This window comes from Dyella ginsengisoli LA-4, assembly GCF_000334915.1.
Lineage (GTDB): Bacteria > Pseudomonadota > Gammaproteobacteria > Xanthomonadales > Rhodanobacteraceae > Dyella_A > Dyella_A ginsengisoli_A.
This window is the reverse complement of sequence record NZ_AMSF01000086.1, coordinates 1-54017: the sequence shown is the minus strand read 5'-3', so window position 1 is coordinate 54017 and position 54017 is coordinate 1. Positions and strand designations below refer to the sequence as shown.

53 protein-coding genes and 4 tRNA genes are annotated in these 54017 nt (G+C 68.1%); 20 read left to right on the top strand and 37 right to left on the bottom strand.

What is annotated here, in order from left to right; all coding sequences use genetic code 11:
• Positions 1–163: 163 nt before the first annotated feature.
• The 4 genes from C693_RS0118680 to C693_RS0118665 form a co-directional block, all read right to left on the bottom strand.
• A tRNA-Thr gene (locus tag C693_RS0118680) sits at positions 164–239 on the bottom strand.
• Between the two features lie 23 nt (positions 240–262).
• Positions 263–336, bottom strand: a tRNA-Gly gene (locus C693_RS0118675).
• 28 nt (positions 337–364) lie between these two features.
• Positions 365–450: transfer RNA gene (locus tag C693_RS0118670), tRNA-Tyr, on the bottom strand.
• A 156-nt stretch (positions 451–606) separates the two neighbouring features.
• The gene (locus C693_RS0118665; protein WP_017463807.1) at positions 607–1101 is read right to left on the bottom strand and encodes an acyl-CoA thioesterase; all 495 of its coding nucleotides are present in this window, start codon (positions 1099–1101) and stop codon (positions 607–609) included.
• Between the two features lie 108 nt (positions 1102–1209).
• Between C693_RS0118665 and C693_RS0118660 the strand changes: the two genes are divergently transcribed.
• Both C693_RS0118660 and C693_RS0118655 read left to right on the top strand, forming a co-directional pair.
• Positions 1210–3531, top strand: coding sequence for a SpoIIE family protein phosphatase (locus tag C693_RS0118660; RefSeq protein WP_017463806.1), 2322 nt, complete (start codon positions 1210–1212; stop codon positions 3529–3531).
• Positions 3528–3920 carry an STAS domain-containing protein gene (locus C693_RS0118655; protein ID WP_017463805.1) on the top strand — a complete coding sequence of 131 codons (393 nt, stop codon included), beginning with the start codon at positions 3528–3530 and terminating at the stop codon, positions 3918–3920. Before C693_RS0118660 ends, C693_RS0118655 begins: the two co-directional genes overlap by 4 nt.
• A gap of 41 nt (positions 3921–3961) precedes the next feature.
• Here the strand turns inward: C693_RS0118655 and ychF are convergent, their stop codons facing one another.
• The 8 genes from ychF to C693_RS0118615 all read right to left on the bottom strand — a co-directional run bounded on the left by ychF (position 3962) and on the right by C693_RS0118615 (position 11414).
• On the bottom strand, positions 3962–5053 hold the full coding sequence (gene ychF / locus C693_RS0118650; RefSeq protein ID WP_017463804.1) for a redox-regulated ATPase YchF: 1092 nt from the start codon (positions 5051–5053) through the stop codon (positions 3962–3964).
• Positions 5054–5130: 77 nt separating this feature from the next.
• The gene (gene pth, locus C693_RS0118645; RefSeq protein ID WP_017463803.1) at positions 5131–5733 is read right to left on the bottom strand and encodes an aminoacyl-tRNA hydrolase; all 603 of its coding nucleotides are present in this window, start codon (positions 5731–5733) and stop codon (positions 5131–5133) included.
• Positions 5734–5787: 54 nt separating this feature from the next.
• Positions 5788–6432 carry a 50S ribosomal protein L25/general stress protein Ctc gene (locus tag C693_RS0118640; protein WP_017463802.1) on the bottom strand — a complete coding sequence of 215 codons (645 nt, stop codon included), beginning with the start codon at positions 6430–6432 and terminating at the stop codon, positions 5788–5790.
• Positions 6433–6510: 78 nt separating this feature from the next.
• The gene (locus C693_RS0118635) at positions 6511–7449 is read right to left on the bottom strand and encodes a ribose-phosphate diphosphokinase (protein ID WP_017463801.1); all 939 of its coding nucleotides are present in this window, start codon (positions 7447–7449) and stop codon (positions 6511–6513) included.
• Positions 7450–7507: 58 nt separating this feature from the next.
• Positions 7508–7584: transfer RNA gene (locus tag C693_RS0118630), tRNA-Gln, on the bottom strand.
• Between the two features lie 3 nt (positions 7585–7587).
• Entirely contained in the window at positions 7588–8991 is a 1404-nt protein-coding gene (ispE, locus tag C693_RS0118625) for a 4-(cytidine 5'-diphospho)-2-C-methyl-D-erythritol kinase (RefSeq protein WP_017463800.1), read from the bottom strand.
• Between the two features lie 69 nt (positions 8992–9060).
• Positions 9061–9663: a lipoprotein insertase outer membrane protein LolB gene (gene lolB / locus C693_RS0118620; RefSeq protein WP_043599292.1), complete on the bottom strand. Its 603-nt coding sequence runs from the start codon at positions 9661–9663 to the stop codon at positions 9061–9063.
• The gene (locus tag C693_RS0118615) at positions 9660–11414 is read right to left on the bottom strand and encodes a tetratricopeptide repeat protein (protein WP_017463798.1); all 1755 of its coding nucleotides are present in this window, start codon (positions 11412–11414) and stop codon (positions 9660–9662) included. Before C693_RS0118615 ends, lolB begins: the two co-directional genes overlap by 4 nt.
• Before the next feature lie 99 nt (positions 11415–11513).
• Here C693_RS0118615 and hemA point away from each other — a divergent pair, with 99 nt between their 5' ends.
• The 3 genes from hemA to ppk2 all read left to right on the top strand — a co-directional run bounded on the left by hemA (position 11514) and on the right by ppk2 (position 14763).
• A complete protein-coding gene (gene hemA / locus C693_RS0118610; RefSeq protein ID WP_017463797.1) occupies positions 11514–12782 on the top strand; it encodes a glutamyl-tRNA reductase in 1269 nt (422 codons plus the stop codon).
• Positions 12783–12843: 61 nt separating this feature from the next.
• Positions 12844–13926 carry a peptide chain release factor 1 gene (gene prfA / locus C693_RS0118605; RefSeq protein ID WP_017463796.1) on the top strand — a complete coding sequence of 361 codons (1083 nt, stop codon included), beginning with the start codon at positions 12844–12846 and terminating at the stop codon, positions 13924–13926.
• Between the two features lie 69 nt (positions 13927–13995).
• Positions 13996–14763, top strand: a complete 768-nt coding sequence (gene ppk2, locus C693_RS0118600) for a polyphosphate kinase 2 (protein WP_017463795.1) — start codon at positions 13996–13998, stop codon at positions 14761–14763.
• 3 nt (positions 14764–14766) lie between these two features.
• Here the strand turns inward: ppk2 and C693_RS0118595 are convergent, their stop codons facing one another.
• Genes C693_RS0118595 through C693_RS0118585 form a run of 3 tightly spaced genes read right to left on the bottom strand, consistent with a single transcriptional unit; the run spans position 14767 to position 16783 of the window.
• Positions 14767–15033 (bottom strand): acylphosphatase, encoded by a 267-nt coding sequence (locus C693_RS0118595; protein WP_017463794.1) that lies wholly within the window; start codon positions 15031–15033, stop codon positions 14767–14769.
• Complete coding sequence (locus C693_RS22180; protein ID WP_017463793.1) at positions 15033–15506, bottom strand: TlpA family protein disulfide reductase; 474 nt, start codon at positions 15504–15506, stop codon at positions 15033–15035. The genes C693_RS0118595 and C693_RS22180 overlap by 1 nt, the downstream gene beginning before the upstream one ends.
• Positions 15503–16783 (bottom strand): YihY family inner membrane protein, encoded by a 1281-nt coding sequence (locus C693_RS0118585; RefSeq protein ID WP_017463792.1) that lies wholly within the window; start codon positions 16781–16783, stop codon positions 15503–15505. Before C693_RS0118585 ends, C693_RS22180 begins: the two co-directional genes overlap by 4 nt.
• 98 nt (positions 16784–16881) lie before the next feature.
• On the opposite strand from C693_RS0118585, the gene wrbA reads away from it, so the two are divergent.
• The 4 genes from wrbA (at position 16882) to C693_RS0118565 (ending at position 20143) form a co-directional block, all read left to right on the top strand.
• Positions 16882–17484, top strand: coding sequence for an NAD(P)H:quinone oxidoreductase (gene wrbA / locus C693_RS0118580; protein WP_017463791.1), 603 nt, complete (start codon positions 16882–16884; stop codon positions 17482–17484).
• Positions 17481–17855, top strand: coding sequence for a DUF2069 domain-containing protein (locus tag C693_RS0118575; protein WP_017463790.1), 375 nt, complete (start codon positions 17481–17483; stop codon positions 17853–17855). Before wrbA ends, C693_RS0118575 begins: the two co-directional genes overlap by 4 nt.
• A gap of 85 nt (positions 17856–17940) precedes the next feature.
• Complete coding sequence (locus C693_RS0118570) at positions 17941–19581, top strand: acyl-CoA dehydrogenase family protein (protein ID WP_017463789.1); 1641 nt, start codon at positions 17941–17943, stop codon at positions 19579–19581.
• A 76-nt stretch (positions 19582–19657) separates the two neighbouring features.
• Positions 19658–20143, top strand: a complete 486-nt coding sequence (locus C693_RS0118565; protein WP_017463788.1) for an asparaginase domain-containing protein — start codon at positions 19658–19660, stop codon at positions 20141–20143.
• Between the two features lie 94 nt (positions 20144–20237).
• Here C693_RS0118565 and C693_RS0118560 read toward each other — a convergent pair whose 3' ends face one another.
• From C693_RS0118560 to sufT, 5 genes are all read right to left on the bottom strand, one after another.
• Positions 20238–22511 (bottom strand): protease pro-enzyme activation domain-containing protein, encoded by a 2274-nt coding sequence (locus C693_RS0118560; protein ID WP_198506904.1) that lies wholly within the window; start codon positions 22509–22511, stop codon positions 20238–20240.
• Positions 22512–23067: 556 nt separating this feature from the next.
• The gene (locus C693_RS23875; protein ID WP_157798662.1) at positions 23068–23343 is read right to left on the bottom strand and encodes a hypothetical protein; all 276 of its coding nucleotides are present in this window, start codon (positions 23341–23343) and stop codon (positions 23068–23070) included.
• A 7-nt stretch (positions 23344–23350) separates the two neighbouring features.
• Positions 23351–25399, bottom strand: coding sequence for a pre-peptidase C-terminal domain-containing protein (locus C693_RS0118555; RefSeq protein ID WP_043599290.1), 2049 nt, complete (start codon positions 25397–25399; stop codon positions 23351–23353).
• Between the two features lie 635 nt (positions 25400–26034).
• Positions 26035–28212 (bottom strand): M4 family metallopeptidase, encoded by a 2178-nt coding sequence (locus C693_RS0118550; RefSeq protein ID WP_017463785.1) that lies wholly within the window; start codon positions 28210–28212, stop codon positions 26035–26037.
• 413 nt (positions 28213–28625) lie between these two features.
• Entirely contained in the window at positions 28626–29183 is a 558-nt protein-coding gene (gene sufT / locus C693_RS0118545; RefSeq protein WP_017463784.1) for a putative Fe-S cluster assembly protein SufT, read from the bottom strand.
• A 189-nt stretch (positions 29184–29372) separates the two neighbouring features.
• Here sufT and C693_RS0118540 point away from each other — a divergent pair, with 189 nt between their 5' ends.
• Positions 29373–29807, top strand: a complete 435-nt coding sequence (locus C693_RS0118540; protein ID WP_017463783.1) for a hypothetical protein — start codon at positions 29373–29375, stop codon at positions 29805–29807.
• Here the strand turns inward: C693_RS0118540 and C693_RS0118535 are convergent.
• Both C693_RS0118535 and C693_RS0118530 read right to left on the bottom strand, forming a co-directional pair.
• Positions 29788–31221: an NAD(P)(+) transhydrogenase (Re/Si-specific) subunit beta gene (locus tag C693_RS0118535; RefSeq protein ID WP_017463782.1), complete on the bottom strand. Its 1434-nt coding sequence runs from the start codon at positions 31219–31221 to the stop codon at positions 29788–29790. The two genes, C693_RS0118540 and C693_RS0118535, sit on opposite strands and share 20 nt — an antisense overlap.
• Positions 31221–31529 carry an NAD(P) transhydrogenase subunit alpha gene (locus C693_RS0118530; protein ID WP_017463781.1) on the bottom strand — a complete coding sequence of 103 codons (309 nt, stop codon included), beginning with the start codon at positions 31527–31529 and terminating at the stop codon, positions 31221–31223. Before C693_RS0118530 ends, C693_RS0118535 begins: the two co-directional genes overlap by 1 nt.
• A gap of 138 nt (positions 31530–31667) precedes the next feature.
• Between C693_RS0118530 and C693_RS0118525 the strand changes: the two genes are divergently transcribed.
• From C693_RS0118525 to C693_RS0118515, 3 genes are read left to right on the top strand one after another with little or no spacing between them, the layout of a single operon-like run.
• Positions 31668–32261, top strand: a complete 594-nt coding sequence (locus C693_RS0118525; protein ID WP_043599297.1) for an RNA polymerase sigma factor — start codon at positions 31668–31670, stop codon at positions 32259–32261.
• Positions 32258–32650, top strand: coding sequence for a hypothetical protein (locus C693_RS0118520; RefSeq protein WP_017463779.1), 393 nt, complete (start codon positions 32258–32260; stop codon positions 32648–32650). Before C693_RS0118525 ends, C693_RS0118520 begins: the two co-directional genes overlap by 4 nt.
• Positions 32651–32653: 3 nt before the next feature.
• Positions 32654–33253 (top strand): DUF3106 domain-containing protein, encoded by a 600-nt coding sequence (locus C693_RS0118515; RefSeq protein WP_017463778.1) that lies wholly within the window; start codon positions 32654–32656, stop codon positions 33251–33253.
• A 15-nt stretch (positions 33254–33268) separates the two neighbouring features.
• Here the strand turns inward: C693_RS0118515 and C693_RS0118510 are convergent, their stop codons facing one another.
• Positions 33269–34369 carry an NAD(P) transhydrogenase subunit alpha gene (locus C693_RS0118510; protein WP_017463777.1) on the bottom strand — a complete coding sequence of 367 codons (1101 nt, stop codon included), beginning with the start codon at positions 34367–34369 and terminating at the stop codon, positions 33269–33271.
• A 169-nt stretch (positions 34370–34538) separates the two neighbouring features.
• On the opposite strand from C693_RS0118510, the gene cdd reads away from it, so the two are divergent.
• The 5 genes from cdd (at position 34539) to C693_RS0118485 (ending at position 37677) form a co-directional block, all read left to right on the top strand.
• Positions 34539–34958: a cytidine deaminase gene (gene cdd / locus C693_RS0118505; RefSeq protein ID WP_017463776.1), complete on the top strand. Its 420-nt coding sequence runs from the start codon at positions 34539–34541 to the stop codon at positions 34956–34958.
• 4 nt (positions 34959–34962) lie between these two features.
• Complete coding sequence (locus C693_RS0118500) at positions 34963–35550, top strand: nitroreductase family protein (RefSeq protein WP_017463775.1); 588 nt, start codon at positions 34963–34965, stop codon at positions 35548–35550.
• Positions 35532–36452, top strand: coding sequence for a 5'-3' exonuclease (locus C693_RS0118495; RefSeq protein WP_017463774.1), 921 nt, complete (start codon positions 35532–35534; stop codon positions 36450–36452). The genes C693_RS0118500 and C693_RS0118495 overlap by 19 nt, the downstream gene beginning before the upstream one ends.
• Before the next feature lie 175 nt (positions 36453–36627).
• A complete protein-coding gene (locus tag C693_RS0118490; protein WP_017463773.1) occupies positions 36628–37215 on the top strand; it encodes an NUDIX hydrolase in 588 nt (195 codons plus the stop codon).
• A 99-nt stretch (positions 37216–37314) separates the two neighbouring features.
• Positions 37315–37677, top strand: coding sequence for a hypothetical protein (locus C693_RS0118485; protein WP_017463772.1), 363 nt, complete (start codon positions 37315–37317; stop codon positions 37675–37677).
• A gap of 38 nt (positions 37678–37715) precedes the next feature.
• Here the strand turns inward: C693_RS0118485 and C693_RS0118480 are convergent, their stop codons facing one another.
• The 13 genes from C693_RS0118480 to C693_RS0118420 all read right to left on the bottom strand — a co-directional run bounded on the left by C693_RS0118480 (position 37716) and on the right by C693_RS0118420 (position 50442).
• Entirely contained in the window at positions 37716–38561 is an 846-nt protein-coding gene (locus C693_RS0118480) for a hypothetical protein (RefSeq protein ID WP_017463771.1), read from the bottom strand.
• A 110-nt stretch (positions 38562–38671) separates the two neighbouring features.
• Positions 38672–38977, bottom strand: coding sequence for an STAS domain-containing protein (locus C693_RS0118475; protein ID WP_017463770.1), 306 nt, complete (start codon positions 38975–38977; stop codon positions 38672–38674).
• A 10-nt stretch (positions 38978–38987) separates the two neighbouring features.
• A complete protein-coding gene (locus tag C693_RS0118470) occupies positions 38988–40169 on the bottom strand; it encodes a methyl-accepting chemotaxis protein (protein WP_043599287.1) in 1182 nt (393 codons plus the stop codon).
• 14 nt (positions 40170–40183) lie between these two features.
• The gene (locus C693_RS0118465; protein ID WP_017463768.1) at positions 40184–41275 is read right to left on the bottom strand and encodes a protein-glutamate methylesterase/protein-glutamine glutaminase; all 1092 of its coding nucleotides are present in this window, start codon (positions 41273–41275) and stop codon (positions 40184–40186) included.
• A 106-nt stretch (positions 41276–41381) separates the two neighbouring features.
• Positions 41382–42059 carry a chemoreceptor glutamine deamidase CheD gene (gene cheD, locus C693_RS0118460; protein WP_017463767.1) on the bottom strand — a complete coding sequence of 226 codons (678 nt, stop codon included), beginning with the start codon at positions 42057–42059 and terminating at the stop codon, positions 41382–41384.
• On the bottom strand, positions 42056–42949 hold the full coding sequence (locus C693_RS0118455) for a CheR family methyltransferase (protein ID WP_017463766.1): 894 nt from the start codon (positions 42947–42949) through the stop codon (positions 42056–42058). Before C693_RS0118455 ends, cheD begins: the two co-directional genes overlap by 4 nt.
• Positions 42950–42952: 3 nt before the next feature.
• Complete coding sequence (locus C693_RS0118450; RefSeq protein WP_017463765.1) at positions 42953–44686, bottom strand: methyl-accepting chemotaxis protein; 1734 nt, start codon at positions 44684–44686, stop codon at positions 42953–42955.
• Positions 44687–44697: 11 nt separating this feature from the next.
• A complete protein-coding gene (locus C693_RS0118445) occupies positions 44698–45204 on the bottom strand; it encodes a chemotaxis protein CheW (protein ID WP_017463764.1) in 507 nt (168 codons plus the stop codon).
• 118 nt (positions 45205–45322) lie between these two features.
• Positions 45323–45820, bottom strand: a complete 498-nt coding sequence (locus tag C693_RS0118440) for a chemotaxis protein CheW (protein ID WP_017463763.1) — start codon at positions 45818–45820, stop codon at positions 45323–45325.
• Positions 45821–45885: 65 nt separating this feature from the next.
• Positions 45886–47595 (bottom strand): methyl-accepting chemotaxis protein, encoded by a 1710-nt coding sequence (locus C693_RS0118435; protein ID WP_043599295.1) that lies wholly within the window; start codon positions 47593–47595, stop codon positions 45886–45888.
• Between the two features lie 156 nt (positions 47596–47751).
• Positions 47752–49728 carry a chemotaxis protein CheA gene (locus C693_RS0118430; RefSeq protein WP_017463761.1) on the bottom strand — a complete coding sequence of 659 codons (1977 nt, stop codon included), beginning with the start codon at positions 49726–49728 and terminating at the stop codon, positions 47752–47754.
• Positions 49729–49742: 14 nt separating this feature from the next.
• Positions 49743–50105 (bottom strand): response regulator, encoded by a 363-nt coding sequence (locus tag C693_RS0118425; RefSeq protein WP_017463760.1) that lies wholly within the window; start codon positions 50103–50105, stop codon positions 49743–49745.
• A gap of 13 nt (positions 50106–50118) precedes the next feature.
• Positions 50119–50442: an STAS domain-containing protein gene (locus tag C693_RS0118420; protein ID WP_017463759.1), complete on the bottom strand. Its 324-nt coding sequence runs from the start codon at positions 50440–50442 to the stop codon at positions 50119–50121.
• A 216-nt stretch (positions 50443–50658) separates the two neighbouring features.
• Between C693_RS0118420 and C693_RS0118415 the strand changes: the two genes are divergently transcribed.
• Together C693_RS0118415 and C693_RS0118410 are read left to right on the top strand one after the other, a co-directional pair.
• Positions 50659–51921, top strand: coding sequence for a flagellar hook-length control protein FliK (locus C693_RS0118415; protein WP_017463758.1), 1263 nt, complete (start codon positions 50659–50661; stop codon positions 51919–51921).
• On the top strand, positions 51918–52190 hold the full coding sequence (locus C693_RS0118410) for a hypothetical protein (protein ID WP_017463757.1): 273 nt from the start codon (positions 51918–51920) through the stop codon (positions 52188–52190). The genes C693_RS0118415 and C693_RS0118410 overlap by 4 nt, the downstream gene beginning before the upstream one ends.
• A gap of 235 nt (positions 52191–52425) precedes the next feature.
• Here the strand turns inward: C693_RS0118410 and C693_RS0118400 are convergent, their stop codons facing one another.
• Positions 52426–53421 carry an integron integrase gene (locus tag C693_RS0118400; RefSeq protein WP_052329421.1) on the bottom strand — a complete coding sequence of 332 codons (996 nt, stop codon included), beginning with the start codon at positions 53419–53421 and terminating at the stop codon, positions 52426–52428.
• Positions 53422–54017 lie beyond the last annotated feature (596 nt).

Below are 54017 nucleotides of genomic sequence, written 5' to 3'. Positions count from 1 at the left end.
CGTCTTGCCGTGGTCCACGTGACCGATCGTGCCCACGTTGACGTGCGGCTTGGTGCGCTCGAATTTACCCTTTGCCATACGCGTTAAACCCCGATGGAGTCGATTGAAGTTAGAAAAACTCAATGGTGGCGCCGGCCAGCCCTGCTGGACGTGCCACCTGAGGTGGTGCTCATGACTGGAATCGAACCAGCGACCTCTTCCTTACCAAGGAAGTGCTCTACCGACTGAGCTACATGAGCGGAAAACTTGAGGCCGAATTCAATGGAGCGGGAGACGGGAATCGAACCCGCACCATCAGCTTGGAAGGCTGAGGTTCTACCATTGAACTACTCCCGCCCGATCGAAAACCTGCGCGGAACCTGACTGGTGGAGGGAGGTGGATTCGAACCACCGAAGGCGTAAGCCAGCAGATTTACAGTCTGCCCCCGTTGGCCGCTTGGGTATCCCTCCAACAAAGAACGCCTATTTTCGCCACGCCCCCGGATACTGTCAACACTTTACCGACATTTTCCGGAGCGCGGCCAGCCGCGAAACCGCACGGGGCGCGCATCATGCTCGGTTCGCAACGGCAGGGCAAGCCTTCCGTGAGAATTGATGCCGCGCGATCTAGTCCGAAGCGGGCTCCGATGGCATCGCCACGACCTGGACCTCCATCGCCTTGGACATCTCCATCAGGCGGCGCGCGTGTTCCTGCAGGCGCTCATCCTCCTTGTTGCGGGGCGTCCAGGTAGGCACGGCCGTCGGGCGGCCGTCCGGACGATCCAGCGCGACGAACACCATCACGCAACTGGTGGCGAGGCGCCGCTCGCCGGTTCTCAGGTCGCTCGCCTGCACGTCGACCGCCAGATGCATGCTCGTGGTGCCCGTGTGAATCAGCCGCGCCCGCACGGTGACGAGGTCGCCGATCAGGATCGGCTTGACGAACTGGATGCCGCTGACCGAGGCGGTGACGCAATAGGCGCCACTCCAGCCCACCGCACAGGCGTAGCCGGCCTGGTCGATCCACTTCATCACCATGCCGCCGTGGACCTTGCCTCCGAAATTGACATCGGTGGGCTCGGCCAGGAAACGAAAAGTGACTTCGCTCTGCTGTCCCGGCATAGGCACTGCTCCCGTCGATCGAAAACGTGCAGTATGCCCGCACAAGCCGACTTGCGGACGGACTCCGCGGATACGGCCAGGCACCCGAGGGAACAAGGGGAGGGGCGCATGCGTGGATTGCGCAGTATCGCGTCGCGGCTGGCGCTGTGGAGCCTGCTTGGCTCGGCCCTCGTGCTCACCGCCATCGGAATGCTCCTGCTCGGCCATTTGCGCCAGACCTGGCTGCGCTCGGCGCATCGCGAGGGAGGCACGCTGGCGCTGGCTGCCGCACACGGCATCGAAGCCCACCTCGCCCGCGCGGCCGAGGTGACACGCCTGCTGGCGCGACTCGCCCGGACCCGCTCCGAGCTGACCGAACAGCTGGCTTCCGACGCACTGAATGCCAACCCCGATCTCGCGGGTATCCTGTTTGCGTGGACTCCCGACGACCCCGCACATCCGCCCGCGGCGCCGTTCGTCGACCGCCGCCCGAACGGCTCGCTGAGCCGGCGCGACCTGAGCCACGACGGCACCCGGTACTGGGAACAACCGTGGTTCCGGACGGGCCTGGACTGCACGGATGGCTGCTGGCAAAAGCCGTTCTTTTCGCAGTCCAGGCAAGAGCGCCTGATCAACTATTCGGTGGCGATCCGCCTGGCCGGACGGAGCATCGGCATCGTCAATGCCGACGTGACGCTGGCGTGGCTGCAGAGCGTCCTGGGCCCACTCAAGCGCCCGGATGGAGCACTCATGTTCGTGGTCGACCAAGAGGGTCGCTTCCTCGCCCATGACGGCATCGCCCGACTGGGTCTGGCAGCCACCCCGGAGCTGCGGCAGGCGCTGGCCATGACCGGAGACGCACCGGGAGAACTGCCGGCCGGCGTCGACCCCGGCGTCGCCGGACGTGCGTGGCTCTATCGTGCTCCGGTGGCGGGCACAGGCTGGACGCTGGGCCTGCTGGTGCCGCAGGCACAGCTGGAAAGCAGTCTCCGCCACCTCTTCATCCGCGAGCTCTCGCTCGGCCTGCTGGCGATGCTGGGCATCGCGGTCATCATCCTGGTGGTCACCCGCCGGACCCTCTCACCGCTCGCGACCCTGACCGGTCGAGCCGAGCACGTGGCGCGCGGTGAGCTGGACTTCACCCTGCCCCGGGTCCGGCGCCGCGATGAGATTGGCCGGCTGACGCATGCCTTCGATCGGATGCGGCGACAGCTGGCGCACCACCTGGAACAACTGACCCGGGCCACCCGGGAACAGGAGCGCCTGCGCAGCGAACTGGAGATCGCCCACCAGATCCAGGTGGCCCTGCTGCCCAGCGAGCACTACCTGGATGCGCGCTGCGCCATGTTCGAGCTCCACGCCACGCTGCGCCCGGCACGCGCGGTCGGAGGCGACCTGTACAGCTACTTCATGCTCGACCAGCGGCACTTCTGCCTGATGGTGGGAGACGTATCGGACAAGGGGATTCCGGCCGCCCTGTTCATGGCCCGCGCGATCACCCTGGCCAAGGCGCTGGCGCCACGGGCGCGGCATCCGGCCCTGCTGCTTGACCAGCTCAACCGCGAGCTGTGCCAGGGCAACGAAAGCTGCATGTTCATCACCCTGCTGTGTGGTGTGCTCGACACGTCGGACGGCCGACTGGTGTTGGCCAGCGCAGGGCACGAGCCTCCCATCCTGTACCAGAGGGGTATCGGGCGCCTCATCGAGGTCACCACGGGCCCTGCGATTGGGCTGGACGAGGACGCAGGCTATGTCGAGCAGGAACTGGCGATGGAAGCCGGCGATACGCTGCTGATGTATACCGACGGCATCACCGAGGCCGGAGCGCCCGATGGCAGCATGTTCGGCATCGAGCGCACGCTGGCCAGCCTGGAGCGGATGCCCCTGCCGACGACTCCCCGCGACTTCACTGCCCGACTGATGGCCGATGTGGATGCATTCGCCGAAGGCTGCGACCAGACCGATGACATCACGATCCTCGCACTCAGCTGGCACCATCGGTCCCGGGAGAACGCCGGCATGCTCGACCTGACGCTCAAGACCACGCTGGAGGATGTGTTCGCCGCCCTGGAGCGCTGCGAGTCCGCGCTGGACGAAGCGGGCGTGGCCGCCGGTACGCGTGAGGACGTGCGCCTCGTGCTCGAGGAGCTGATGGTGAACATGGTCCATCACGGCCACGGGAACCCGTCGGACGGCTCGATCCGGCTGCACCTGCGCGCTGACGAGGGCATCGTGCTCGCCGAACTTCACGACGACGGCATGGCATTCGACCCGCTGCAGGCCGCCTCGCCCACGCTCTCGGGCGACGTGGCCGACGCCGAAGAAGTGGGTGGACTGGGCATCCATCTGGTCCGCGCGATGGCCAGCGAGCTGGCCTATCACCACGACCGCGACGGCAATCACCTGCAACTGCGCTTCATCCAACCCGACCAGACGGAATCGCCGACATGACGCTTGACGTGCGCACGGAACGACCCTCTCCCGACCGTCTGGTCCTGCACCTGCAAGGACGCCTGGACGCCAACACCTACCTGGAATTCGACGGCGCGGCACGGCCGCTTCTGGCCGAGCTGCCGACCGGCGCCACCGTGGTGCTGGACATGGCTGGCCTGGAGTACATCAGCAGCGCAGGACTGCGCAGCGTGGCGCGTATCCGAAAAACCACCCGCGCGCTGGATGGACATACCCTGCTGCTGGACCCGCAACCGCAGGTCCGCAAGGTCTTCGACATCGTCAAGGCGGTGCCGGTCAGCGAGGTGTTCACCAGCACATCGGAACTGGACGCCTACCTCGACCGCATCCAGAAGAAGATCATCGACGATACCGACGGCGGGAACTGAAGCGGCGATGGGCGGGCCAGAGGAGCCCGCCCATCGCGGAATCAGACGTTGAACAGGAAGTGCAGGACGTCGCCGTCCTTGACCACATAGTCCTTGCCTTCCTTGCGCAGGCGCCCGGCGGCGGCGGCGCCGGCCTCGCCCTTGTACTGGACGAAGTCGTCGAAGGACACCGTCTCGGCACGGATGAAGCCGCGCTCGAAGTCGGTATGGATCACCCCGGCCGCCTGCGGCGCGGTGAAGCCGCGCTTGATCGTCCATGCACGCACTTCCTTCACGCCGGCGGTGAAGTAGGTCTGCAGGTTGAGCAGCTTGTAGCCGGCGCGGATCACGCGATTCAGGCCCGGCTCTTCCAGGCCCAGGTCCTTCAGGAATTCGTCGCGATCGGCATCCTCGAGCTGCGAGAGTTCTTCCTCGATGGCCGCGCACACCGGCACCACCTCGGCGCCCTCTTCCGCCGCGCGGGCGCGCACGGCATCCAGGTGAGGGTTGTTCTCGAAACCGTCCTCGCGCACGTTGGCGATGTACATCAACGGCTTCAGGGTGAGCAGGAACAGGTCGCGCACCAGCGCCTTTTCCTCCTCGTCCAGCCCCAGGCTGCGCGCGGTCCTGCCCTCGTTGAGGCCGGTGGCGAGCTTCTGCAGCACAGGCTTCTTCGCCAGCGCCTCCTTGTCGTTGGCCTTGGCCGCGCGTTCGGCGCGGTTGAGCGCCTTCTCGACCGAGTCGAGGTCGGCCAGCGCCAGCTCGGTGTCGATGGTCTCGATGTCGGCGATCGGGTCGACCTTGCCGGCCACGTGCACGATGTCGCTGTGCTCGAAGCAGCGCACCACGTGGGCGATCGCATCGACCTCGCGGATGTGCGCCAGGAACTTGTTGCCCAGGCCCTCACCCTTCGAAGCACCGGCCACCAGGCCGGCAATGTCGACGAACTCCACGGCGGTGGGGATCACCTTCTGCGGATTGACGATGGCCGACAGCGCGTTCAGGCGCTCGTCGGGCACCGGCACCACGCCCACGTTCGGCTCGATCGTGCAGAACGGGAAGTTGGCCGCCGCGATGCCGGCCTTGGTCAGCGCGTTGAACAGCGTGGACTTGCCGACGTTGGGCAGGCCGACGATGCCGCATTTGATGCCCATGATGGGAGCTCCGGAAACTTGGGGGAAAACCAGGAAATGGAAACGGATAACGGACGGGAGAGGCGCGCCATGGGCGCTCACGCTCCTTTCTTGCCGCTCCCCGCCCCCACCGTGTGCAGCTGCTGCATCGCCTTGTCGAACTGCCCGTCGACCGCCAGCGGCAGCGCGTCCAGCGCACGGGCGATGCCGTCGACGATGGCGTCCTCGTCGGACGCGGACGGACGACCCAGCACCCACGCGGTCACGCGATCCTTGTGTCCCGGGTGGCCGATGCCGATGCGCAGCCGATGGTACTTGCCGTGGCCGAGGTGCGTAGCGATGTCGCGCAGGCCGTTCTGGCCGCCGTGGCCACCGTCGAACTTCATCCGCACGGTACCGGCCGGCAGGTCAAGCTCGTCGTGCGCCACCAGGCACTCGGCCGGCTCGATCTTGTAGTAGCGCAGCGCCGAGGCGACGGCGATGCCGCTCTTGTTCATGAACGTGGAAGGCTTGAGCAGCCAGACCGGCTCGCCGCCGATCCGCACCCTGCAGGATTCGCCGTGCAGCTTGCCGTCGAAGCTCCAGCGCTCGCCCTGCGACGCCGCCAGGGCGTCCACAAACCAGAACCCGGCGTTGTGCCGGGTTCGGAGATATTCGGCACCGGGATTGCCCAGCCCGACGATGAGTCGAAGTCCTGCCATGCGTCCGGCAAGCCGACTCCGCCCGCGCCGCTGGCGGCGCGGGCGGAAGCGGGCTTACTTCTTGTCGCCAGCCGGCTTCTCTTCGCCCTCGGCCGCAGCCGGGGTCTCCTCGACCTCTTCCTTCACCGTGTTGGCGGTGACGACGGCGATATCGTGGTCGGCGCCCAGCGACAGGGCCGGGATCTCAACGCCCTTCGGCAGCTTGATCTGCGACAGGTGGACGATGTCGCCCGGCTTCAGGTCGGCCAGGTCGACCTCGACGAACTCCGGCAGGTCCTTCGGCAGGCAGGACACTTCCAGCTCGGTCAGGTTGTGCGAGACCACCACGCCGGAGGTCTTGCCGGCCGGGGACTTCTCCTGGTTGAGGAAGTGCAGCGGCACGCTGACGCGCACGGCGGCGTTCTCGTCGATGCGCAGGAAGTCCATGTGCAGCATCTGCTGCTTGTACGGATGCTTCTGCCAGTCGCGCACCAGCACCTTCTGCACGGCGCCGTCGATGTTCAGGTCGAGCACCGAGGAGAAGAACCACTCGTGCTTGGCGGCGAGCAGGATGGTGTTGTGCTCGATCTGGATGCTCTGCGGCGGCAGCTTGCCGCCATAGACGACGGCCGGCACGTACGACGCACGACGCAGGCGGCGGCTCGCACCTTTCCCCTCGTCCTTGCGGCTCTCGGCCTTGATTTCATGGGTCTGAGACATGGTTTACACCTTGGGTTGGGAATGCCGCCTTGCGGCGGCCGGGTGACTTCCCCGCGACCAGGGAAGTCGGAAATCGAATCAATCCACGTACAGCGAGCTCACCGACTCGCCGAAGGCGATGCGGCGGATCGTCTCGGCCAGCAGCTCGCCGACCGAAAGCTGGCGGATCTTCGCGCAGGCCTGCGCCTCGGGGCGCAGCGGCAGCGTGTTGGTGACCACCAGCTGGTCCAGCTGCGAGCCTTCCACGTTGCGGATCGCCGCGCCGGACAGCACCGGGTGCACGCAGTACGCCACCACCTTGCGCGCGCCGCGCTCCTTCAGCGCCGCGGCGGCCGCGCACAGCGTGCCGGCGGTATCGACGATGTCGTCCACCAGCACGCAGGTCTTGCCGTCGACGTCGCCGATGATGTTCATCACCGTGGCCACGTTCGCCTTCGGACGGCGCTTGTCGATGATCGCCAGATCGGCGTCGTCCAGCCGCTTGGCCAGCGCACGGGCGCGTACCACGCCACCGACGTCCGGGCTGACCACGATCAGGTCGTCCATCGAGTGGTTGCGCCAGATGTCCGCCAGCAGGATCGGCGAGGCATAGACGTTGTCCACCGGAATATCGAAGAAACCCTGGATCTGGTCGGCGTGCAGGTCCACCGTCAGCACCCGGTCGACGCCGGCCGTGCCGATCATCTTGGCCACCATCTTCGCCGTGATCGGCACGCGCGCCGACCGCGGGCGGCGATCCTGGCGGGCGTAGCCGAAGTACGGAATCACGGCGGTCACGCTGGACGCGGACGCGCGCTTGAGCGCGTCGACCAGGGTCAGCAGCTCGAACAGGTTCTCCGCACTCGGGGCACCGGTCGGCTGGAGCACGAACACTTCCTGCCGGCGCACGTTCTCCTCGATCTCGATCTGCACCTCGCCGTCGCTGAAGGTGCCGACCAGGGCCTTGCCCAGCGGGATACCGAGACGGTGCGCCACGTCCTCGGCCAGCGCGCGGTGCGCGTTGCCGGTGAAGAGCATCGGGCTGGATGACGTGTCCACGGACAATTCCTCTCGACCTGTAAGGTCCTGGCTTGAGTGGCTGGGGCGGCAGGATTCGAACCTGCGCATGCGGGAATCAAAATCCCGTGCCTTAACCAGCTTGGCGACGCCCCAGTATTACGTTGTATGCCTCGCCTGCGCCGCACCGCGATGGCGGTCCAGCGCACGGTGCAGCATCGATCGGTCCGCTCCGGCCGCCACCTGGACGCCGAACGCCGCGGGACACTGCCCGGCGATCGCAAGCGCCCGGGTCAACGAGGGCGTTTCCAGGAAAACGCATCCGCCGCTGCCGGAGAGTCTCGCCAGGCCGAAGCCGCCGAGCCATTCAAGCGCTGCGTCCACGCGCGGATGCCGCGCGCGTACGACCGTCTCGAAGGCATTCTCGGCAGTTTCGCCCGAAACAAAGGACGAAATTGTCGCCCGGGGGGCATTTCGTGTCAATTCAGGCGCTTGAAACAGCGCCGCGGTGGGCACGTGCTCGCGCGGGTCGAGCACCACGTAGTGGCGTCGCGGCAACCCGATCGGCATCAGTCGCTCGCCGATCCCCTCAGCCCAGGCCGAGCGCCCTCGCACGAACACCGGCACATCGGCCCCCAGCCGTCGGCCGAGTTCGGCCAGCGCATCCTCGCCCAGCCCGGTGCCCCAGAGGTGATCGAGCGCCACCAGTACGGTGGCCGCGTCGGAACTGCCGCCGCCGAGGCCGCCGCCCATCGGAATGCGCTTGTCGACCGCGATGTCGGCACCCTGCCGGCATCCCGAAGCCTCCTGCAGCAGGCGCGCGGCGCGCACGGTGAGGTCGCTGTCTTCGGGAACACCCGGAACGCCGCCATGGCGGTGGATCCGTCCATCGTCACGCAACCGCAGGCGCACCTCGTCGCCCCAGTCGAGCAGGCGGAACACGGTCTGCAGCTCGTGGTATCCGTCGGGACGGCGTCCGGTGATGCGCAGGAACAGGTTGAGCTTGGCCGGTGCCGGCCAGGCGCTCCAATCGGTCGCATCGAGCGGCGGCAGCGGGCGGCTCATGAAGACCCGGAGCCGGTCGGGAAAGCCGTTTTCGCGGTCGCGGTCGCGCGCGAAAGCGAAGGCCGGATCGTTCTTGTCGACCACGACAAAACCGTGTCGGGCGTAAAACGGCGCGTTCCACGGCACGTCGGCCAGCGTGCCCAGGTCGACCCGGCGGTAACCGGCTGCTCGCGCCCAGTCGCAGGCATGCTCCAGCAGAGCGGCGCCGATGCCGCGGCGACCATGTTCCGGCAACACGTCCAGCTCGCCGATGCCGATGGCATCGCCCGGCAAGGCGTCATCCAGCCAGACGAAGCCGAGCGGCTCCCCGCCAGCAGCGGTTCGCGCCACCCACACCACACCGCGCGCCACCGCCGCGTGCAGCAATTCGGGCGGAATCGCCATGTCGGCATAGAACGGCCAGGCCGGATGACCGCGAAACAACTGCACGGCCGCGCGCTCGATGGCGCAAAGCGCATCCACCTCGTCCGGTCGGGCACGTTCGATCACTGCGTTCATGGGGGCTCTTGCGATGAAGCGGCTCACAGCACGGCGTCCGCGCGGGGCCGATAGCCTAGCTGCTCCGGGCTACTTCAGCTGCCAGGACTCAACGAACAGGCGCACCTTGTACGGTGGCTTGGTCGCGAAGATCTGCACCGGCAGGGCGGGCCGGCGGCTCTGGTCCCAACTCCGGTAATCCACCGTCCAGCCATCCTGCAGCAACAGCGAAGGCAGATGATCCTCGCCGAAGCGAAGCTCGGCCGGACCACTGTCGGCGCGCAGGCCCAGCACCCAGGCACGCAGATCCGACAGCGGCACTTCCCAGCCCAGTGCCTTGCGCATCAGCGACTCCGCATCCGGACCGCGCAACGGGCCGCCATCCAGGCCCTCGAGCAGGGCGCCGTCGGGGCCGCCGGTCAGGCGGAAGCTCTTGCCGGTGATCGGGGCACGCAACTGGAAGTCGTAATGATCCCCGTCCTGATGCCATTCCAGGCTGCCGCTGCCGCCACTGTGGCCATCGGAAACGCCCAAGCGACCGCTGAGCGACCAGTGTTCGGTGCCGGCCAGCGCGCGCTCGCGCTGCTGCTGGGCCCGGTACATCGCCGCATCGCCTTTAAGCCGAACGGCAGGGGCGCAGCCCGCGAGCAGGGCCAGCGCACCCAGCCCCGCCAGGAAACGGGCAACCCTCACGGCTTCAGCCGCTTGAGCGTGCTGAGCAGGCTGGCATTGCCCGGATCGAGCTTGCGCACCTGGTCGAACACATGGTTTGCCTCGTCATGCCGGCCACTCTCCCAGAGCACCTCGCCCAGGTGCACGCCGACATCGGCGTCCTGCCGCTGTTTCCAGGCCTGGCGCAACACCGCGACCGCCTGATCCAGGTGCCCCAGCCGATACTGCAGCCAGCCCCAGGAGTCGGCGATGGCCGGATCGTCCGGCTTGGCTTTGCGCGCCTGCCCGATCAGCTTCTCCGCCTCCGGCAGATCCCGATTGGCATCGGCCAGGGTGTAACCCAGCGCATTGCTGGCATCGACATCGTCGGGCTTGAGCTGCAGCAGACGGCGCAGGTCGGCCACGGCGAGATCGATCTTGCCCGACTCGGCATACGCCAACCCGCGTCCGTAGAGCAGCCCGGGATCGTCCGGCACCACCTGCAGCGCACGACTGAAGGCCATCTCGGCCTGCGGGTAGCGCTGCTCGGTCATGTACAGGTCGGCATCGGCCTCGTAGGCGCGGCGCAGCTGCCCGGGCTCGTCGAGATAGGCGGTTTCCAGCTGGCCGAGCAGCTCATGCGCTTCGGCCAGCTTGCCCTGCTGGTGCAGGATGATCGCACTGCGCAGATCCGCATCGAAAGCATGCGGGTCGTCGTCGCCGACCTGGTCGTACCAGTCCAGCGCAGCCTGTTTCAGGCCCTGCATCTCGGCCAGCTGGCCGAGCAGGAAGGTGCTGGCGTCGCGGATGTCGGGACTGGCGCTCTTCAGCTGCCGGTACAGCGCCGCCAGCGTCTTGCGATCATTGGCCTTGGCCGCGAGCGCCGCCCGCAAGTTGTAGATATCCGCGCTCTGCTTGCCCGACGCGAGGAATTTCGAGGCCGCCGGATAGTCCCCGCCCTGCGCGAGCATGGTGGCGTACGCGAGTCGCAGCCGGGTCTCGCCGGGATGGTCCACGATCGCCTTGTGCAGCAGGTTCTTCGCACCGTCGCGGTCGCCCGCGCGGAGCATCATCTGCGCCGTCCACGCGTAGGTAGTCGGCGTATGGAAGCGCTGCACGGCGGCCTTGCCGATGCGCAGCGCATAGCCGCGCCGCCCCAGCCGCTCGCCCAGTTCGCTCATCGCCAGCCAGGCCCGCTCGTCATCGGGCAGGCGTTCCGGCGTGGCCATCGCCTCGAGCAGGCGGGCCGCCTGCGCGGAGTCGCGCGCCCCGACCAGCACGCGCCCGAAGCGCCGCCAGGCGTCCGGGCCACCGAGCTTGATCAGCTGCTCGAGCTGCTTCCGGGCCTCGGCGGCGTCCCCACGATCGAGTGCGAGCTGGGCCCGGCTCTGCGCGAGGTCCGGCGCTGGCGCGCCCAGCGCCTGCCAGCGCGCCAGCGCTTTCTCCGCGGCGACATCGTCATGGACCGCCAAGGCCAGCTCGGTGGCGCGCTCGGCCACCTGGGCATCGCCGGAGAGCTGGGCCGCCTTGCCGTAGCCGGCCGCGGCCGTCTTGAGGTCGGAGTGGGTCAGCGCCATCTCCGCGGCCAGCAGCTGGGCCAGCACGTCGTGGTCGGCATCCGGCGTGGCCACCACCATCCGGGCCAGCGGCTGCGAATCGCCGCGAGGGCCCGCCGGCACCCCGCCAGGCCGGACCGTGGCACAACCGGTGGCGGCGAGCGCAAGCCCCCCGGCCACCGCAAAATGCCGCAGTTGCTTGAACTTGGCCCACCCGCTCAGCACACTATCGTTCATCTGTTCGCCTGTTTCGGCTGTTTCCGTCATCGCACGCGACGAGCACCAAGCTTAGCCTACGCCGCCGGACACCCTAGTCGCCGAAATGTCTGCCTCGTCATGCCGCTGATCGCCCTCGGGCTCAACCACCTCACCGCGCCGGTCAACCTGCGCGAGCAGGTGGCTTTCGACGCGGGGTCGACCGAGGAGGCCCTGCGCGAGCTCACCGGCGAACCCGGGGTGGAAGAGGCCATGATCCTGTCCACCTGCAACCGCACCGAGCTCTATGTCGGCGTCGCCGACGGCGCCGAGGACGTGCCGCAGGCCTGGCTGAACCGGCATCACCGTCTGACCCCGGGCAAGCTGGACGAGTTCCTCTACCTCCACCGCGACGACGATGCCGTGCGTCACATGTTCCGCGTGGCCACCGGGCTGGATTCGATGGTGCTGGGCGAACCGCAGATCCTCGGCCAGGTGAAGGACGCCTACCAGCAGGCGCGCGAGGCGCGTGCGCTGAAAGCGCCGCTGGACCGCCTGCTGCAGCACACCTTCGCGGTGGCCAAACGGGTCCGCACCGACACCCGGATCGGCGCCCACACCGTGTCGGTGGCGTTCACCGCGGTGCGGCTGGCCGAGCAGGTCTTCACCGACCTGAGGCAGGCCTGCGTATTGCTGCTCGGCGCGGGCGACACCATCGAACTGGCCGCCCGACACCTGGTCGAGAAACAGGTCAGCCGGCTGATCGTGGCCAATCGCACGCTGGAAAACGCCCATGAGCTGGCTACCCGCCACGGCGGTTACGCGATCGCCCTGGCCGACCTGCCGCAGCACCTGGCCGAGGCGGACATCGTGATCGCCTCCACCGCGGCGCGGCAGCCGGTGCTGACCCGGGCCATGGTCGAGAAGGCCATCGCCGCGCGCCGCCGCAAGCCGATGTTCATGGTCGACATCGCGGTGCCGCGCGACATCGAGGACAGCGTCGGCACGATGGAGGACGTGTTCCTCTACGGCATCGACGACCTGCGCCAGGTGATCGACGACAACCTGCGCTCGCGCGAAGCCGCTGCCCGCGAGGCGGAGGCCATCATCGACCTGCAGGTGGACCGCTACATGGCCTGGCGCCGCGCGCTGGGCGTGCGCAACCCGGCGGTGGACATGCGCCACCACGCCGAGGTCTACCGCGACGAGGTGCTGGAGAAGGCGCGCGGCATGATCGCCCGCGGCAAGTCGCCGGACGAGGCGCTGGCCTTCCTCGCCAACACCCTGACCAACAAGCTGCTGCACCATCCCAGCGCCGCCCTGCGCGAGGCCGCTCTCAGCGGCGACCTCGACCTGCTGCACGCGGCCGGACGCCTGTACGGCCTGGAGCGCGAGGCCGGCGAGGATTAGCGGCGCGAACGCCCGGCTCCACGCCCGTTCGCCCGCCCAGCCCTCTGCCGACGCCCCGCCCATGACTCCTTCCATCCGCGCCAAACTCGAAGCCCTCGCCGAACGCCACGAGGAAGTGGGCCTGCTGCTGGCCCAGCCCGAGGTCATCAACGACAGCCAACGCTTCCGCGCCCTCTCGCGCGAGTACGCCCAGCTGGAACCGGTCGCCGCCGCGCTGCGCGAGCACGACCAGGCCCGGCGCGAACTCGCCGAGAGCCGCGCAATGCTGGCCGATCCGGAGCTGAAGGAGATGGCGGCCGACGACGTGGCCCGGCTGGAGCGGCGGCTGGACGAGCTCGACGGCGAGCTGCAGATCCTGCTGCTGCCGACCGATCCGCGCGACGAGGGCAACCTGTTCCTGGAGGTGCGCGCCGGCACCGGCGGCGACGAGGCGGCGATCTTCGCCGGCGACCTCCTGCGGATGTACCTGCGCTACGCCGAACGCCGCGGCTGGCGCACCGAGATCGAATCGGCGCACCCGGGCGAGCATGGCGGCTACAAGGAGGCCGTGGCGCGGATCGAGGGCAAGGGCGCGTTCTCGCGGCTGAAGTACGAGTCGGGCACGCACCGGGTGCAGCGCGTGCCGGCCACCGAGTCGCAGGGCCGCATCCACACCTCGGCGGCCACCGTGGCGATCATCCCCGACGTGGAAGAGGTCGAGGACATCGTGATCAACCCGGCCGACCTGAGGGTGGACACCTTCCGCTCCTCCGGCGCCGGTGGCCAGCACGTCAACAAGACCGACTCGGCGATCCGCATCACCCACCTGCCGACCGGGCTGGTGGTGGAGTGCCAGACCGAGCGCTCGCAGCACGCCAACCGCGACAAGGCGATGAAGCGGCTGAAGGCCCAGCTGCTGGACGCCGAGCGGGCCAAGCAGGCGGCCGCCGAGGCCGAATCGCGGCGACTGCAGGTCGGCTCCGGCGACCGCAGCCAGCGCATCCGCACCTACAACTTCCCGCAGGGCCGGATCACCGACCACCGCATCAACCTCACCCTGTACCAGCTGCCGGACGTGCTGGAGGGCAACCTGGACGAACTCGTCGACGCCCTGATGCGCGAGGACCAGGCCGACCAGCTCAAGGCGCTCACCGACGCCGGTTGACGGATGCGGTGACGCCGGAAGCCCGCGCCGCGCTACCCTCGCCCGATCCACCGTGCCGGAGAACACCGCATGAAGCGCAAGGCCTACGAGCAGCAGTTGGAAGCCCTGCAGATCGAGCTGACCGGGGTGCAGCGCTGGCTGCGCAAGAGCGGCAAGCGCCTGCTGGTGATCTTCGAAGGCCGCGATGCGGCCGGCAAGGGCGGCACCATCAAGGCGATCACCGACCGGCTCGATACCCGCGGCTACCGCGTGGTCGCCCTGCCCAAGCCGAACGAGCGCGAAGTCACGCAGTGGTATTTCCAGCGTTACGTGGCGCACCTGCCGGCCGCCGGCGAGCTCGTGCTGTTCGATCGCAGCTGGTACAACCGCGCGGTGGTCGAGCCGGCGATGGGCTTCTGCACGCAGGCGCAGTACGCGCAGTTCCTCGACGACTGTCCGGCGTTCGAGCGCATGCTGGCCGACAACGGCATCCTGCTGTTCAAGTACTGGCTGGCGGTGGACCAGGTCGAACAGGAAGCCCGCTTCGCCGAGCGCGCCGCCGACCCGCTCAAGCGCTGGAAGCTGTCGCCGGTGGACCTGGCGGCACGCACCAAGTACGCGGAGATCGGTCGGCTGCGCGACGTGATGATGGCGCGCACCCATGCCGCCCACGCGCCGTGGTTCGTGGTCGACTACAACGACCAGAAGAAGGGACGGCTGGCCCTGATGCGCCACCTGCTCGACCAGTTGCCCGACGTGCGCGTGCCCGACACCAAGGTGAAGCTGCCGAAGCTGCGCGGCAAACCCAGGCAGGAGAAGCTGGCCGATGCCGGCTTCTGGATTGCGCCGCCGCGCTGAGCCTCAGCCGGTGGCGAAGCCGCTGCCGGTCCACTCGATGTCGGCTTCCCGCCATACCTGTTCGACCCGGGCGGCGGGCGGACCGCAATGCAGCCACTGCTCCAGCGCATCGATCGCCGCCGGCGCTCCGCAGGCGATCACTTCCACCCGGCCATCGGCCAGGTTGCGCGCGATCCCGGCCAGGCCCAGCGCCAGCGCCTGCTCGCGGGTGCTGGCGCGGTAGAACACGCCCTGCACCCGGCCGCTGACCAGGAAGCGCGCGGTAGCCACTACTTTGCGTCGGTGATCGCGGCCGCCAGCACGTCGCCGGTGATCGGACCGACGAACCGCTTGGCCACCGTGCCGTCCGGCGCGATCAGGTACGTGGTGGGCAGGCCGCGCGGCTCGTCGAAATCCTTCGGCGGGTTGTCCAGGCCGACCTGGGCGATCGGGTAGCTGACCGGGTGCTTGGCGACGAAGGCCTTGATGTCCGCCAGCGCGCTGTCGTCGTAGGCCAGCCCGATCGCGCTGACGTTCTTGTGGGTGCTGACGAAATGCGAGATATCGGGCATCTCCTTGATGCACGGCACGCACCAGGTCGCCCAGAAATTGACGATCACCCAGTGCCCCCGCTGCGCCGCGAGGTCGTAGGGCGTGCCGTCGAGCGTAGTGACCTTGAGCGCAGGCCTGGCCGGCATCGCGGCCTGCACGGGCATGACCACGGCCACGGCAACCAGCAGGGCGCAACGGGCAAACAGCTTCATGGGGAGGACTCCTTCGGGGCATCCGCCGGATCGGCGGTCGGGGGATAGATCCGGTCCAGCCGGGTACCGAGCGCCGCATGCAGGGTCTCGGCCACGGCGGCGAGCAACTGGAGCAGCACGGTCGGCAGCACGATACCCAATGTCTGCGCCTCCTCGGCCGGGCGCAGCGGCAGACGATACTGCGTGCCGGCGTAGACGCGCAGCAGGTCGGTAGTGTCCAGGCTGCGGGACAGCAGCCAGCCACCGCCCTCGCTGCGCTGGATCAGGTCGGCACGCTGGAGGTCGTCGAAATAGCTGGCCACCTGGGTCGAGCGCAGGTAGGGCTCGGCGGCCTGCACGATCGCCGGATCGATCGCTCCGCCACGACGCTGGGCCTCGACGAAATGCTTGAGCACCACCAGCAGGCCGAGAAACTCCGACCCTTCCGGCAGCGCATGCGCGGGCGGGTGGTACTCGAACGCACTGATCGAGGCGGCGATCGAGGCACCGAGGATCACGATCACCCAGGACAGATAGATCCACAGCAGGAACGTGGGAATCACCGCCAGCGCGCCGTAGATCTGCTGGTAGGTCTGCGCATTGCGCACGAACAGGGTGAAGCCCCAGCGCGCGATCTCGAAAAGCACCGCTCCGAGCAACGCGCCGATCGCCGCGTCGCGTCGCACCACCGGTCGGTTGGGGATCACCGCATACATCAGCCACAACGTGATGAAGGTCACCACGAATGGCAGCAGCCCCAGCAGCCGCTGGCTGGCATTCGGCACGAACTGGCCCGCCGCCTGCTGCAGCAGCGGCAGCGCGGTGACGTAGGAGCTGGCCGCCAGCCCGCCCACCACCAGGATCGGCCCCAGCGTCAGCGCCGCCCAGTACAGCAGCAGCCGCGACCCCCAGCGACGCGCACGATGGACGCGCCAGATCCGGTTCAGCCGATCCTCGATGCTGACCATCATCGACAGCGCGCTGAACAGCATCACCAGCACGCTGATCCCGGTCAGCCCGCTGGCATTGTTGGCAAAGCTGGCCAGCGCCAGCTGCAACTTCTCCCCCGCGGCCGGCACGAAATTGTTGAACACGAACGAGATCAGCGCATCGCGCGCGCCGGCGAAGGCCGGGAACACCGAGAACATGGCGAACACCGCCACCATCAGCGGCACCAGCGACACCAGCGTGGTGTAGGACAGTGCGCCAGCCGTCTCGAAGCACTTGTCGTCGACGAAGCGCTGCCAGATGAAGCGGGCGAAGCTGAGCATGCGGTCGCGGTTGAACGGCTTGGCCATCGAGGTCCCTTGCTCGGACGGATACCTGCGCCGCGTCGCGGCACGAAGGACAGAAGCGGACGGTACACTACCGGATCGTCAACGAACCGCCCAAGCAGATGCCTTCCACCATTCTCGTCCTGTACTACAGCCGCACGGGCCACACCGCCCAGCTGGCGCGACTGATCGCGCGCGGCGTGGAGGAAGTGCCGGGCATGCAGGCACGACTGCGCCAGGTGCCGCCGGTGGCTCCGGTGACCGAGACGGCGCGGCCGCCGGAGCCGGACGAAGGCGCGCCCTACGCCACGCGCGAGGACCTGCTGGAGTGCGCCGGCCTGGCGCTGGGCAGCCCGACGCGCTTCGGCAACATGGCCGCGCCGCTGAAATACTTCCTCGACGGCACCGGCGCGGAATGGGCCAGCGGGACGCTGGTTGGCAAGCCGGCGGCGGTGTTCACCTCTACCAGCACGATGCACGGCGGGCAGGAGTCGACCCTGCTCAGCATGGCGCTGCCCCTGCTCCACCACGGCATGCTGCTGCTCGGCCTGCCGTTCACCGAAACGGCACTCAACGCCACCGTCACGGGCGGCTCGCCCTATGGCGCGACCCACGTGGCCGGCCCGCAGGGCGACCGACCGATCAGCGAGCACGAGCGCGAGCTCGCCCGCGCGCTGGGCCGGCGCCTGGCCGACACCGCGCGCAAGCTGGCGGTGGACGCATGAACGCCGTCCGTGCAGGCATGCTCCCCGTCTACCGACTCGGCATGGCCGCCTGGGCCGGGCTGATCCTGCTGCAACTGGCCTGGCACGGCTGGCTGGCGCCGCCGACGCAGCTTTCCACGGCGCTGGTACTGGCCATCACGGTGCTGCCGCTGCTGCTGCCGTTGACCGCTCTGCGCAACGTGCGACGGGCGCTGCTGTGGGTGGGCATCCTCAGCCTGTTCTACTTCTGCCACGGCATCTCCGAAGCCTGGAGTTCGGCCGATACGCGGGTACTGGCCCTCATCGAGATCGGCCTGACCCTGCTGCTGATCGGCAGCCTCGGGGCCGGCGTACGACGGCGCAGCGCACGAGGCAGCACCGCCAGCGATTGAAAACCCCGGGCGGACAGCCGCCCATCGCGCCAGCATGATCACGCGGCATCCGTATACTCGCCCCGTTTCCCGAACGGAGCCGACCATGGATTTTCTCCAGGACGCGCCGGTGCTCTCGCACCCGTTCCGCAATGATCGGACGTTGCGGTCCACGCTCGACCGTACCTTGCCGGCGGATCGACGCGCCGAGCTCGACGCCGACCTGGATGCGCTGGGCGACTACGCACTGACCGCCTGGGAGCGGACCACGACGACGACGCGCCGCAAGCCGGAGCTGATCCGCTGGGATGGCTGGGGGCGCCGGGTCGACCGCATCGAGCTGACTCCGGCCTGGCAGGAGGGCGCGGCCCTGACCACGCGCCACGCAGTACTGGCCGCCGGCCATGCCGATTCGCCTCACGCACGGCTGGAGGAATTCGCCCGGGTCTACCTCTACCACGTGGCCAGCGAGTTCTATACCTGCCCGCTGGCGATGACCGACGGCGCAGCGACCGCGCTGAAAGCCTCCGGCAATCGCGAACTGATCGAACGCGCCCTGCCCCGCTTCCTCAGCCGCGACCCGGCCACCTTCTGGCTCAGCGGCCAGTGGATGACCGAGACCGCCGGCGGCTCGGACGTCGGCCGCACCGGCACCGTGGCGCGGCGTGACACCGATGGCCAGTGGCGCCTGCATGGCCGCAAGTGGTTCAGCTCCGCCGTGGTCGGCGAGGCCGCGCTGGCGCTGGCACGACCTGAGGGGGCCGGCGAGGGCGCCGGTGCCTTGGCGCTGTTCTACGTGGAGACGATGGACGGCACGCGACGCCGGCCCGAACTGGTGATCGACCGCCTCAAGGACAAGCTCGGCACGCACGAGCTGCCCACCGCGGAGATCCACCTGGAGGGACTGCCGGCCTGGCCGGTGGGCGAGCTGGCCCACGGCGTGCGCCAGGTGGCCCCGATGCTCAACGTCACGCGTACCTGGAACGCCGTGTGCGCGGTCGCCAGCATGGCGCGCGCGATCGCCCTGGCGCGCGACTACGCCCGGCGCCGCAGCGCCTTCGGTCGCCGCCTGGTCGAGCTGCCGCTGCATGCGCACACGCTGGCCGACCTGCAGGCCTCGTTCGAGGCGGCTTTCGCACTCACCTTCGAGGTCGCGCACCTGCTCGGGCGGGTCGAACACGGTGCGGCCGAGCCGCACGAGCCAGCCCTGCTGCGCCTGCTGACCCCGCTGGCCAAGCTGTGGACCGGCAAGCTGGCGGTAAAGATCTGCTCGGAGGCGCTGGAATGCTTCGGCGGTGCCGGCTACGTCGAGGACACCGGCCTGCCGCAGCTGCTGCGAGACGCGCAGGTCTACGCCATCTGGGAGGGCACCACCAACGTGCTGTCGCTGGACACGCTGCGCGGTATCGGCGAGGGACTGGGCGCGCTGCGCATCGCCGTCTCGCAGTGGCTGGGAGAGAACGACGATCCGGCCAGCGCCCGGGCCATCCGCACTGCACTGGACGACGCCAGCGCCTTCCTCGATCGCCAGGGCGGGCACCGCGATGCCCTGGAAGCCGGCGCGCGCGGCCTGGCCTTCACGCTTGCACGGTGCGCCGCCGCTGCCTTGCTTGCGCGCCACGCCGGATGGGCCGCCGCCAGGGGAGACACCCGGCCTGGCGCCGCACTGCGCCGCTTCGTCCAGCTCGGGCTCGACCGTCTGCGTTGGCCCGACCATGCGGACACCGCGCGACTGCTCGCTGACTGACACCTGCCGGGGCACGCTGGGGTTGTCGGCCGGTCGCGGCTAAAATGGCCGCCTTTCCTCCTTCGGCGCAGCCAGCATGCAGCATCTGTCCATCGTCACCACCGGCGGCACCATCGACAAGATCTATTTCGACGACAAGTCGGACTACAAGATCGGCGCGCCGCAGATCGGCGAGATCCTCGGCCAGCTCGGCGTGGCGTTCCAGTACGACGTGATCCCGATCCTGCGCAAGGACAGCCTGCACGTCACCGACGAGGACCGCGCGCTGATCCGCTCCACCATCGAGGCGCAGCCGCATCGCCACGTGCTGGTCACCCACGGCACCGACACCATGGTGGAGACCGCCAAGGTGCTGGCCGGCATCCCCGGCAAGGTGATCGTGCTCACCGGCGCACTCAACCCGGCCCGCTTCCAGGGCTCGGACGCGGTGTTCAACATCGGCTGCGCAGTGGCCGCGGTGCAGACCCTGCCGGACGGCGTCTACATCACCATGAACGGTCGCGTGTGGGATCCGGCCAAGGTGCGCAAGAACCGCGAGGCCAATCGCTTCGAACAAGCCTGATCGCCCACCGTACGCCGACATGAAAGAAGGCCCGGCGCGCGAGCGCCGGGCCTTCGCGTTTCCGGTCGCCGCATCCGTGCAGCGACCCGGGGTCTTACTGCACCGTCAGGGTGATGTCGTCCAGCACGAACGAGGTCTGCAGCGAGGAGTCTTCCGTGCCGGTGAAACGAATCACCACGGTCTGCCCGATGTAGTTGGACAGGTTGGCGGTATGCACGCTGTAGCCACCGGCCGCGTTCAGGTTGGAGAACGTGGCGTAGGTGTGCAGCAGGGTGCCCGACGTGTTGAAGACCTGCACCTTCAGCTTGTCGTACTTGGACGTGGAGGTGGTCTCCGACGTATCGATGTGCAGGTAGTACTTCAGCGTGGCCGAGCTCTTGCCGCTCGGGATGCTAACGGTCTGCGCGACGCGGTCGGTGTGGCTGGAGCCGTAGCCGTCGAGCCAGGCATCCCAGGAACCGGCGTGCGGCGGCTCGGCACTGTTGTTGTTGATCACACCGCTGGTCGTCGTCCACGGCGCCGCGGAGCCGGTCTCGAACCCGGTGTTGCCCAGCAGCTGGCTGCCGCCACCGCCGGAGCCGCTTACCGTCACGGACTGGGTCTTGGTGTTGGTGGCGCCATCGTTGTCGGTCACCGTCAGCGAAACGCTGTAGGTGCCCGCCGCCGCGTAGGTATGGCTCGGGTTGGTCGCGGTCGAGGTGCTACCGTCGCCGAAGTTCCACGAACGCGACGCGATGCTGCCGTCGCTGTCGGTGGAGCTGTCGGTGAAGCTGACGGTGAGACCGTTGATGCTGTCGCTGAAGTTCGCCACCGGCGGGTTGTTGGTGCCGCCGCCACCGCCGGCGATGTCGTTGATCGCGCTGGCCATGATGATGCTGCCGCGACCGCTGGCCAGGTCGTAGCCGGGACCGGCGCTTTCACCGCTGTTGTTGCCCGAGGTGACGTCATGGAAGTCGCTCGCCGGCAGGCCGTAGATGATCGGACCGGCGAAGCCCACGCTGCTGCCCTTGGCGGCGATCACGCGGGCCCAGAAGCCGGCGAACAGCGGTGCCGCCAGGCTGGTGCCGCCGATCTGCTGGGTGGCGCCCTGCACGATCACCTTGGAGCCGGACTGCGGATCGCCGTCGAACGCCACGTCGGCCACGCCGCGGTGCGTGCCCGACCACAACGTCTGCCAGCTCGGCTTCGGCTCGAAGGTGCTCTCGCTGCCACCGGTGGCGCCCTCGTTGATGCTCAGCTCGTTCCACACCACTTCGCTGTTCCAGGTGGTGGTGGAGGCATCGAGCTTGGTGCCGGCCACGGCGATCACGTACTGCGAGGCCGCCGGCCAGCTCGGGGTGGTGCCGCCATTGCCGCACTCGTCCGCGCCGGAGTCGCCGGTGGAGACCGAGAAGGTCTGGCCCTGCGCCACTGCCTGCTGGAAGGCTTGATCCTGCGCCGCCGCGGAACCGTCGCCCTGGGCACTGGTCTCGCACTCGCCCAGCGACACGTTGATGATCTTCACCGCGTTGTCCGACACCACCTTGTTGATGTCGGCGGTGAGATTGGCGTTGGACAGCGTGGGGATGTTGTAGAAGATCAGCCCGCCGATCTGCCCGCCGGCCATGCCGACGATGTCCTGGCTGTCCAGGTCCCACTCGCCCAGGCCCGAGGTGTCCGTACTGGTGCCGTTGGTGTTCACCGTGGTGGTGCTGACGGTGGGCAGGCCATTGTTCGAGGTGAAGGTGTTCAGGTCGGTGACGACCTGGTTGAGCTTGCCCTGGGTGATGATGCCGACGGTCACGCCCGAGGCCGTCGGCGCACCGCTGCCGCCATAGATCGAGGCGAACTCGGTCGGGTTGTGGCCGGTCACCGCCTGCGGCTGCAGACCGGACTGCATCGAGTACTGCACGAAGGTGTGCGGCACGCGGGCGTTCTGCAGGCCGATCACTGACAGCACGCTGTTCTTCAGCGCATTCGGGATACTGACGTCGCCGGTGTTGATGAAGCCTTCGCGGCCGTGGCGCGTGCGCACCCGCTCGAAGCTGGTGTTGAAGGCCGCCTTGACCACGTCGGCGGTCGCATCGCCGGACACGAGCATGTTGTTGGAGGCGATGTTCACGTGGGTGAAACCCGCCTTGGTCAGATACGCGGCGACCGCCTGCGCCTGCGTGTCGGTGGGTGAATGCTGGCTGCGGAACTGCGCACGGCTCATCACTGGCCGCGTCGCCATCACGCCGAAGGCGTGGGTCTGGGCGATGAATGCGTGCAGCTGACCCGGGTTGCGCAATTTCAGCGCCACCTCGATATGCATCGGCTGCGAGGCAGGGACGGCACCAATGACGGTATCGCCGGGATGCAACGACATCGGACCTGCGAGGTGCGACATGGATGTGCCGGCCGCCGCCGCCATTCCCGCGGCGAATGGGCTCATGGCGAGGGCAATGGCGATCGCGATCGATTTGGAACGAATCGGGCTGGGCATGTGATTGGTCTCCTGACCTGAATTTGGGATGCAGCAACCTGATGCGGCCGTTAGGCCCCATGGCTTGGGATCGTCGCCGCTGCGGCGACAGGGAACGGGTTGGTTGAAGCGATCCTGCCGGTCACATGGCATGCCGCTCGCGAAGCTGGCCTGGAACCGACGCTCCCGTCACGGACAGACAGGGGTCCGCATGGGGCAAGGATCATCCATTGGCGATTTCGCCAAGGACGTCATCGACGTTAGGTTTATTCTTTGGAAAGCGTCAATAGGACTAATTCCTGCATTCCATCCCAAATGACGAAAATCAAATAGAAAACACCGCATTACCGTTCGATCATCATCCTCGTTCGATTATTCATCGCGCATACCGACAAATACCTTGAGGTCATTTGGCATAACGCACGAAATCCGGAATACCCGACCCTTCTGATAATCGAAAGATATTGCGGTCCATTGCGATTCATTTATGTGAATCCGAATAACCAGAATCGCCAGTAAATACCGGCATGGCTCCGTACAGATAAACGACCACCATCCACCCGTCACGGAAGATGCCCTCGCCCGCTGCAACCATGGCGCGGTAGTTGGCAGAACCTTGGGCAAAACGTGATCCAAAGACCCTTCGATGCGCCCCGGCGGTCACATCACCCGGAACGGGCGTACCAGAGCGGCCACTCGGGGAAGGCACAAAAAAACTCCCGGCCCTTTCGGGCCGGGAGTCGTCGTTCCACTGCATGAATCGATTACGGGGTGTAGCTGCCGGTCAGGCTGACGCCCGAGTAGGTCGCGTAGGCCCGGACCATCACGTAGTACGTACCGGCCTGCACGTTCGAGATGTTGCAGGTCTCGTTATCGCCAACCAGGTACGGCCGGCAGTCGTAGCTCGAGGTCGTCGGTGCGGAGCCGAACTTCACGTACAAGTCGGCATCACCGGTGCTGCCGGCGATCTTGAAGCTCAGGTTGGTCGCACCGGCCGGCACCACCATGGTGTACGCCACGGAATTGCCCTTGGTGGCGCTCAGACCCGTGGCCGCCACGCCGTTCTGCAGCACGTTGCCACCACCGCCACCACCGCTGCTGGTGCTCCAGGTCGCCTTGACGGTGACGCCCGAGAACGCCGCATAGCCGTTCAGCATCACGTAGTAGGTACCCGCCTGCGGCGAGGCCACCGTGCAGCTCTCGTTGTTGCCGGTGATGTAGGGACGGCAGTCGTAGCTGGACAGGGTCGGAGCGGAGCCGAACTTGGTGTACAGGTCGGCATCGCCGGTGCCGCCGGACTCGGAGATCACCAGGTTGCTGGCGCCGGCCGGGACGGTCACGGTGTAGAACAGCTGCGCACCCTGGGCACCGGACTGGCCGGTGATCGGCACGCCGTTCTGCAGCACGTTGCCGCCACCGCCGCCGGAGCTGCTCACCGTCACCGACGCCGTCTTGGTGTTGGTGGCACCGCCATTGTCGGTCACCGTCAGCGAGACGCTGTAGGTGCCGGCGGCGGAATAGGTGTGGCTCGGGTTGGCCGCCGTCGAGGTGCTGCCGTCGCCGAAGTTCCACGAGCGCGACGAGATGCTGCCGTCGCTGTCGGTGGAGCTGTCGGTGAAGTTGACGGTCAGGCCGCTGATGGTGTCGCTGAAGTTGGCGACCGGCGGGTTGTTGGTGGTGCCGCCCGACACGATCGGATGCGACAGGTCGCACTCGTTGGTGTCGTTCGACCAGGTGGACTGCATCGGGAACGTGCCGGTACCCATGGTCACGTTGGCGGTGGCGCCCTGGCCGGAGGAGATCCAGGCGCACTCGTCACCGTTCTCCTGGCCGTTGTAGGAGCTGCCGGTGTGGTTGGTCCAGCCGCCGGCCGGGTTCTGGTCGGTGACCGTCTCGGCATACTCGTGGCCTTCCACGATCGAGAAGCCGTCGAGCTTGCCGGCGGAGCTGCCGTTCACCGACCCGGTGCCGCAGCTGGTGCCCATGTCGTAGACGTAGGGCATGTTGGTGAAGGCGATATCGCCATAGGACGAGGACACGCCCGCATCACCGTTGTAGTCATGCCATGCGCAGAACTGGCCGCTGGACGTGTTGAAGCCGTCCGGATGGGTACCGGTCGGGGACAGGATCACGTACTGCACGTAGCGATTGGACGCCGCCGTGGTGTTGCCGAAATGTGCGGCGGCCTTGATCGCCTCCTGGGCGAGCTGCGCGGCGGTGGCATTGCTCGGCGAGGACACCGAATTGTCGTACCAGATGCCGGCAAAGGCGCCACCGGTCGGGTAACCGATGTGCGGGGCGCCCGACGGACAGGAGGTGGCGCCGTTGGAGACCGTGGGACCATCGCAGTACTGGGTCATGGTGCCCGACCACAGCTCGCCGCCGGTACCCAGGCCCTTGAACAGCTTCTCCAGGTACGGCACGGCGCCGATCGAGTCGCCCGACAGGGTCATGTTGCCGTTGGCGTCGGTACCGGAGGTGCCCCACTGGCTGCCGTAGACGACCAGGTACACCTTCGGGGTGCCACTGGTGACACCGATGCCGTCGACGCCACCACCGTAGCTCAGCGTCTCGGTGCCGGTCGCCGCCGTCGTGGCGGCATTGGCCGCGTGGGCCGCGGCGAACTGCTTCATCCGGGAGTGCGCCTCGCGGGTCGGCACGGCGCCGTGGCGGTAGTGGTGGCCATAGGCGGGCGCGTACGGATTACCGACCTGCTGCCCATTGGCATGGGCGACGGCGGCGCTGCCAGCCAGGCCGAAAAGCGCACAGGTAATTGCGGTTTTCAGCAAACGATTTTTCTGCGTATTAAGCATGTCACTCCCCAATTGAATTATTCAGGACAAACAATCCCCGCCACGATCGAATGACCGCGGTGTTTAATCGCTGCGCCATGCAGCCAATCAATTCATGGATTTGCCCAACCGTCTCGTTCAAAGCCCGGCCATATGACGTCCTGTCAGGCCCGGCGCGCCCCGTGCACCTTGGCGCGCCGCCCCGCGTGTCAGCTTGAAAGAAACCATTCGCCCCCCGTTCGGAAGGCGAATCACCCGACATTAGGCGCTCGCCATGAGGGGAGACAATTGGAATTTTTCCTGTGGGGTAGTGCGCGACTTCTCAAAATATTCGCAAGTAATTTCGAAAACCAATTCAGACAGTTACTTGCAATAGGCGCATTTTGCGCATTCGCAATTAAATGCGAATGAGATGCTGACTATCGGCTCCCCTGACCGGCGAAAAGCAAGTGGAAAACCTCGCTTGAATCCGCACCTGCCCACCGATGACGCACGCGAGTCGAGGACTCCCCGGAGTCTGTCGCGCCGACACCCCGGCGCGCCCGGGACCCGGCGGGGCCGCCAGGCTGGCGTCGAGCGGACAAAAAAAGGCCCGGTCATCCTGACCGGGCCTTCGGGTCAATCCAGCGGGGACTCCGCCCCGTCTGTCGCGGCAATCAGTTCCAGGTCGCCTTCAACGTGACACCGGAGAACGCGCTGTAGCCGTTGAGCATGATGTAGTACGTGCCCGTGGAGGGCGACGCCACGGTGCAGCTCTCGCTGTTGCCCGCGATGTACGGACGGCAGTCGTAGCTGCTGGTGGTCGGCGTGGAACCGAACTTCACATACAGATCCTCGTCACCCGAACCGCCAGAGGTGGTGATGGCCAGGTTCTTGGCACCGGCCGGGATCTGCACCGTGTAGTACAGCTTGGTGTTCTTCGAGCCGGACAGGCCGGTCACCGGCACACCGTTCTGCAGCACATTGCTGCCGCCACCACCACCGCCGCCGGTGCTCCAGGTCGCCTTGACGGTGACATTGGAGAATGCCGCGTAGCCGTGCAGGCGGACGTAGTACGTGCCGGCCTGGGTCGTCGCGTAGGTGCAGCTCTCGCTGTTGCCGGTCTTGTACGGGCGGCAGTCGTAGCTGGTCGAGGTCGGTACCGAGCCATACTTCGTGTACAGGTCGGCGTCGCCGCTGCCACCGGAGATCGTGATCACCAGGTTGGTGGCGCCGGACGGAATCGCCACGGTGTAGTTGAGGTCCGCGCCCGAGGCAGCCGACTGCCCCGTCACCGCGACGCCATTCTGCAGGGCGGTCGAACCACCGCCGCCACCACCGCCGCCGCCCGTGCCCGGGCAGGTCACACCCACGCCGTTGAACGCGGTGATCACGTCGTTGGCGTTGTAGCCCAGATCGGTGGCCGCCGATTCCACGCCGCAGGCGCCGGAATTGAAGGTCGAGGTCGCCGTCCAGTACGACTTGTTGGCCAGCGCGAACACCTGGAAGGCCTTCTTCACGTCCCAGCCGCCGGTCTTGGCCAGCAGGCAGAACGCCTTGTTGTAGACGCCCGAGCTGTAGTGCACATCGAGACTGGAGGTGTAGTCGGCCGCATTGTCGATCGAGCCACCGTCCTGCGGCGGGTTGCACATGTAGCGCAGCGCGTTGCCGATGCCCGCGCTGGTCTTGACGATGTCCGCTCCAACCAGGAAATCGGCCGCGCCGCGGTCATAGAACTCGGCCGCTTCGCCGGCGATGTCCGAGTACGCCTCGTTCATGCCGCCGGACTGGCCCGAGTACTGCAGGCCGGAGTTCTGCTCGGTGTAGCCGTGGCTGATCTCGTGACTGGTCACGTCCAGCGACACCAGCGGGTAGAACGTGCTGGCACCGTCGCCGAAGTACATCGCGGTGCCGTCCCAGAACGCGTTCTCGTAGTTGCTCTTGTAGTGCACGTTCATGCGCAGCTTGATGTTGAGCGGCGCCGCACCGGTGTAGGCCACGTACATGTCGTGCACCACGCCACCGAAGTGGTGGGCGTCGTTCACCGGCGAGTAGGCGCCGTTGATCGCGTCGGTGTTGCTGTTCGGGCAGGTGAAGCTGACGATGGATCCGCCGCTGGTGCCGTGATTGAGGTTGTAGGTCACCACATTGCTGTTGTTCAGCGTGCAGGTGCTGCCCGACTGGGTCACGTCCAGCGCGGCGTAGTCCGTGCCGTAGGTGTACAGACCGGTCTTCTGGTTGCCGCCGGGACCGGTGGCCGAGGCGTAGGTCAGGCCGTTCCAGCTCTGGATCACTTCGCCCGTGTTGGCATCGATGATGGCGGTGGGGCGCGAGACCTGGCCGTTTTCATGCGCCACGTACGACGTGCGGTAGACCAGGCGTGCCGGACCGTTGTCCTGCGGATAGACGAACAGGTCGGATTGCTGGTTGCTGATGGTGTTGCCGCCCACAAGGCTGGTGTGCGCATGCGACTTCAGCGTATTGAGCGCCTTGGCTGCACTCAGCTTCGGTGAGACCGAGACCAGGTCGGAGTCGAGGTTCTGCGCCAGCTCGCCGGTCGCGCGCAGCGCGTTGCCACCGGCATCCTCGACCACGGCCACGCTGCGGCCATACACCGGCACGCCGCGATAGAACTGCTGCTGGCGCACCACATGGCGCCCCAGGCCGAGCGGCACCGAACTGCGTGCGACCAGGGCGCTGTTCGCCCCGAGGCCGAAGTGCGCCGACAGCGAAGCGGCCGGCACGGCGGCCAGGCTCTGCCCATGAACGCTGTGGGTGGTGGCGGCGGTGGCGATGGACGCCGATGCCATGCCGATCGCGGCAACGAGGACCTTCAAGCGGAGATTGCTGCGCATTGCTTACTCCTTGACATTAATCGGGGCGCACTCGCCTTATGCGGCCACATAAGCCCCATTTATGGATAGCCGCACGACGGCGGCTTTGGATTTCGTCGGTTTGCTTAGCGATGCCTGCCGGTCCGAAGGCCGCCTCCCCCCCGTGACATCCTGTCAGGGCGGCGCGTGGACCATCACGATGAGGTGGGAGATTCCCAGTGCCTCCACAGGATCATCCGTCAACCTCCCCGCCAACGGATGCCACGACGATAGGTGGCAAGAAATTGCGAAACAAGGGGAATTATTCCTAGGGGGTGTGACCCTCTTCACGCGTGAGGGGGAGCTGGGCGGCCACGGATTGCAGCCACGCCCCCGGCACGGGAAACACCCCGGACGACATCACGCGCCACCCGCCCCCGTCACCCGCGGAGGGATCAGAGCATCCCGGTCTCGAGTTTGGCGATCTCGGACATCATCGAGTGGTTCCACGGCGGATCGAACACGAGATCGACATCCGCCTGGGCGATGGTGGGGATGAGTTCGAGCTTGGTACGAACGTCGTCGACCAGGATATCGCCCATGCCACAGCCCGGCGCGGTCAGGGTCATCTTCACGTAGACCTTGCGCTGGCCGTCTTCGGTGCCTTCCATGCTGACGTCGTAGACCAGTCCCAGTTCCACCACGTTGACCGGGATCTCCGGGTCGAACACGGTGCGCAGCTGCTCCCACACCAGCTTCTCGACCTCGGCGTCGCCAGCGCCGTCGGCCAGCTCGATCGCCGGCGGCGGCTCCTTGCCCAGCGCATCTGCATCGCTGCCGGCAATCCGGAACAGGTTGCCCTCGACGTACACGGTAAAGCTCCCACCCAGGGCCTGGGTGATGTAGCCGACCTGGCCCGCTGGCAGCACCACGGTCTCCCCCTGCGGCACCATGACGGCCGGGCAATCCCGCTCGAGGGTGAAAGGTTCGCTGCTCAGACTGAAACCGCTCATGCTTGTTCCGTGGTGAGATCCATGCGCCGAGGACGCATGTTCGGGGCCGCCATTATGACGCCCCGCAGCAGATCAGGTCTCCCCTCGTCCGAATCAACCCCGCGCCAGGCCACCACGAGCCCGCGTTATCATGGGCGCTTTGCGCGGAAACCTGATCCCGATGTCCCGTCCGGCCCAAACCCTCGCCCCATGAAGCGGCTGTACCGCTTCATGTCGTTCGTGCTCTCGCTGATCAGTGCCGCCATGCTCGGCCTTGCCGCCGGCGCCGTGTGGATGCTGCCCGTCGCCTATCGGCAGGGCGCCACGGCCTGGCTCGCCATCCCGGTCGGTGCCGTGCTCGGCTGGACCATCGCTCGCTGGATCAGCCCCCGACGCCGGGCAGCACCGTGGCTTGCTGCCGCAGCCACACTGCTCGCGGCGGTCTATGCAAACGTGCTGATCGCGAGCCTGCAGCTGGCGGGCTCACTGGGCCTGGGCCTGACCGAGACCATGCGCACCGCCGGCCCGGCCATGCTGTGGTCGCTGGCCGGGCTGGGCACACCCCACTGGCAGTGGATCTGGTTCGTCGCGGGCGCGGCCGTGGCCGCACTGACCGCGCGCCGGCTCAGCCGTCCAGCGTCTTGAGCGCCGCCACCAGCTCGCCCGCCGCCGCCTGCCCGTCGCCATAGAGCATGCGGGCATTGTCGGCGTAGAACAGGGCGTTCTCGATGCCGGCAAAGCCAGTGCCTTTGCCGCGCTTGATCACGATGACGTTCTTCGCCGCCGCCACATCGAGGATCGGCATGCCGTAGATCGGCGAAGCCGGATCGGTCTTGGCCACCGGATTGACCACGTCGTTGGCGCCGATCACCAGCGCCACGTCGGTATTGGGGAACTCAGGGTTGATGTCGTCCATGTCGGCGATCAGGTCGTACGGCACGCCGGCCTCGGCCAGCAGCACGTTCATGTGACCCGGCATGCGGCCGGCCACCGGATGGATCGCGAACTTCACCTTCACCCCGCGCTCGATCAGCAGCCGGGCGAACTCCCACACCTTGTGCTGCGCCTGGGCCACGGCCATGCCGTAGCCGGGCACGATCACCACGCGCTCGGCGTAGGCCATCATCACCGCCACGTCGCTGGCCTCGATCGGCTTCTGGCTGCCGGCGATCGCCTGGGCCTCGCCGCCCGCCGCCGCACCGAAGCTGCCGAAAAGCACGTTGCCGATCGAGCGGTTCATCGCCTTGGCCATCAGCTGGGTGAGCAGGGTACCGGCCGCACCGACCACGGTGCCGGCGATGATCATCGCCTCGTTCTGCAGCACGAAGCCTTCGAAGGCCACCGCCAGGCCGGTGAAGGCGTTGTACAGCGAAATCACCACCGGCATGTCGGCGCCACCGATCGGCAGCGTCATCATCAGCCCGAACAGCAAGGCCAGCACGAAGAACGCCACGATCAGCGGCATCGTCAGCTGCCCGGCGATCAGCATCCCGCCGCAGACCAGCGCCGCCAGCAGGATCAGCAGGTTGACCGCGCGCTGGCCGGGGAACACGAAACGCTTGTCCAGCCACCCCTGCAGCTTGGCGAAGGCGATCAGCGAGCCGGAGAAACTCACCGCACCGATCAGCGCGCCGATCACGCCCAGCGCAAGCTGGGCCGTGTCCGGCGCCACGGTCGGATCGGCGGCGAACTTGGCCCCGTCCAGCAGCACCACAGCACTGCCGGCGAAGCCGACCAGCTCGGACGCGCCGATCGCCGCCGCGGCGCCGCCGCCCATGCCGTTGTACAGCGCCACCATCTGCGGCATGTCGGTCATCGCCACGCGACGACCGGTCCACCAGGCGGCCGACACTCCCAGCAGCACCGCAACGCCGATCAGCCCGCGATGATGCAGGCCCGGCAGGGCAAACGTGATGAGCACCGCCAGCAACATGCCGTAGCCGGCCCAGACGATGCCGCCGCGCGCGGTGCGCGGCGAACTCATCCGCTTCAGGCCGAGGATGAACAGCAGCGCGGCCAGGAAATAGCAGGCCTTGATCAGGGTGGGGAGCCAGCTCATCAGTGGCCTCCCGGCTTGCCGCCGCCGGGCTTGCTGGACTTGAACATCTCCAGCATGCGCTCGGTCACCACGTAGCCCCCGGCGGCATTGCCCGCGCCGAGCAGCACGCCGATGAATCCGATCGCGATACCCAGCGTCGAATCGGCATGTCCTAGCGCGATCATCGCGCCGACCAGCACAATGCCGTGGACGAAATTGGACCCCGACATCAGCGGCGTGTGCAGGATCACCGGCACCCGGGCGATGATCTCGTAGCCGGTGAACGCGGCCAGCATGAAGATGTACAGCGCCAGGAAACCGTCGATCATGACCCCTCCCCGCCAGCACGATGTGGTTCGGGCATCATACGGGCGGCCGTCAACGTGTGCGAGCGTGCCGCGTTGAGCGGGGAGACCGAACCGATGGAGCCGGACGATGAATTGCCGGGACCCGTGGACGCCGAAGCGATGAGCAGCCTCGCCCAGCCCTTGGCCGACGACCTGCTGGTCGACGGTAACGACGCCCGTGCCGTACCTGCCTCGCTGGACGCCTTCCTGGCCCAGGTCGAACGTCGCGCCTTCCGCATGGCCGAGCTGCAGCTGGGCCACCGCGAGGACGCCTTCGACGCGGTACAGGACGCCATGCTGCGGTTGGTGCGGCATTACCGGGACAAGCCCCCCGGCGAGTGGGCCCCGCTGTTCTGGGGCATCCTGCGGCGGCGCATCGTGGATCTGCAGCGTCGTCGCAAGGTGCGATCGATCGTGGTCGGCTGGCTCGGTGGCGGCCGCGACGGCGATGGCGAGGAACTGCCTGCGTGGGAACCGGCCGACCGCGCGCCGGGGCCGCTGGACCGGCTGCAGGACGCGCAGTCCTACCGGGACATGGCCGAAGCGGTGCGCAGGCTGCCGCAACGCCAGCGCGAAGCGTTCATGCTGCGCGTGCTGGAAGGGCTGGACGTCGCCGAGACCGCCCGCGCCATGGGCTGCTCCGAGGGCAGCGTGAAAACCCATCTGTCGCGCGCCATGCACCACCTGCGCGACCAACTGGAGGACTGGCGATGAACTCGCCCGACGATCGCATCGAACAACGTGCCCGTGCGCTGTTCCGGCAGGCCAGCCACTCGTTGGACCCGGCCATGGCCGATCGCCTCCGCGCCGCACGGCGGGATGCATTGCAGACGGCAACACCCGCACACCGAGCAGTCCGCCTGCTTCTGCTGCCGGCTGGCGCCTTTGCCGCGGTCGCGCTGGCCGCGCTGATGGTCTGGTCGCCACGCCATCCGGTACCGGCTGGCGCCCCGGCGACCATGGTCGCTGCCGCCGCGGCACGGGCACCGGACGACGGCGAGCTGCCGCCGGATGCCGACAGCGCCGATCCCGCGCTTTACCAGAACCTCGACTTCTACGGCTGGCTGGCCGCCAACGACCCGCCTGCCACCACCCGGCGCTGAGCCATGCACGCCTCCCGCTCCCCCGCTGTGCGCCTGATCCTCGCCTTCGGCCTGCTGCTGGCCGCCGGGCCGTCGGCGCTGTACGCGCAGGACTCCTCTCCCCAGGGGGTACCCGATATCCTGCGCACGGCTGCGCCGGCGCCGCGGCCGTGGCAGAGCCTGTCGCCGGCACAGCGCGAGCTGCTCGCTCCCCTGCACAAGGACTGGAACACGCTGCCTCCGCGCAAGCAGGCGCACATGCTGGAGAAGAGCGAGCACTGGCTGGCGCTGCCGCCGCAACAGCGGGAAAAGATCCGCGAACGGATCGCCCGCTGGCAGGCCATGACGCCGGAGGAGCGCCGACTGGCCCGCGAGAACATGCGCAAGTTCCACGAACTTCCGCCGCAGCAGCGGCGCGAGCTGCACGACGCGTTCCGCCAGTTCCAGGCGATGCCGCCGGATCGGCGCGAGGCGCTGTTGCGCCAGTGGCGCTCGCTCTCGATCGAGCAGCGACAGCAGTGGATCGACCACATGCGCCATGGCGGCATGCGGCACGGGGGCATGCCCCCGCCGCCCCCTCCCCCGCCACCTCCTGGAGCAGGGGGCCGGCACCACCCGTTCTGAGCGGCCGCCGGCGGCTCAGCCGCCGAAGTGGGCCTGGCCGTCGCGTGTCACACAGCTCTTGGCGACCAGCTCGTCCTCGTAGTCGGGCGCGAGTTCGCCGTCGCGCACCAGCAGCTCGAGGAAGTTGAACACGTTGCGGGCGTACATCTCCGAAGCGTGCAGCGGCGCGCCGGCCGGCAGGTTCAGCGGGCCGAGGATGACCACCCCGCCCTGCTCCACCCGCTCGCCCGGCCGGGTCAGCTCGCAGTTGCCGCCGCCCTCGGCAGCGAGGTCGACGATCAGGGCGCTGGGCTTCATGCCCGCCACCATCGCCGCACTGATGATCTTCGGCGCCGGGCGCCCGGGTACCGCCGCCGTGGTAACGACCACGTCGATGTTCTTCAGGTGGTCGGCCAGGGCCTGCTGCTGCGCCGCGCGCTCCTCGGCCGAAAGCTCGCGCGCATAGCCGCCGCTGCCGGCCGCACTGACGCCAAGGTCGAGGAACTTGGCTCCCAGCGACTCCACCTGTTCGCGCGTTTCCGGGCGCACGTCGTAGCCCTCGGTCTGCGCGCCGAGCCGGCGGGCGGTGGCGATCGCCTGCAGGCCGGCGACACCCGCACCGATCACCAGCACGCGCGACGGACGGATGGTGCCGGCCGCCGTGGTGAGCATGGGGAAGAACTTCGGCGCCGCTTCGGCGGCGATCAGCATCGCGCGGTAGCCGGCCACGGCTGCCTGCGAACTGAGCACGTCCATCGCCTGGGCCCGCGTGGTCCGCGGCAGCAGCTCCAGCGCGAACGCGGCGAGTCGCCGCGCGCCCATCGCCGCCAGCCGTGCGGCAGCGCCGTAGGGACGCAGCTGACCGACCACCACCGACTGCTCGCGCAGCGCCGCCACTGCGGCGTCCGTCGGCGGCAGTACGCAGGCCAGCACATCGGCCTGGGCGCAGACCTCGTTCGCCGGGGCGAACGTCGCCTCCGGATAAGCCATATCGGGGAAGCCTGCCGCAGCACCAGCGCCGTGCTCGAGCAGCACCCGCCAACCGCGGCCGTGCATCTTCTTCGCCATTTCCGGCGTGATCGCCACCCGGCGCTCGCCGGCGGCGGTTTCGCGCAGTGCGGCCACGGTGATCGGCATCGTGCACTCCCCCAGGGAAAGGTCCGGGCATCGTAGTCCGGCGCCAGGCGCTTGGCGACCCTGCCCGCGGATGCCGATCGGCAGGGATGAACCGGTCGCCCCGGGCGCAGTAGACTGGCCCGCCGCCGGTTGCCCGGAGGCGTCCGGCGGGGTCACCGCGGAGACCCTGATGGATCCAGACCAGCTGCCTGTCGACGAACTGCTGCAAGACGCCCGCGCCGCCCGCCTGCTTGCCTACGCCCCCTACTCGCGCTTTCGCGTCGGCGCCGTGGTGCTGACCCGCGACGGACGCCGTTTCCGCGGCTGCAACGTGGAGAACGCCGCCTACGGCCTGTGCAACTGCGCCGAACGCACCGCGCTATTCAGCGCGATCGCCGCCGGCTGCCGACCCGGCGACTTTGCCGGGCTGGCCGTGGTCGCCGACACCCCGGCGCCGGTCAGCCCCTGCGGCGCCTGCCGCCAGGTGATGGCCGAGCTGTGCGACCAGGCGATGCCGGTACTGCTTGGCCACCTGGGCGAGCGCGTGCAGCGCGTCAGCGTGGCCGAACTGCTGCCAGGCTCGTTCAGCCTCCCCCATACCCACGAGTGATGCCATGACCGACACCCCTGCCGACGCGCTCGCCCTGCTGCACCGGCGCCACTCGCCGCCGTCGCGCCAGCTGGTCGACCCGGCACCCGACCCGACCACGCTGCATGCCCTGCTGGAAGCGGCCGTGCGCGTGCCGGACCACGGCAAGCTGGTGCCGTTCCGCCTGATCGCCCTGCGCGGCGAACACAAGCTGCGCTTCGGCGAACGGCTGGCCTCGCGGGCGATCGCGCGCAACCCGGAACTGTCCGAGGCCAAGCGCGAAAAGGAACGCACGCGCTACACCTTCGCGCCGCTGGTGCTGGTGGTGGTCTGCCGCATCGACACCACCAGCAGCGTGCCGCCGATGGAGCAGCAGCTCAGCGCCGGCTGCGTGGCCTACAACCTGCTGCTGGGCGCCGAGGCGCTGGGTTTCGGCGCTCAGTGGCTCACTGGCTGGACCGCCTACGACAGCGAGGTCGCCTCGCTGCTCGGGCTGGGCGAGCATGAGCAGGTCGTCGGCTTCGTGCATATCGGCACGCTGCAGGCCGAAGTGCCCGACCGCGAACGGCCAAGGGTGGACGACCTGCTCAGCGAATGGCGCGACCCGGTGTGAGCGCGTCTGCCGCCCATCCGTCGGCACATCTGGTCGACGGCAGCCTCTACGTGTTCCGCGCATGGCACTCGATGCCGGACGAGTTCCACGACGTCGACGGCCACCCGGTCAACGCCGTGCACGGCTACACCCGGTTCCTGTGCGAACTGCTGGAGAAGACGCGACCGGAGCGTGTCGCGGTGGCCTTCGACGCCTCGCTCACCAGCTCGTTCCGCAACGCGATCTATCCACCCTACAAGGCCAACCGGGAGTTGCCGCCGCCGGACCTGGAGCATCAGTTCGTGCTGTGCCGCGAGGTCACCGCGGCGCTGGGCGTGACGGTGCTGATCGACCACAGCTTCGAGGCCGACGACCTGATCGGCAGCGCGCTGTGGCACCTGCGCGGCCACGGCATTCCCAGCGTGATCGTGTCGGCCGACAAGGACTTCGGCCAGCTGCTCGGCGAGCACGACCGGCAATGGGACTTCGCCCGCAATCTGCGCTGGGGCCCGGACGGCGTGCACGAAAAGCTGGGCGTGCACCCGCACCAGGTGGCCGACTACCTCGCCCTGTGCGGCGACGCGGTGGACAACATCCCCGGCGTGCCCGGCGTGGGCGCCAAGACCGCCGCCGCGCTGCTGGCCCACTTCGGCAGCCTGGACGCGCTGCTGGAGCGGGTCGACGAGGTGCCGTTCCTGCGCCTGCGCGGCGCCACCAGTTGCGCCGCGCGGTTGCGCGAGCACGGAGAGATGGCACGGCTGTACCGCCGGCTGACCCGCATCGCACTGGACGCGCCGGTGACCGACCACGTGGACGGCTTGCGCCGTGCACCGGTGGACACCGGCACGCTCGATGCCCTGTGCGAGCGTCTGCGCTTCGGCCCGCTGACCCGTGCGCGCCTGCGCGCGCTGGCCGACGACTGAGGCTTTCCCAGTGCGCCGCACCGGCGGCCGGTATCGGGCTGCTTCACGGTCAAAGGGAACTCGTGGGAGGGGCTTCAGCCCCGACGTCGGCCCGCGGAAGCGTCGGCGCTGAAGCCCCTCCCGCGAAGGCGCGCCGGTGGTTGAGCGCAGCGCTGGCGCGGGGCACCATGCGCGAATGAATCCCGACACCCTGCCGACGCCACCCGACGCCCACGCTCCCGTGGAAACCCTCTACCAGGGCCGTTGGCTGACCCTGCGACAGCGCGGTCGCTGGGAGTACGTGGAGCGCAACAACCCCGGTGGTGCGGTGATCATCCTGGCGGTGACACCCCAGGACCGCGTGCTGTTCGTCGAGCAATACCGGGTGCCGATCCTGCAGCGGACCATCGAGATGCCGGCCGGTCTGGTCGGCGACCTTGCCGAACAGGCCGACGAAGGCGCGCTGATCGCCGCAGCGCGCGAGCTGGAAGAGGAGACCGGCTACCGCTGCGGCCGGATGGATTTCATCCACGAAGGCCCGTCGTCCTCGGGCATGAGCACCGAGATGATCGCCTTCGCGCGCGCCTGGGAGCTGGAAAAGGTCGGCCCCGGAGGCGGCGACGAGAGCGAGGACATCATCGTCCACGAGGTGCCCAGGGCCGAGGCCGGCGCCTGGCTGTTCGCCCGGGCGGCCGAAGGCTATTCGATCGACCCCAAGCTGTTCGCCGGACTGTGGTTCCTGGAACACGGCGGGCAGGCCGAACACATCACGCACGAAATGTGATCCACATCACACAAGTTGCGCGATGGGAGCTAAAGATTTCCCGCGCAGCGCCGATTCCCTCAGCAACTGTCTCCATCCATCCCCGAGGGAATCCTGCTCATGAAGACCCTGCTCGCCTCCGCCGTGCTGCTGCTGGCCCCGCTGGCTGCCCATGCCGCCTGCGCGCCGACCGATTTCGCCATCCAGGACTTCAAGGTCGCCGCCTCCGGCGCCGGGATGGGCACCCGCATGATGATGAAGGGCCAGGTGGTCAACCACTGCGCCGAGCCGGCTGCTGCCCAGATCACCATTGCCGCGAAGGACGCCAACGGCAACGTGATCCAGGAGAAGAAGGGCTGGCCGGCCGGCACCACCAACATCGCCCCGGGCCAGTCGGTCGATTTCGACCTGGGTCGCCTGTTCCGCTACTCCTCCGACATGGCCACCTACACGGTGAGCATCGCCTCGGTGCGCACCTGGTAAGACGATCCAGTCAAACCCACTGCCAGAAAACGGGGGCCTCAGGCCCCCGTTTTCTTTTGCCGGAACGCCACCCGCCCGTGCACCGGGTCCAGGCACACCACGTGGCGGGCAAAGAAGCCGCTGCCCAGCACCGCGTCGACGTCCGGCGCCGTGAACTGGCGCAACATGAACTTCCAGGGACCGGCCGGCTGACCGGCCACTTCGAAGCGCTGGAAGGTAAAGCGACGCAGCAGGTCCGCGTCCTCGACCCGGCTGGCGATCGCCGAGGGACGCAGCACGTCGGCAGCGGCACCGGTGTCCCACTGCACCCGCAGCGGCCCCTTTCCGGTCTGCACCTCGGACACCATCACGCCATTCTCCAGGCGCAGCGGGCCGCCGACGCTGCCGCACTCGGCCTCGAGCACGCCTTCGGCCGATGCCGGATAGAGCCGCAGCTCGCCACCCGACTCGTCGAACACCATCTGGTATCGCCCGAGCAGGCCGAACCCGATCAGACCATCCTGGGGGTAACCCGCCTTGCCGGCGTCCCCCACCAGCTCGTTGCCGTCGAACTGCGTCGCCGTGAGTCGTCCGGCGACGAGGCCGGTGGCACGGAAGATGCGCGAGGTGAACAACCGGCCACTGGCGTCGCGCCACGATTCGGCGTCGCCCGTGAAGGTCACCGGCAAGCGTGCAAGCACGTCGGTCTTCAGGCCCACCACCTGGTAGTTGCCCACATCGATGAACAGCGTCACCGGTTTGCCGCCGATCGTCGCCTGTGTGGTGGGCAGGCCATGTTCCAGCCGGATCGGCACGCGCATGGGGTCGGGCAACGGCGTGGCCGCCCGGGCGGCGCCCAAAACAAAGGCCAGCACGAAGCCGGCCTTGCGGATGGTTGACGGCATCGTGTTCCTCCATGGACACGCGTCGCCGGGCGGCAAGCCCTCCCTGCCCCGGCCGCGATGCCCCGGTACGATGCCAGAGCCGCCCCGACGCCACCAGCGCCGGAGCGATCTCAGTGCAGCACGAACAGCTTGTCGAAGCCGGCCACCTTGAACGTGTTGCGCAGCTCGCTGCCGGCATTGACGATGCGGATCTCCGCCTTGTCCGAGCCGGCGTGCTCGCGCAGCAGCAGCAGCATGCCGAGCGCGGAGCTGTCCATGCTGGTGACGTCGCTCATGTCGACGATGTAGCTGCGCGCGCGCACCTGGGCACCCAGGCAGGCGTCGTGGAAATCGCGATGTACGGAGAAGTCGAAGCGCTCGCCCAGCTGCAGGGTCAGGCTGTCGTTCTCGCTGTCGTGGTGGACGGTCAGGCTCATGGCTATTACCTCAGAACAGTTCGATTTCGCCGGCGTCCATCGAGCTCTGCAGCGCCGGGCCGCGCGCACGCAGGCGGGCCTTCTCGCGCTGGATCGCCAGCCGGCTGCGCACCTGCTCGGCGCGCTGGGCGATCGCATCGTCTTCCACGCCGCCGCAGGCCAGGTCCTCGATGTCGCGGGTGCTGTCGGAGATCACCTCCTGCAGCTCGACCAGACGGGTGCGGGTCTGGTTGATCAGCTGGCTGAGGATGTCCTCGAACTGCAGCGAGCGGATCGTGGTGGACACGTCGCTGCCCAGGCCGCGGTTGATCTCCACCACCTGGTCGGCCACCGCGCTGGTGCGCGCGTCGGACTCGGTGACGTGGCTCATCATCGCGTCGATGCCGCCCTTGGCCGACAGCGCCACGTTGAGGTCCTGCGAGGCCATCGTTCCGACCAGGCCGCGCAGCTGCTCCATCGCACCGCGGGCACGCTCGACGTGGCTGCCGATCTGGTCGTTGAACTGGTTGGAGTGGCTGGCCAGGTTGCGGATCTCGCCGGCGACCACCGCGAAGCCGCGACCGGCCTCGCCGGCGCGCGCCGCCTCGATCGACGCATTCAGCGCCAGCAGGTTGGTTTCCTCGGCGATGGTGTTGACGTTCTTCAGCAGGCCGAACACCGCGTCCATCTCCTTGGCCATGCCGTCGATGCGGTAGACGATGCGCAGGCTCTCGCGCGACATCTGCACGATCATGCCGACGAAGTGCTCCAGCAGGTCGGAGGTGCGGCCGGCAAAGTCCTGCACCGACACCTCGCCGTTCTGCACGTCGATGATCTGCTTGAGCAGCGACTGCTGCTGGCCGGTCTTGCGCGACAGGCCATCGAAGCCGCCGCCGAGCTCCAGCACCGCGTCGCGCAGCAGGTCCATCGCCTGGTGCAGCTCGCGGGTGGCGTGGCCGAGCTCGTCGACCAGGGCGCTGCGCACGTCTTCAAGCGCCTCGCGCACCGGCTCGACGTGGGCCGGCGACGCGGCTTCCACCTCGGGTGCCGGCGGCACGCGGCGGCTCTCGACGATCCACACCGCGGTGAGCAGCACCACCAGCAGCGGCGCGAGCCAGGCCGGGTGCCAGAACAGGCTGACCAGCAGAGCCACGATGCTGGCCGGCAGGCCGACGGCGAGGCGCGATTGGAAGAAGCGGAGGATGGCTTGCATGGGATTGGGCTCGATCATGCGCCGACGGCGCTCTTGAGGGGTTGGCGCGCCATCTGCAGCAGGCGCGCGGCGATTTCGTCCAGCGGCAGCGCCTCGCGCGCCGCACCGAGTTTCCAGGCGGCGCCGGGCATGCCCCACACCACCGAAGTCGCCTCGTCCTGCACCACGGTGCGGGCACCGGCCTGGCTGAGCTCGAGCAGGCCTCGCGCACCGTCGTCACCCATGCCGGTGAGCAGCGCGGCGACCGTGGCGGCGCCGGCACTGGCCGCCATGGAGCGGAACAGCACGTCGACGCTCGGCTTGTGCCTGTTCACCGGCGGGCCGTCATGCAAGCGGCAGACATATTTGGCACCGTCCCACATCACCAGCAGATGCTGGCCGCCGGGCGCGATGTAGGCGTGGCCGGGCTGGATCGGCTGGCCATCCTGGGCTTCGCACACGCGCATCGCCGAGCAATGGTCCATGCGGGTCGCGAAGGGGCCGCTGAAGGCCGCCGGAATATGCTGGGTGATCAGTACCGGCGGCGCATCCGGCGGCATCTGCTCCAGCACCACGCGGATCGCCTCGGTGCCGCCGGTGGAGGCGCCGATCGCGATCAGCGGGCTGCCGCCGCGGGTACCGGCGCCCTGGGCGCGCGGCAGCACCGCATCGGCCGAGAGCCGCGGCGGAACGTCCAGCTTGCGCACTTCGGTGCGCACGCGCGGCTTGGCGCCGGCGGCGGCGATGACCTTGGCGCAGATCTCCTGCGCCCCGTCGGAGAACGTGCTGGCCAGGTCGCTGTTCGGCTTGGTGAAGAAATCCACCGCGCCCAGCTCGAGCGCGCGCAGCGTGACCTCGGCGCCCTGCTCGGTCAGCGAGGACACCATCACCACCGGCATCGGCCGCAGCCGCATCAGGTTCTCTAGGAAGGTGATGCCGTCCATGCGCGGCATCTCCACGTCCAGCGTGAGCACGTCGGGGTTGAGCTGCTTGATCTTCTCGCGCGCGATCAGCGGGTCCGGCGCGGTGCCGACCACCTCGATGCGCGGATCGCTCGAGAGCATGGTCGACATCAGCTTCCGCACCAGCGCGGAATCATCGACCACCAGGACTCGCACTTTTTCCATTGCCCGTTCTCTCTCGACTTCGTCTTGTCTGCGCCGCGACTGCGGCCGACCGATCGGCTGCTCCGGCGCCATCGGCGCCACGCCTGGACCCCACAGGGGCCCCCGCTCAGAACAGCTCGACCTCTCCCTTTATCGGATCGTTTGCCAACTGCTTGAGGTATTGCTTCTCGCGATCGACCAGGGCCGCCTCGTCGCGACCGCGCATCTGGCGCACGCGCGCCTTGCCGGTGGTCGGGAAGAACTGCACCTGGCGCGGATAGATGTCGCCCAGGTCGGACGCCGCCACTGGCAGCCCCTCGGTTTCCAGGTAGCGCTTGACGAAGGCGATGTTGCGCTGGCCCACGTCGGTCATCTGGGTCAGCACCTTGCCGCCGCCGAAGATCTTGATTTCCCAGTCCTCGCGCCGGCCGCCCGCCTTCAACAGGGCGTTGATCAGGTGCTCCATCGCGTCGTTGCCGTAGCGCGCGGCGCGGCCGACGGTGGCCGACCAGCTGTCGCGCTCGGCGCTGCGCTCGCCGGTAGGCTCGGGCAACATGAAGTGGTTCATGCCACCCAGCCGCAGGCGCCGGTCATAGATGCAGGCCGACACGCACGAGCCGAGCACGGTGGAGATCATCTCGTCCTGCCGGCTGATGTAGTACTCGCCCGGCAGCACCTTCACGTTGTAACGCGACAGCGTCGGGTCCCAGAACCGGCGCATGTGCTCGAAGCCAGGCATGACCCGGCCGGGGTCGAAATGACTCAGCGCGGGGACGACGGTGGCGACCTGGGCGACAGCGCTCATGTGCGCTTCCTGTAGACAGTGCGTCCGATCAGTTCGAAATCGTTGCTCAGTCCGTGCATCGACTCGGAGTGGCCCAGGAACAGATAGCCGCCGGACGGCAACATGCGTGCATACCGGGCGAACAGCTTTTCCTTGGTCGGCTTGTCGAAATAGATGACGACGTTGCGGCAGAAGATCGCGTCGAACGGACCCTGCATCGGCCAGTCGTGCAACAGGTTCAACGGCAGGATGGTGACCAGCTCGCGCAGGCGCGGATGCACCGAGGCCAGCCCGTCGTATTCGCCCTGCCCGCGCAGGAACCAGCGCTTGCGACGCTCGTCACTGACCCCGCCCAGGCGGTCGAAGGCGTACACGCCGCGGCGCGCCTGCTCCAGCGCCTGCGGCGACAGGTCGGTGGCCAGGATCTTCGCGTCGATCTTGGCGCCGGTGCGCTCGAGCGCCTCGGCCAGCACCATGGCGATGGCGTAGGGTTCCTCGCCGGTGGAACAGCCTGCGGACCAGATCCGCAGCCGCCCGCCGTCGCGACGCTTCTGCTCGATCCACTCCGGCAGGAGCTTCTCGATCAGCAGGTCGTAGTGATGCATCTCGCGGAAAAACGCGGTGACGTTGGTGCTGATCGCACTGGCCAGCTCGCCCAGCTCGGAGGCGGGGTCGCGCTTGAGCAGCTCGCAGTACTCGCTGAAATCGCGCAGGCGCAGGGCGCGCAGGCGCCGCTGCAGACGCCCCTGCACCAATTGCCGCTTCTGGTCGCTCAGTGCGATGCCGCACTGGTCGTAGACGAACTGGCGCAGGAAGGCGAACTCGGCGTCCTGCAGCGTCGGCCCGTTCAGGCCCGCCGCCGAGGAACCCGCCGAGGCGACGCGATCATCGGTCATGACGGGCGCGGCCATGACTCAGAACTCCTTCCAGGCGCCGGAATCGACCGCCTCGGTCGAGCGCGGAGCAGCCCTGGGGGCAGCCGGCTGGGCCGGGGTGCTGCGCACCGCGGCGAACACCGCCTCGGCCTCGGCCGCCACGGCCTTGGCGCGGGTGGTCACCGACGGCGCCACCTGGCTGACCGACTCGTCGAGCTGGAAGAAGCCCACCTGCTGCGACAGCTCGCCGGCCTGCTCCTGCATGGCGCGGGCAGCGGCAGCGGCCTGTTCCACCAGGGCGGCGTTCTGCTGGGTCATTTCGTCCATCTGCATCACGGCGTGGTTCACCTGGTCGATGCCGGCGGACTGCTCGGCGCTGGCCGCGGCGATCTCGGCGACGATGTCGGTCACCTTCTTCACGCTGTCGACGATCTCGGCCAGCGACTTGCCGGTCTGGTCGACCAGCGTGGTGCCGTTGTGCACCTTCTCGGCGCTGTCCTTGATCAGGCCCTTGATCTCCTTGGCCGCATTCGCGCTGCGCTGGGCCAGGTTGCGCACCTCGGTGGCCACCACCGCGAAGCCGCGGCCCTGCTCGCCGGCGCGGGCGGCCTCGACGGCCGCATTCAGCGCGAGCAGATTGGTCTGGAACGCGATCTCGTCGATCAGGCTGACGATGTCGGAAATCTTGCGGCTGGACTCGTTGATCGCCTTCATCGCGACCACCGCCTGGGTCACCACCTCGCCACCGCGCTCGGCCTGTTCGCGGGCGCCGCGGGCGAGCTGGTTGGCGTGGCTGGCGTTCTCGGCATTCTGCTTGACGGTGGAGGTCATCTCCTCCATCGACGAGGCCGTCTCCTCCAGCGAGGAGGCCTGCTCCTGGGTGCGCTGGCTGAGGTCGTCGTTGCCGCGGGCGATCTGCTGGGCGGCCGTGCTCACTTCACCCGAGCCGCTGCGCACCTCGCTTACGATCGAGGACAGGCGCAGATCCATCGTGCGGAACGCGTCGAGCAGCTCGCCCAGCTCGTCCTTGCGGTTGACCTGGATATCGTGGCCGAGCTTGCCCTGTGCGATCTCGCGGGCGATCTTGCCGGCATAGGCCAGGGTGCCGATGATCGAGCGGCTCAGCGCCAGCGCCAGGAACAGGGCGAACGCCATGCCCAGGCCCAGTGCCACCAGGCTGAAGGCCCGCACCACCTTTACCCGGGAAATCTGCGCCTCGTAGATGCCCTGCGCCTCGTTGCGCTGCAGGTCGATCAGCTTGCTGAGCTGCTCCTGGCGATCCATCAGGAACGGCCGCACCTCCATGTCCAGCACGTCGCCGGCACCGGTGTCGCCGTGGTTGAGCGCATCGATGATGTCCTTGATGCCGCTCTGGTAGTCCGAGTCGCTGGCCTTGTACTTGGCGTACTGCTTCTTGATCGCGTCGCTCTTGGGCAGCGCATCGAACGCCTTCTCGTCGGCGGCGATCATGTCCTGCTGCTTCTGGTAGTCGGCCACCTTCTGCTTGACCTGATCCGGCTTGCTCACGTTGCTGACCGCCTCACCGAGGGTGATGAACGACAGCAGGGAGTGCCGGTTGAGCGAACTGATCAGGTTGGCCGGGACCAGCTCATCCTGGTACGTGCGGCGCAGCGCCTCGTTCTGCAGCTGCATCGAACCGAAGCCGATGACGGCGCCGATGACCAGCATCAGCATCAGCAGGCCGAGCACCAGCCGCAGGCGCCAGCGCAGGTTGAGGGAAGGGAGCTTGAACGAGAGCTTGGGCAGTTTCATGGAATTTCCTGTCAGGCAACGGCTTTGACTTCAGCGGCCGGAGGAAGCGCGGCCTCGAGCATCTGCGCGTCCTGCGGTTGCAAAAGCTTGTCCACGTCCAGGAGCAGCACCATGCGGTCCTCGACCGCGGTGAGACCCTTGAGGTACTCGGTGTCCACGGTGGTGCCCATGTCGGGCACCGGGCGCAACTCGGAGGTCTTCACGTCCAGCACGTCGGACACGGCATCGACCACCACGCCGAAATTGCGCCCGCCCACGGCGACGATCACGGTCACCGTGTTGGGGGTGTACTCCTCGCGCTGCAGGCCGAAGCGCAGGCGCATGTCGATCACCGGCACGATCGCGCCGCGCAGGTTGAGCACGCCCAGCACGTAGGGCGGCGCCTGGGGAATGCGCGTGACCGGCGTCCAGCCGCGGATCTCGCGCACGGCGAGGATATCCACGCCGTATTCCTCCTGCGCGAGGTTCAGGGTGAGGTATTGCGACGTCGGGGCGTCGTGGGATGCAGCGTCAGACATGGAAGGACCTCGTGCGGGGGAGCGCGCAGGGCGCTTGGCGCTTGTTGCTATCAGGGAGCAGATCGGCCGCAGGACGAGGAACTTGAGTGGCCGCGAACGGCCACTCGGGGCGGGAAAATCAGGCCGCGCGGGCCTGGTCGGCGGCGATCGCGGCATCCACCGCCGCACGGTCGGCCGGCGCGACCAGCTGGTCGACATCGAGCATCAGCACCATGCGGTCGGCAGCCGCCGCGGCGCCGCGCAGCCACGCCAGGTCGGCGCGGGCATCCGGCCCTTCGGTCGTACCCGGCTCGTCGGGAATGCCCAGGTCGACCACGTCGGCCACCGCGTCAGCGCGCACCACCAGCGGGCGCCTGCCTCGCTCGAGCAGCACATGCACTGACGGAGCGCCGGCCTGCGCCTGCGGCATGTCGAGCCGGCGGCGCAGATCGACCACCGGGGCGGCCACGCCGGGCTGGTCGAGCCGGCCGACCACGTAGGGCGGCACGCCCTCCAGCGCCACGCTGGCGCAGCTGCCGCGGATCTCCTTCACCGCACCCAGCGGCACGGCGTACAGGTCGTCGCCCAGGATCAGGGTGAGGTACCGGGTGCGCAGGCTGTCGGGGGTATCGGTCATGAGCTGTCCTCCTTGGGGCGGTAAAGCGACACCGCCGGACGCGGCCGGCGGTGCTTCGTGCGGATTCAGAACTCCTGCCACGCGCCGGCGGCGACCGGCTGGGTGACCGGTGCCCGGGGCGCCGCGGGCACCCGGGCCGCCCGTGTCACCGGCGGAGCCGGCGCCCGGACGGGGATGTCCTCCCGCATGGCCGGGACATCGGCCTCGTGGGTGCGGAAGTAGCGCATCTGCTCGGCCAGCGCGGCGGACTGTTCCTGCATCGCGCGCGCCGCAGCGGAGGCCTCCTCCACCAGCGCCGCGTTCTGCTGGGTCACCTCGTCCATCTGCGTCACCGCGTGGTTCACCTGGTCGATGCCGGTGGACTGCTCCTGCGCCGCCGCGGCGATCTCCGCCACGATGTCGGTCACCCGCTTCACGCTGCCGATGATCTCGCCCAGCGCCGCCGCCGATTCGTCCACCAGCGTGCTGCCGGCCTGCACCTTGTCCACCGTGGTGTTGATCAGTGCCTTGATGTCCTTCGCCGCGGCCGCACTGCGCTGGGCCAGGTTGCGCACCTCGGTGGCCACCACCGCGAAGCCGCGACCCTGCTCGCCTGCACGCGCGGCCTCCACCGCCGCGTTCAACGCCAGCAGGTTGGTCTGGAAGGCCACCTCGTCGATCAGCTGGACGATGTCGGTGATCTGCCGGCTGGCCGCCTCGATCTCGCGCATCGCCTCGCTGGCCCGGCCGGCCACTTCGCCGCCGTGCTCGGCCTGCTTGCGGGCACTGGCCGCCAGCTGGTTGGCGTGGCTGGCATTCTCGGCACTCTGCTTCACGGTGGAGGTCATCTCCTCCATCGAGGCGGCGGTCTCCTCCAGCGAGGAGGCCTGCTCCTGCGTGCGCTGGCTCAGGTCGTCGTTGCCGCTGGCGATCTGCTGCGCGGCGGTGGACACCACCTGCGAGCCGCGCTGCACCTCGTGCACGATGCCGGTGAGCTTGTCGCGCATGCGCTGCAACGCACCCAGCAGGCTGTCCGCACCGAACGCCGGCTCGTCCGCCGGCCGCTGCAGGTCGCCGTCGGCGATCCGCGAGGCCATCGCCACCGCGAAGCGCGGCTCGCCGCCGATGTTGTTGCGGATCGAGCGCATCGACTGCCATACCACCAGAATCACCAGCAGGCCGATCACCCCGGCACGCAGCAGCTGCGCCTCCAGGTTGGCTCGATAGGCCGCGTCGATGTTCACGTAGTACGCGCCAGTGGCGAAATGCAGGTCCCACGGCTTGTACCACTGGCTGTAGGAAATCTTCGGCTCGATCTTCTTGGTGCCCGGCATCGGCCACACATACTCGGTCAGGCCATGACCGTCCTTCTGGTCGGCCTCCACCATCAGTCGGTACTGCGACGTGCCGTTGCGGTCGTGCTCGTCGCCCACGTACTTGCCGATATCCTTGCTGCGCATCGGATGCATGCGCAACACCAGCTTCGAATCCAGCGCAAACAGGTAGCCGGTGCCGTTGTCCCAGCGCATCGCCTGGATCGCCGCCAGCGCGCGCTTCTGCGCCTCGGCCTGATCGAACTCGCCGGCAGCGGCACGCTGGCGGAACGACTCGGCGATCGCCATCGCGCTGTCCACGTGGTTGGCCAGGTCGACCTCCAGCGCCGCCATCTGCTGCTTGCGGGTCTCCAGCGCCGTGACCACGGTGAGGGTCGCCAGACCGGCGATCACCAGGACGATCACCAGCCAGACCCGCGCATTGAGGCTCAGGCGATCGAAAAAATGGGAAAGCTTACGCATCGTATCCACCAGCGGTTTTCGTCAAAGCGGGGATGCGCGTACCCCGGGGTATTCCTTGCGCACGCAGGACCGGACCGAGCCGGTTGCCGTCGTTTTCCGACGACGGCGATTCCCCCAACGACAAACCGCGGCGCCCCCACGCCACATCGCGCGATGTCAGGCCGCCTTGCGACGGCTCTGCAGACGCACCAGTCCGGCAATATCCACGATCAGCGCCACCGAACCGTCGGCCAGGATGGTGGCGCCCGAAACGCCCTGCACCCGCCGGTAGTTGGCCTCCAGCGACTTCACCACCGCCTGCTGCTGGCCGTTGAGGCCGTCGACGAACAGGCCCACGCGGGAACCGTCGCCCTCGACCACGATCATCAGGCCGTCCTCGATCTTCTTCACCGCGCCGGCACAGCCGAACACCTCGTGCAGGCGGATCACCGGCAGGTACTCGCCGCGGAAGCGGAACAGCTCGCCGCCACCGGCCACGCTGCGGATCGCGTCGGGCTTGAGCTGCACCGATTCGACGATGGAAACCAGCGGCACGATGTAGCTCTCCTCGCCCACCGCGGCGCTGAGGCCATCGATGATGGCCAGGGTGAGCGGCAGCACGATGGTGAACACGCTGCCCTTGCCCGGCGTGGAGCGGATGGTCACCGAGCCGCCGAGATCGGCGACGTTGCGACGGACCACGTCCATGCCCACACCGCGACCGGAGAGGTCGGTGGTGACGGCGGCGGTGGAGAAGCCGGGCTGGAAGATCAGCTCCGCCACCGCCTCGTCGCTCATGCCCTCACCCGAGGAAATCAGGCCGCGCTGGACCGCCTTGGCGACGATCGCCTCGCGGTTCAGGCCGGCGCCGTCGTCGGCCACTTCCACCACGATCGAGCCGCCGCGGTGGAACGCCTCCAGGCGCAGCGTGCCCTGCTCGACCTTGCCGGCCGCACGCCGCTTGTCGGGCATTTCCAGGCCGTGGTCGATGGCGTTGCGCACCAGGTGGACCAGCGGGTCGCCGATCTTCTCCAGCACCGTCTTGTCCAGCTCGGTGTGCTCGCCGTGCATGTCCAGGCGTACGTTCTTGCCCAGCTTGGAACTGAGGTCGCGCACCAGGCGCGGGAAGCGGTTGAACACCGAACCGATGGGCAGCATGCGGATGCCCATCACGCTCTCCTGCAGCTCGCGCGTGTGACGCGCCAGCTGGGTGAGCCCTTCCTGCAGCATCGCCAGCTTGGCGATGTCGAAATTCTCGCGGAACTGGTCGAGCATCGACTGGGTGATCACCAGCTCGCCGACCAGGTCGATCATGCTGTCGATCTTGTCGATCGACACGCGCACCGAGCTGGACTCGGCGCTGGCCGCCGGGGCGCCCTCGCGCGCGGCGCGCGCGGTGGCCACGTCGGCCACGGCCGCCTTCGGCGCCTCGGCGGCGGCCGGCGGGGCCACCACGTGCAGCGGCTCGATGCTGAGATCGCACTCGTCCTCGACCCAGTCGAACACGCTCTTGATCGCGTCGCGCTTGGTCTGGCCACGCAGCTCGATGGTCCAGCCGATGTGGCACTCGCCCGGCTCGAGCTTGTCCAGCGCCGGCAGCTTGTCGAGCTCGGCGGTGACCTTCATCTCGCCCAGCGCCTTCAGCTCACGCATCAGGCGCAGCGGGTCGTTGCCGCTGGCCGCCATGCCCGGATGAGGGCGGAAGCGGATCACCCAGGCGTCGGCGTGGTCGCCGGAGCGACGCGCCTTCACCTCGGTGGCCGCTTCACGCCCCATCGCCGCCGCCAGCTCCCCGCGCAAGGCTTCGGCCGCCTCATCATTCAACGGCTGCCCGGCCTGGGCACGCGCGAACATGCCGCGCAGGCAGTCCACGCTGCGCAGCAGCAGCTCGATGATCGGTTTGTCGATCGGGCGACGGCCGTCGCGCAGCTCGTCCAGCAGCGATTCGGCCTCGTGGGTGAAGGCCGACATCTCCGGGAAGCCGAACGTGGCCGCACCGCCCTTGATCGAGTGGGCAGCGCGGAAGATGGTGTGCACCAACTCCTTGTCGCCACCCTCGTCCAGCGCCAGCAGCGCCGTTTCCATGTTGTCGAGTCCTTCCAGGCTCTCCTCGAAGAAGACCTGGTGGAACTGCGCCATGCTGACGTTGGCCATCGGTGTTCTCCGGATCAGCCCAGGACGCGGTTGACGGTGGCCAGCAGCTGTTCGGGATCGAACGGCTTGACCAGCCAGCCGGTGGCACCGGCAGCCTTGCCTTCCATCTTCTTGTCGGTATGCGACTCGGTGGTCAGCATCAGGATCGGCACGCCCTTGTACTCGGGCAGCGTGCGCAGCTCGCGCACCATGGAGATGCCGTCCATCACGGGCATGTTCACGTCGGCCAGCACCAGGTCGTACTTGCCGCCCTTGGCCTGGTCCAGTGCCAGCTGGCCGTTCTCGGCCTCGCTCACCTCGTGGCCGGCGCCACGCAGGGTGAACGCGACCATGCCGCGCATCGACGCCGAATCATCCACTGCAAGAATCTTTGCCATCTTCCACCTCGTTTCAGGCCGACCGGACGGCCGGCAGATCCAGTTCCGCGCCCAGCCCCAGCAGGCTGGCCGCCTCGTGCAATACTTCGCTCGCCCCGGCCCAGGACACGCTGCCGCCGGCCGTCACCGCTGCCCGGCGGAACGCCACCAGCAGCTGCATCGCCGCACCGTCGACCTTTTCCACCGCCGCGCCGTCCAGCGTGGCGGCGCCGCCGCCGGCGGCTTCGCGCAACTGCGGCGCCAGGGTGTCGAGTGCGCCCAGGCGGCAGTCCGCCGGCAGCACGATGCCTGCCGCGGCCCCGGTCGGTTTGCTCTTCGATGACGCTTTGCTGCCCATGCACTTGTCCCGTCGGCGGTGTGGCCGGTGTTTCGCTCGGGGGGCTTATCGGCGGGGGCGGCCGAGGCTTTAGCGGCCGGTGCTCCGATCGTCACCGCGTCCGGCATTCCGTGCGGTTGCGCACACGGGGCTAAAGTTCCCGCGCGCGCGGCCGTTAGCCCTCGACAAGCCGCCGTCTGACTGCACGATCTCCGCCGTGGGGCGAAGGAGCCTCGCTTGATCATCCAACCCACCAGCCTTGCCGCACTGACCTGGCTCGGCGCCGCCTCCGGCACCACCGCCGAGAGCTGGCGCATCGGAGTGGTGCTGTCCGCGCGACCGCTGGGCGTCACCGACCAGGGCAAGATCCTGCTGCAGGTGGGCGGGATGGCCGTGGAGGCGGACCTGTCCGGCCAGTCCGGTGGCGGCGGCGCCCCCGATCCCCGATCGATGCTGCTGCCCGGCCAGACCCAGGCGGCGCTGCCGGCGCAGTTCCAGGTGCGGGTACTCAGCCTGGGCAGCCAGCCCACGCTGGAGGTGATGCTGCCGCAGGTGGCCGAATCCACCGCACAGATCGCCATGCGCGAACGGCTGCCCCAGCAGAACGGCTTCGCCCCGCTGCTGGCCTCGGTGCAGGCGCTGTCGCAGCGACCGGTGATGCGGCAGATCCCGGCCGAGCTGCGCCCGGTGCTGGCCCAACTGGAGCAGGCGATCCGTACGCCGGCCGATGTCACCACCGGCGCCGGCCTGCGCGAGGCGATCGTGCGCAGCGGGCTGTTCATGGAGTCCAGCCTTACCCAGGGGCCGCTGCTGGCCTCCAACGTGGGCGAGGACGACTGGAAGGCGGTCCTGCTCAAGCTGTCCAACCTGCTCGCCAGCTACGCCCCGCCGCGTGGCAGCGCCAGCGCCAGTGGCAGTTCGCAGACCGCGCGACCGGCGCTGTCCGGATCCGAACTGGACACCCCGCCGCCGCTGCTCCAGCGTGGCGTGCAACCGCAGGCACGCGCCGCCGAGCTGGCCACCCAGCTCACCCGGCTGGGCGCCGAGGACGACCCGACGCCGGTGCTGACCCAACTGCATACTGCCGTACGTGCCGCGCTGGCCCGGGTGGAGGTGGCCCAGCTGGAAGCCACCACCGTGCCGGCGTGGATGACCGAGATCCCGATCAAGAGCCGCGATGGCAAGGACATCCTGCAGTTGCAGCTCGATCACGTGCCGGGCCCGGAAGGCGAGCCACCGCGGCAATGGACGCTCGGCTTCGCCATCGACCTGCCCACGCTCGGCCCGGTGCAGGGCGAGCTGCACCTGCACGACCTGCGCCTGTCGGTGCGGCTGTGGGCCGAACGCGCCAGCACCACCGACCGGCTGGAGCAGCAGTTCACCGCCCTGCGCCAGCGCCTGGCCGCCTGCGGCCTGCTGCTCGACCAGCTCACCTGCCAGACCGGCCTGCCGCGCGGCACCGGCCGCCAGACCGCCAACCTGCTGAAGGCCCAGGCATGACCCAGTCGCTACCGAATCCGCAACGCCGCGTCACCCTGCGCCTGGGCACCGGCGGCAAGGACGCGCCAGCCGCGCCACGCGTCCCGGCCGAAACCCTGGACCTGCTGCTGGCCCGCGCCCGCGACCAGGGCATCCCGCTGCATCCGGACCCGCAGATTGCCGCCCTGCTCGCCTCGCTGCGCCTGCGCGACGACGTGCCCGGCACGCTCTACGCCGCCGCCGCCTCGGTGCTGGCCTGCGTGTACGAGGCCTCCGGCGAAAAGCTCTAGGCAACCTCGCCCCCGTAGGAGCCCGCTCGCGGGCGATGCTCCTGCTCCTGATCCTGATCCACATCGAAACAAAAAAGCATCGCCCGCGAGCGGGCTCCTGCAACACCCGCGAAGACTGCGCAGGGCCGCCCGCGCCAGCTCGTTCCTCTGCTGGACCGCGCGCGGCGATCCCTTTTGGGAGGGGCTTCAGCCCCGACACCCTTTTCATCGCACCCCATCGCCCGGACCGCCACCCTCACCGATCCAGCGGACTGACCACGCCCATCCCACCCCGGTTGAGCACATGTGTGTAGATCTGCGTGGTCGCCACATCCTTGTGACCGAGCAGCTCCTGGATGGTGCGGATGTCCTGCCCCGCTTCCAGCAGGTGGGTCGCAAAGGAGTGGCGCAGGGTGTGGCAGGTGGCCGGCTTGACGATACCGGCACGGATCCGTGCCGACCTCACCGCCCGCTGCAACTGCGTCTCGCCCACGTGGTGGCGCCGCTCGGTGCCATCGCGCGGGTCGCGTGAACGTTGCGCTGCCGGAAAAACATACTGCCAACCCAGCTCGCGCTGAGCCGAGGGGTATTTGCGGGCCAGCGCATGAGGCAGCCAGACCGCACCGAAGCCGGCGGCGAGATCCTCACCGTGGATGACCGCCACGCGCTCCATCTGCAGGCGCAGACTCTCGTGCAACTTCTTCGGCAGCGGCACGCGACGATCCTTGCCACCTTTGCCGTCGCGCACGCAGATCTCGTTCCGACCGAAGTCCACGTCCTTCACCCGCAACCGGATGCATTCCATCAGACGCATGCCCGCTCCGTAAAGCAGCGAAGCCATCAGCGCGTACTGCCCGTCGAGACGAGCGAGCAGCCGCCCCACCTCGTCGCGCGATAGCACCACCGGTACACGACGGGGGCGCTTGGCGCGCACCACCGTCTCCATCCACGGCAATTCCACGCCCAGCACTTCGCGATAGAGAAACAACAGTGAAGACAACGCCTGGTTCTGCGTCCCGGCCGCAACCTTGCCATCGGTCGCCAACCTGCTGAGAAAGGCCTCCACTTCCATCACCCCCATGTCACGAGGATGCCGCTTCCCGTTGGCCAGGATGAAGCGTCGTATCCAACCGATGTACGCCTGCTCCGTCCGCAGGCTGTAGTGCCGGAGCCGCAAACGCGAACGCACCTGATCCAGCAACCGCGGCGAATTCGCCTCTGTTACACCCTCGTTTCCGCCTGCGTAACTCATACACCCTCACATCCGCCGTGTAACACGAGCAGCATGCGATCCAAACGTCGCCGACACAGTCACGTAACCGCTTGATGACATGTAGGAATTTGTCGCTTGTTGGCGGTCTGGAGCCTCAGGCATACTCGGTGCAACACCCCAGATATGGGGTCTACTAAGCGTTAGGTCTCAGCGGAGTCAGCTGTGCATCAGTCGTTCAAATCAATCATCGGTGCATGTGTGTCGCTCGCTGCAGCAACTACCGTGTGGGCAGGCAACCCTCAGCAAAGTTCTCCAACCACTGCAATTCGTATCGTAGTAACTACGCAGCAGGCCAAGATTCGCGCTGTGGACAACCCTGATAGTTGGTGGCATGACACTAAGGTGCGCACTTGGTTGGTCAAGCGCCCCGTTGAGCCCGGCGTCCTGGACACTACCCACCTATTCATTGTCACCTACAAGATCAATGGCACAGTAGTAGCTAGCTGGCGGGTCAATACACAAAAAGGCACAGCCGTTGCAGTGCATTAGACCTAACAACTCCGTAAGAGACTTCCGATCAACCCCGGGTGCATGACGCCTTTGCCCCAGGCTTTCGGGCCACTGCCAATCTTCAT

Excerpts from the sequence above, each read along its gene's own strand:
- C693_RS0118665 (WP_017463807.1), bottom strand. The coding sequence starts at position 1,101 with ATGCCGGGACAGCAGAGCGAAGTCACTTTTCGTTTCCTGGCCGAGCCC.
- C693_RS0118660 (WP_017463806.1), top strand. The coding sequence starts at position 1,210 with ATGCGTGGATTGCGCAGTATCGCGTCGCGGCTGGCGCTGTGGAGCCTG.
- C693_RS0118655 (WP_017463805.1), top strand. The coding sequence starts at position 3,528 with ATGACGCTTGACGTGCGCACGGAACGACCCTCTCCCGACCGTCTGGTC.
- ychF (WP_017463804.1), bottom strand. The coding sequence starts at position 5,053 with ATGGGCATCAAATGCGGCATCGTCGGCCTGCCCAACGTCGGCAAGTCC.
- pth (WP_017463803.1), bottom strand. The coding sequence starts at position 5,733 with ATGGCAGGACTTCGACTCATCGTCGGGCTGGGCAATCCCGGTGCCGAA.
- C693_RS0118640 (WP_017463802.1), bottom strand. The coding sequence starts at position 6,432 with ATGTCTCAGACCCATGAAATCAAGGCCGAGAGCCGCAAGGACGAGGGG.
- C693_RS0118635 (WP_017463801.1), bottom strand. The coding sequence starts at position 7,449 with ATGCTCTTCACCGGCAACGCGCACCGCGCGCTGGCCGAGGACGTGGCG.
- ispE (WP_017463800.1), bottom strand. The coding sequence starts at position 8,991 with ATGAACGCAGTGATCGAACGTGCCCGACCGGACGAGGTGGATGCGCTT.
- C693_RS0118615 (WP_017463798.1), bottom strand. The coding sequence starts at position 11,414 with ATGAACGATAGTGTGCTGAGCGGGTGGGCCAAGTTCAAGCAACTGCGG.
- hemA (WP_017463797.1), top strand. The coding sequence starts at position 11,514 with ATGCCGCTGATCGCCCTCGGGCTCAACCACCTCACCGCGCCGGTCAAC.
- prfA (WP_017463796.1), top strand. The coding sequence starts at position 12,844 with ATGACTCCTTCCATCCGCGCCAAACTCGAAGCCCTCGCCGAACGCCAC.
- ppk2 (WP_017463795.1), top strand. The coding sequence starts at position 13,996 with ATGAAGCGCAAGGCCTACGAGCAGCAGTTGGAAGCCCTGCAGATCGAG.
- C693_RS22180 (WP_017463793.1), bottom strand. The coding sequence starts at position 15,506 with ATGAAGCTGTTTGCCCGTTGCGCCCTGCTGGTTGCCGTGGCCGTGGTC.
- C693_RS0118585 (WP_017463792.1), bottom strand. The coding sequence starts at position 16,783 with ATGGCCAAGCCGTTCAACCGCGACCGCATGCTCAGCTTCGCCCGCTTC.
- wrbA (WP_017463791.1), top strand. The coding sequence starts at position 16,882 with ATGCCTTCCACCATTCTCGTCCTGTACTACAGCCGCACGGGCCACACC.
- C693_RS0118575 (WP_017463790.1), top strand. The coding sequence starts at position 17,481 with ATGAACGCCGTCCGTGCAGGCATGCTCCCCGTCTACCGACTCGGCATG.
- C693_RS0118570 (WP_017463789.1), top strand. The coding sequence starts at position 17,941 with ATGGATTTTCTCCAGGACGCGCCGGTGCTCTCGCACCCGTTCCGCAAT.
- C693_RS0118565 (WP_017463788.1), top strand. The coding sequence starts at position 19,658 with ATGCAGCATCTGTCCATCGTCACCACCGGCGGCACCATCGACAAGATC.
- C693_RS0118560 (WP_198506904.1), bottom strand. The coding sequence starts at position 22,511 with ATGTCGCACCTCGCAGGTCCGATGTCGTTGCATCCCGGCGATACCGTC.
- C693_RS23875 (WP_157798662.1), bottom strand. The coding sequence starts at position 23,343 with ATGCAGTGGAACGACGACTCCCGGCCCGAAAGGGCCGGGAGTTTTTTT.
- C693_RS0118555 (WP_043599290.1), bottom strand. The coding sequence starts at position 25,399 with ATGCTTAATACGCAGAAAAATCGTTTGCTGAAAACCGCAATTACCTGT.
- C693_RS0118550 (WP_017463785.1), bottom strand. The coding sequence starts at position 28,212 with ATGCGCAGCAATCTCCGCTTGAAGGTCCTCGTTGCCGCGATCGGCATG.
- sufT (WP_017463784.1), bottom strand. The coding sequence starts at position 29,183 with ATGAGCGGTTTCAGTCTGAGCAGCGAACCTTTCACCCTCGAGCGGGAT.
- C693_RS0118540 (WP_017463783.1), top strand. The coding sequence starts at position 29,373 with ATGAAGCGGCTGTACCGCTTCATGTCGTTCGTGCTCTCGCTGATCAGT.
- C693_RS0118535 (WP_017463782.1), bottom strand. The coding sequence starts at position 31,221 with ATGAGCTGGCTCCCCACCCTGATCAAGGCCTGCTATTTCCTGGCCGCG.
- C693_RS0118530 (WP_017463781.1), bottom strand. The coding sequence starts at position 31,529 with ATGATCGACGGTTTCCTGGCGCTGTACATCTTCATGCTGGCCGCGTTC.
- C693_RS0118525 (WP_043599297.1), top strand. The coding sequence starts at position 31,668 with ATGAGCAGCCTCGCCCAGCCCTTGGCCGACGACCTGCTGGTCGACGGT.
- C693_RS0118520 (WP_017463779.1), top strand. The coding sequence starts at position 32,258 with ATGAACTCGCCCGACGATCGCATCGAACAACGTGCCCGTGCGCTGTTC.
- C693_RS0118515 (WP_017463778.1), top strand. The coding sequence starts at position 32,654 with ATGCACGCCTCCCGCTCCCCCGCTGTGCGCCTGATCCTCGCCTTCGGC.
- C693_RS0118510 (WP_017463777.1), bottom strand. The coding sequence starts at position 34,369 with ATGCCGATCACCGTGGCCGCACTGCGCGAAACCGCCGCCGGCGAGCGC.
- cdd (WP_017463776.1), top strand. The coding sequence starts at position 34,539 with ATGGATCCAGACCAGCTGCCTGTCGACGAACTGCTGCAAGACGCCCGC.
- C693_RS0118500 (WP_017463775.1), top strand. The coding sequence starts at position 34,963 with ATGACCGACACCCCTGCCGACGCGCTCGCCCTGCTGCACCGGCGCCAC.
- C693_RS0118495 (WP_017463774.1), top strand. The coding sequence starts at position 35,532 with ATGGCGCGACCCGGTGTGAGCGCGTCTGCCGCCCATCCGTCGGCACAT.
- C693_RS0118490 (WP_017463773.1), top strand. The coding sequence starts at position 36,628 with ATGAATCCCGACACCCTGCCGACGCCACCCGACGCCCACGCTCCCGTG.
- C693_RS0118485 (WP_017463772.1), top strand. The coding sequence starts at position 37,315 with ATGAAGACCCTGCTCGCCTCCGCCGTGCTGCTGCTGGCCCCGCTGGCT.
- C693_RS0118480 (WP_017463771.1), bottom strand. The coding sequence starts at position 38,561 with ATGCCGTCAACCATCCGCAAGGCCGGCTTCGTGCTGGCCTTTGTTTTG.
- C693_RS0118475 (WP_017463770.1), bottom strand. The coding sequence starts at position 38,977 with ATGAGCCTGACCGTCCACCACGACAGCGAGAACGACAGCCTGACCCTG.
- C693_RS0118470 (WP_043599287.1), bottom strand. The coding sequence starts at position 40,169 with ATGCAAGCCATCCTCCGCTTCTTCCAATCGCGCCTCGCCGTCGGCCTG.
- C693_RS0118465 (WP_017463768.1), bottom strand. The coding sequence starts at position 41,275 with ATGGAAAAAGTGCGAGTCCTGGTGGTCGATGATTCCGCGCTGGTGCGG.
- cheD (WP_017463767.1), bottom strand. The coding sequence starts at position 42,059 with ATGAGCGCTGTCGCCCAGGTCGCCACCGTCGTCCCCGCGCTGAGTCAT.
- C693_RS0118455 (WP_017463766.1), bottom strand. The coding sequence starts at position 42,949 with ATGGCCGCGCCCGTCATGACCGATGATCGCGTCGCCTCGGCGGGTTCC.
- C693_RS0118450 (WP_017463765.1), bottom strand. The coding sequence starts at position 44,686 with ATGAAACTGCCCAAGCTCTCGTTCAAGCTCCCTTCCCTCAACCTGCGC.
- C693_RS0118445 (WP_017463764.1), bottom strand. The coding sequence starts at position 45,204 with ATGTCTGACGCTGCATCCCACGACGCCCCGACGTCGCAATACCTCACC.
- C693_RS0118440 (WP_017463763.1), bottom strand. The coding sequence starts at position 45,820 with ATGACCGATACCCCCGACAGCCTGCGCACCCGGTACCTCACCCTGATC.
- C693_RS0118435 (WP_043599295.1), bottom strand. The coding sequence starts at position 47,595 with ATGCGTAAGCTTTCCCATTTTTTCGATCGCCTGAGCCTCAATGCGCGG.
- C693_RS0118430 (WP_017463761.1), bottom strand. The coding sequence starts at position 49,728 with ATGGCCAACGTCAGCATGGCGCAGTTCCACCAGGTCTTCTTCGAGGAG.
- C693_RS0118425 (WP_017463760.1), bottom strand. The coding sequence starts at position 50,105 with ATGGCAAAGATTCTTGCAGTGGATGATTCGGCGTCGATGCGCGGCATG.
- C693_RS0118420 (WP_017463759.1), bottom strand. The coding sequence starts at position 50,442 with ATGGGCAGCAAAGCGTCATCGAAGAGCAAACCGACCGGGGCCGCGGCA.
- C693_RS0118410 (WP_017463757.1), top strand. The coding sequence starts at position 51,918 with ATGACCCAGTCGCTACCGAATCCGCAACGCCGCGTCACCCTGCGCCTG.
- C693_RS0118400 (WP_052329421.1), bottom strand. The coding sequence starts at position 53,421 with ATGAGTTACGCAGGCGGAAACGAGGGTGTAACAGAGGCGAATTCGCCG.